At 54.8% G+C, this 44,906-nt stretch carries 55 protein-coding genes, 1 other RNA gene, 1 pseudogene and 1 other annotated feature; of the genes and pseudogenes, 39 read left to right on the top strand and 18 right to left on the bottom strand.

What is annotated here, in order from left to right; all coding sequences use genetic code 11:
• Nucleotides 1-158 precede the first annotated feature (158 nt).
• From clpB to rluD, 3 genes are all read right to left on the bottom strand, one after another.
• The gene (clpB, locus tag RTX30_RS21640; protein WP_312692733.1) at nucleotides 159-2,732 is read right to left on the bottom strand and encodes an ATP-dependent chaperone ClpB; all 2,574 of its coding nucleotides are present in this window, start codon (nucleotides 2,730-2,732) and stop codon (nucleotides 159-161) included.
• Between the two features lie 129 nt (nucleotides 2,733-2,861).
• Nucleotides 2,862-3,593 carry a purine nucleoside phosphorylase YfiH gene (gene yfiH, locus RTX30_RS21635; protein WP_312692732.1) on the bottom strand — a complete coding sequence of 244 codons (732 nt, stop codon included), beginning with the start codon at nucleotides 3,591-3,593 and terminating at the stop codon, nucleotides 2,862-2,864.
• Nucleotides 3,590-4,570: a 23S rRNA pseudouridine(1911/1915/1917) synthase RluD gene (rluD, locus tag RTX30_RS21630; protein ID WP_312692730.1), complete on the bottom strand. Its 981-nt coding sequence runs from the start codon at nucleotides 4,568-4,570 to the stop codon at nucleotides 3,590-3,592. The genes yfiH and rluD overlap by 4 nt, the downstream gene beginning before the upstream one ends.
• 131 nt (nucleotides 4,571-4,701) lie before the next feature.
• On the opposite strand from rluD, the gene bamD reads away from it, so the two are divergent.
• The 4 genes from bamD to pheA all read left to right on the top strand — a co-directional run bounded on the left by bamD (nucleotide 4,702) and on the right by pheA (nucleotide 7,461).
• A complete protein-coding gene (gene bamD, locus RTX30_RS21625; protein WP_312692728.1) occupies nucleotides 4,702-5,439 on the top strand; it encodes an outer membrane protein assembly factor BamD in 738 nt (245 codons plus the stop codon).
• Nucleotides 5,440-5,712: 273 nt separating this feature from the next.
• Nucleotides 5,713-6,048, top strand: coding sequence for a ribosome-associated translation inhibitor RaiA (gene raiA, locus RTX30_RS21620; protein WP_061493621.1), 336 nt, complete (start codon nucleotides 5,713-5,715; stop codon nucleotides 6,046-6,048).
• 102 nt (nucleotides 6,049-6,150) lie between these two features.
• Nucleotides 6,151-6,277 (top strand) — a sequence feature (Phe leader region).
• Nucleotides 6,152-6,223 carry a pheA operon leader peptide PheL gene (gene pheL, locus RTX30_RS21615; RefSeq protein WP_312692741.1) on the top strand — a complete coding sequence of 24 codons (72 nt, stop codon included), beginning with the start codon at nucleotides 6,152-6,154 and terminating at the stop codon, nucleotides 6,221-6,223. It overlaps the preceding feature by 72 nt.
• Nucleotides 6,278-6,300: 23 nt before the next feature.
• Nucleotides 6,301-7,461 (top strand): bifunctional chorismate mutase/prephenate dehydratase, encoded by a 1,161-nt coding sequence (gene pheA, locus RTX30_RS21610; protein ID WP_312692723.1) that lies wholly within the window; start codon nucleotides 6,301-6,303, stop codon nucleotides 7,459-7,461.
• Here pheA and RTX30_RS21605 read toward each other — a convergent pair.
• The 7 genes from RTX30_RS21605 to RTX30_RS21575 form a co-directional block, all read right to left on the bottom strand.
• The gene (locus RTX30_RS21605) at nucleotides 7,458-8,330 is read right to left on the bottom strand and encodes an SMP-30/gluconolactonase/LRE family protein (protein WP_312692721.1); all 873 of its coding nucleotides are present in this window, start codon (nucleotides 8,328-8,330) and stop codon (nucleotides 7,458-7,460) included. The two genes, pheA and RTX30_RS21605, sit on opposite strands and share 4 nt — an antisense overlap.
• Nucleotides 8,331-8,398: 68 nt before the next feature.
• Nucleotides 8,399-9,520, bottom strand: coding sequence for a bifunctional chorismate mutase/prephenate dehydrogenase (tyrA, locus tag RTX30_RS21600; protein ID WP_312692719.1), 1,122 nt, complete (start codon nucleotides 9,518-9,520; stop codon nucleotides 8,399-8,401).
• Nucleotides 9,521-9,529: 9 nt separating this feature from the next.
• A complete protein-coding gene (gene aroF / locus RTX30_RS21595) occupies nucleotides 9,530-10,600 on the bottom strand; it encodes a 3-deoxy-7-phosphoheptulonate synthase AroF (protein ID WP_312692717.1) in 1,071 nt (356 codons plus the stop codon).
• 204 nt (nucleotides 10,601-10,804) lie between these two features.
• On the bottom strand, nucleotides 10,805-12,169 hold the full coding sequence (locus RTX30_RS21590) for a PepSY-associated TM helix domain-containing protein (RefSeq protein ID WP_312692715.1): 1,365 nt from the start codon (nucleotides 12,167-12,169) through the stop codon (nucleotides 10,805-10,807).
• A gap of 57 nt (nucleotides 12,170-12,226) precedes the next feature.
• A complete protein-coding gene (locus RTX30_RS21585; RefSeq protein WP_409429840.1) occupies nucleotides 12,227-12,655 on the bottom strand; it encodes a DUF2946 domain-containing protein in 429 nt (142 codons plus the stop codon).
• A gap of 204 nt (nucleotides 12,656-12,859) precedes the next feature.
• On the bottom strand, nucleotides 12,860-13,909 hold the full coding sequence (locus tag RTX30_RS21580) for a site-specific integrase (protein ID WP_312692711.1): 1,050 nt from the start codon (nucleotides 13,907-13,909) through the stop codon (nucleotides 12,860-12,862).
• Between the two features lie 7 nt (nucleotides 13,910-13,916).
• A complete protein-coding gene (locus tag RTX30_RS21575) occupies nucleotides 13,917-14,765 on the bottom strand; it encodes a helix-turn-helix domain-containing protein (protein ID WP_312692709.1) in 849 nt (282 codons plus the stop codon).
• A gap of 115 nt (nucleotides 14,766-14,880) precedes the next feature.
• Between RTX30_RS21575 and RTX30_RS21570 the strand changes: the two genes are divergently transcribed.
• The 26 genes from RTX30_RS21570 (at nucleotide 14,881) to RTX30_RS21445 (ending at nucleotide 31,908) form a co-directional block, all read left to right on the top strand.
• The gene (locus RTX30_RS21570; RefSeq protein WP_312692707.1) at nucleotides 14,881-15,258 is read left to right on the top strand and encodes a Cro/Cl family transcriptional regulator; all 378 of its coding nucleotides are present in this window, start codon (nucleotides 14,881-14,883) and stop codon (nucleotides 15,256-15,258) included.
• A 36-nt stretch (nucleotides 15,259-15,294) separates the two neighbouring features.
• A complete protein-coding gene (locus tag RTX30_RS21565) occupies nucleotides 15,295-15,633 on the top strand; it encodes a DUF5347 family protein (protein ID WP_312692705.1) in 339 nt (112 codons plus the stop codon).
• A gap of 94 nt (nucleotides 15,634-15,727) precedes the next feature.
• Complete coding sequence (locus RTX30_RS21560) at nucleotides 15,728-15,949, top strand: TraR/DksA C4-type zinc finger protein (RefSeq protein WP_312692703.1); 222 nt, start codon at nucleotides 15,728-15,730, stop codon at nucleotides 15,947-15,949.
• Nucleotides 15,950-17,923, top strand: a complete 1,974-nt coding sequence (locus tag RTX30_RS21555) for a replication endonuclease (protein ID WP_312692701.1) — start codon at nucleotides 15,950-15,952, stop codon at nucleotides 17,921-17,923.
• An 83-nt stretch (nucleotides 17,924-18,006) separates the two neighbouring features.
• Nucleotides 18,007-18,189 carry a hypothetical protein gene (locus RTX30_RS21550; RefSeq protein ID WP_312692699.1) on the top strand — a complete coding sequence of 61 codons (183 nt, stop codon included), beginning with the start codon at nucleotides 18,007-18,009 and terminating at the stop codon, nucleotides 18,187-18,189.
• A 424-nt stretch (nucleotides 18,190-18,613) separates the two neighbouring features.
• The gene (locus tag RTX30_RS21545) at nucleotides 18,614-18,817 is read left to right on the top strand and encodes a tail protein X (RefSeq protein WP_312692697.1); all 204 of its coding nucleotides are present in this window, start codon (nucleotides 18,614-18,616) and stop codon (nucleotides 18,815-18,817) included.
• Entirely contained in the window at nucleotides 18,808-19,029 is a 222-nt protein-coding gene (locus RTX30_RS21540) for a phage holin family protein (protein WP_263099727.1), read from the top strand. Before RTX30_RS21545 ends, RTX30_RS21540 begins: the two co-directional genes overlap by 10 nt.
• The gene (locus tag RTX30_RS21535) at nucleotides 19,013-19,522 is read left to right on the top strand and encodes a lysozyme (protein ID WP_312692692.1); all 510 of its coding nucleotides are present in this window, start codon (nucleotides 19,013-19,015) and stop codon (nucleotides 19,520-19,522) included. The genes RTX30_RS21540 and RTX30_RS21535 overlap by 17 nt, the downstream gene beginning before the upstream one ends.
• Nucleotides 19,519-19,932 carry an Rz-like lysis system protein LysB gene (lysB, locus tag RTX30_RS21530; RefSeq protein ID WP_312692690.1) on the top strand — a complete coding sequence of 138 codons (414 nt, stop codon included), beginning with the start codon at nucleotides 19,519-19,521 and terminating at the stop codon, nucleotides 19,930-19,932. Before RTX30_RS21535 ends, lysB begins: the two co-directional genes overlap by 4 nt.
• Nucleotides 19,832-20,101, top strand: a complete 270-nt coding sequence (gene lysC, locus RTX30_RS21525; RefSeq protein ID WP_312692688.1) for an Rz1-like lysis system protein LysC — start codon at nucleotides 19,832-19,834, stop codon at nucleotides 20,099-20,101. The genes lysB and lysC overlap by 101 nt, the downstream gene beginning before the upstream one ends.
• On the top strand, nucleotides 20,040-20,507 hold the full coding sequence (locus tag RTX30_RS21520; RefSeq protein WP_312692686.1) for a phage tail protein: 468 nt from the start codon (nucleotides 20,040-20,042) through the stop codon (nucleotides 20,505-20,507). The genes lysC and RTX30_RS21520 overlap by 62 nt, the downstream gene beginning before the upstream one ends.
• An 86-nt stretch (nucleotides 20,508-20,593) precedes the next feature.
• On the top strand, nucleotides 20,594-21,229 hold the full coding sequence (locus RTX30_RS21515; protein WP_312692684.1) for a phage baseplate assembly protein V: 636 nt from the start codon (nucleotides 20,594-20,596) through the stop codon (nucleotides 21,227-21,229).
• Nucleotides 21,226-21,573, top strand: coding sequence for a GPW/gp25 family protein (locus tag RTX30_RS21510; protein ID WP_312692682.1), 348 nt, complete (start codon nucleotides 21,226-21,228; stop codon nucleotides 21,571-21,573). The genes RTX30_RS21515 and RTX30_RS21510 overlap by 4 nt, the downstream gene beginning before the upstream one ends.
• A 4-nt stretch (nucleotides 21,574-21,577) precedes the next feature.
• Complete coding sequence (locus RTX30_RS21505; RefSeq protein WP_312692679.1) at nucleotides 21,578-22,486, top strand: baseplate assembly protein; 909 nt, start codon at nucleotides 21,578-21,580, stop codon at nucleotides 22,484-22,486.
• A complete protein-coding gene (locus tag RTX30_RS21500; RefSeq protein WP_312692677.1) occupies nucleotides 22,479-23,090 on the top strand; it encodes a phage tail protein I in 612 nt (203 codons plus the stop codon). The genes RTX30_RS21505 and RTX30_RS21500 overlap by 8 nt, the downstream gene beginning before the upstream one ends.
• Entirely contained in the window at nucleotides 23,087-24,094 is a 1,008-nt protein-coding gene (locus tag RTX30_RS21495) for a phage tail protein (RefSeq protein ID WP_312692675.1), read from the top strand. The genes RTX30_RS21500 and RTX30_RS21495 overlap by 4 nt, the downstream gene beginning before the upstream one ends.
• 228 nt (nucleotides 24,095-24,322) lie before the next feature.
• The gene (locus RTX30_RS21490) at nucleotides 24,323-25,378 is read left to right on the top strand and encodes a phage tail protein (protein ID WP_312692673.1); all 1,056 of its coding nucleotides are present in this window, start codon (nucleotides 24,323-24,325) and stop codon (nucleotides 25,376-25,378) included.
• Nucleotides 25,378-25,974: a tail fiber assembly protein gene (locus tag RTX30_RS21485; protein ID WP_312692671.1), complete on the top strand. Its 597-nt coding sequence runs from the start codon at nucleotides 25,378-25,380 to the stop codon at nucleotides 25,972-25,974. Before RTX30_RS21490 ends, RTX30_RS21485 begins: the two co-directional genes overlap by 1 nt.
• A gap of 131 nt (nucleotides 25,975-26,105) precedes the next feature.
• Complete coding sequence (locus RTX30_RS21480) at nucleotides 26,106-27,287, top strand: phage tail sheath protein (protein WP_312692669.1); 1,182 nt, start codon at nucleotides 26,106-26,108, stop codon at nucleotides 27,285-27,287.
• A 12-nt stretch (nucleotides 27,288-27,299) separates the two neighbouring features.
• Nucleotides 27,300-27,818 carry a phage major tail tube protein gene (locus RTX30_RS21475; RefSeq protein ID WP_312692667.1) on the top strand — a complete coding sequence of 173 codons (519 nt, stop codon included), beginning with the start codon at nucleotides 27,300-27,302 and terminating at the stop codon, nucleotides 27,816-27,818.
• Nucleotides 27,819-27,881: 63 nt separating this feature from the next.
• Entirely contained in the window at nucleotides 27,882-28,163 is a 282-nt protein-coding gene (locus RTX30_RS21470; protein ID WP_312692665.1) for a phage tail assembly protein, read from the top strand.
• Nucleotides 28,164-28,195: 32 nt separating this feature from the next.
• Complete coding sequence (locus RTX30_RS21465; protein WP_061493592.1) at nucleotides 28,196-28,315, top strand: GpE family phage tail protein; 120 nt, start codon at nucleotides 28,196-28,198, stop codon at nucleotides 28,313-28,315.
• Nucleotides 28,308-30,020, top strand: coding sequence for a phage tail tape measure protein (locus RTX30_RS21460; protein WP_312692661.1), 1,713 nt, complete (start codon nucleotides 28,308-28,310; stop codon nucleotides 30,018-30,020). Before RTX30_RS21465 ends, RTX30_RS21460 begins: the two co-directional genes overlap by 8 nt.
• Nucleotides 30,021-30,022: 2 nt before the next feature.
• Entirely contained in the window at nucleotides 30,023-30,484 is a 462-nt protein-coding gene (locus RTX30_RS21455; RefSeq protein WP_312692659.1) for a phage tail protein, read from the top strand.
• Nucleotides 30,481-31,632: a contractile injection system protein, VgrG/Pvc8 family gene (locus RTX30_RS21450; protein ID WP_312692657.1), complete on the top strand. Its 1,152-nt coding sequence runs from the start codon at nucleotides 30,481-30,483 to the stop codon at nucleotides 31,630-31,632. The genes RTX30_RS21455 and RTX30_RS21450 overlap by 4 nt, the downstream gene beginning before the upstream one ends.
• Before the next feature lie 81 nt (nucleotides 31,633-31,713).
• Nucleotides 31,714-31,908: an ogr/Delta-like zinc finger family protein gene (locus RTX30_RS21445; RefSeq protein ID WP_312692655.1), complete on the top strand. Its 195-nt coding sequence runs from the start codon at nucleotides 31,714-31,716 to the stop codon at nucleotides 31,906-31,908.
• Between the two features lie 220 nt (nucleotides 31,909-32,128).
• On the opposite strand, the gene rplS is transcribed toward RTX30_RS21445, so the two are convergent.
• The 5 genes from rplS to ffh form a co-directional block, all read right to left on the bottom strand.
• Nucleotides 32,129-32,476 carry a 50S ribosomal protein L19 gene (gene rplS, locus RTX30_RS21440; RefSeq protein ID WP_002914145.1) on the bottom strand — a complete coding sequence of 116 codons (348 nt, stop codon included), beginning with the start codon at nucleotides 32,474-32,476 and terminating at the stop codon, nucleotides 32,129-32,131.
• Between the two features lie 39 nt (nucleotides 32,477-32,515).
• Complete coding sequence (gene trmD / locus RTX30_RS21435) at nucleotides 32,516-33,283, bottom strand: tRNA (guanosine(37)-N1)-methyltransferase TrmD (RefSeq protein WP_312692649.1); 768 nt, start codon at nucleotides 33,281-33,283, stop codon at nucleotides 32,516-32,518.
• A 30-nt stretch (nucleotides 33,284-33,313) separates the two neighbouring features.
• The gene (rimM, locus tag RTX30_RS21430) at nucleotides 33,314-33,862 is read right to left on the bottom strand and encodes a ribosome maturation factor RimM (RefSeq protein WP_312692739.1); all 549 of its coding nucleotides are present in this window, start codon (nucleotides 33,860-33,862) and stop codon (nucleotides 33,314-33,316) included.
• Between the two features lie 18 nt (nucleotides 33,863-33,880).
• A complete protein-coding gene (rpsP, locus tag RTX30_RS21425; RefSeq protein ID WP_007370708.1) occupies nucleotides 33,881-34,129 on the bottom strand; it encodes a 30S ribosomal protein S16 in 249 nt (82 codons plus the stop codon).
• A 251-nt stretch (nucleotides 34,130-34,380) separates the two neighbouring features.
• On the bottom strand, nucleotides 34,381-35,742 hold the full coding sequence (ffh, locus tag RTX30_RS21420) for a signal recognition particle protein (RefSeq protein ID WP_312692643.1): 1,362 nt from the start codon (nucleotides 35,740-35,742) through the stop codon (nucleotides 34,381-34,383).
• Nucleotides 35,743-35,909: 167 nt separating this feature from the next.
• On the opposite strand from ffh, the gene RTX30_RS21415 reads away from it, so the two are divergent.
• Nucleotides 35,910-36,698 (top strand): inner membrane protein YpjD, encoded by a 789-nt coding sequence (locus RTX30_RS21415; RefSeq protein WP_312692737.1) that lies wholly within the window; start codon nucleotides 35,910-35,912, stop codon nucleotides 36,696-36,698.
• Nucleotides 36,699-36,716: 18 nt separating this feature from the next.
• Nucleotides 36,717-38,003 (top strand): HlyC/CorC family transporter, encoded by a 1,287-nt coding sequence (locus tag RTX30_RS21410; RefSeq protein ID WP_312692735.1) that lies wholly within the window; start codon nucleotides 36,717-36,719, stop codon nucleotides 38,001-38,003.
• Between the two features lie 84 nt (nucleotides 38,004-38,087).
• Here the strand turns inward: RTX30_RS21410 and grpE are convergent, their stop codons facing one another.
• Complete coding sequence (gene grpE / locus RTX30_RS21405; RefSeq protein ID WP_312692641.1) at nucleotides 38,088-38,684, bottom strand: nucleotide exchange factor GrpE; 597 nt, start codon at nucleotides 38,682-38,684, stop codon at nucleotides 38,088-38,090.
• Between the two features lie 122 nt (nucleotides 38,685-38,806).
• Between grpE and nadK the strand changes: the two genes are divergently transcribed.
• From nadK to RTX30_RS21385, 4 genes are all read left to right on the top strand, one after another.
• The gene (nadK, locus tag RTX30_RS21400; protein WP_312692639.1) at nucleotides 38,807-39,685 is read left to right on the top strand and encodes an NAD(+) kinase; all 879 of its coding nucleotides are present in this window, start codon (nucleotides 38,807-38,809) and stop codon (nucleotides 39,683-39,685) included.
• Between the two features lie 87 nt (nucleotides 39,686-39,772).
• Entirely contained in the window at nucleotides 39,773-41,434 is a 1,662-nt protein-coding gene (gene recN / locus RTX30_RS21395) for a DNA repair protein RecN (RefSeq protein ID WP_312692637.1), read from the top strand.
• A 148-nt stretch (nucleotides 41,435-41,582) separates the two neighbouring features.
• On the top strand, nucleotides 41,583-41,924 hold the full coding sequence (bamE, locus tag RTX30_RS21390; protein ID WP_312692635.1) for an outer membrane protein assembly factor BamE: 342 nt from the start codon (nucleotides 41,583-41,585) through the stop codon (nucleotides 41,922-41,924).
• Between the two features lie 57 nt (nucleotides 41,925-41,981).
• Complete coding sequence (locus tag RTX30_RS21385; protein ID WP_312692633.1) at nucleotides 41,982-42,500, top strand: ClbS/DfsB family four-helix bundle protein; 519 nt, start codon at nucleotides 41,982-41,984, stop codon at nucleotides 42,498-42,500.
• Nucleotides 42,501-42,506: 6 nt separating this feature from the next.
• Here the strand turns inward: RTX30_RS21385 and RTX30_RS21380 are convergent, their stop codons facing one another.
• Both RTX30_RS21380 and RTX30_RS21375 read right to left on the bottom strand, forming a co-directional pair.
• On the bottom strand, nucleotides 42,507-42,803 hold the full coding sequence (locus tag RTX30_RS21380; RefSeq protein WP_312692631.1) for an RnfH family protein: 297 nt from the start codon (nucleotides 42,801-42,803) through the stop codon (nucleotides 42,507-42,509).
• Entirely contained in the window at nucleotides 42,793-43,230 is a 438-nt protein-coding gene (locus RTX30_RS21375) for a type II toxin-antitoxin system RatA family toxin (RefSeq protein ID WP_312692629.1), read from the bottom strand. Before RTX30_RS21375 ends, RTX30_RS21380 begins: the two co-directional genes overlap by 11 nt.
• A gap of 159 nt (nucleotides 43,231-43,389) precedes the next feature.
• Here RTX30_RS21375 and smpB point away from each other — a divergent pair, with 159 nt between their 5' ends.
• From smpB to RTX30_RS21360, 3 genes and pseudogenes are all read left to right on the top strand, one after another.
• Nucleotides 43,390-43,872 carry an SsrA-binding protein SmpB gene (gene smpB / locus RTX30_RS21370; RefSeq protein ID WP_312692627.1) on the top strand — a complete coding sequence of 161 codons (483 nt, stop codon included), beginning with the start codon at nucleotides 43,390-43,392 and terminating at the stop codon, nucleotides 43,870-43,872.
• A gap of 168 nt (nucleotides 43,873-44,040) precedes the next feature.
• Nucleotides 44,041-44,404, top strand: a transfer-messenger RNA (tmRNA) gene (ssrA, locus tag RTX30_RS21365).
• Between the two features lie 183 nt (nucleotides 44,405-44,587).
• Nucleotides 44,588-44,851, top strand: a pseudogene (locus tag RTX30_RS21360) (integrase arm-type DNA-binding domain-containing protein); the annotation flags it as partial.
• Nucleotides 44,852-44,906 lie beyond the last annotated feature (55 nt).

The raw sequence follows: 44,906 nt of genomic DNA, 5'->3' as shown, positions 1-44,906 counted from the left end.
GAGGCGCATTATAGGGAGTTAATTCCGGCTGACAACCCTTAATTTGAAAAAAGTTACCGTTCGCTCACTTTCCAGGCAAAACACCGTCAAAAAGCAAATTCCTGCCTGGTTTTTAAACAAAACGAGCCCCGAAGGGCCCGTTTTCTTCTCTTTGTGACTTACTGCACCGCAACTATTCGCTCATCTTTCACCACCAGCTGGACCGTTTTGCCCGGTACCAGCTCGCCGGAAAGGATTTGCTGCGCCAGCGGGTTTTCAATTTGCTGTTGGATAGCACGTTTGAGTGGCCGAGCACCATACACGGGATCGTAACCGTTCTCACTAAGCAGCTTTAATGCCTCGTCGGAGATTGTCACCGAGTAGCCACGCTCTTCCAGACGTTTGTACAAACGCTGCAGTTGGATCTGTGCAATAGAAGCAATGTGTTTTTCAGCCAGAGGGTGGAAAACCACAACTTCATCAATACGGTTAACGAATTCCGGACGGAAGTTCTGGCTGACTACCCCCAGCACCAACTCTTTCATATGGCTGTAATCCAGATCGCCAAAACGTTCCTGAATCAGATCCGAGCCCAGGTTGGAAGTCATAATGACCACCGTATTACGGAAGTCGACCGTCCTGCCCTGCCCATCCGTCAGACGACCATCATCCAGCACCTGCAACAGAATGTTAAACACATCCGGATGCGCTTTTTCCACTTCATCTAACAGGATGACGGAATAAGGACGGCGACGAACCGCTTCAGTCAGATAACCGCCTTCTTCATAGCCGACATATCCCGGAGGTGCCCCCACCAGCCGCGAAACAGAATGTTTTTCCATAAACTCGGACATGTCGATACGTACCATTGCATCGTCGCTATCAAACATAAAGTTCGCCAGCGATTTACACAGCTCCGTCTTACCGACCCCGGTTGGCCCCAGGAACAGGAAAGAACCGATTGGGCGATTCGGATCTGACAATCCGGCGCGGCTACGGCGGATCGCATTGGAAACCGCATCGACTGCTTCATCCTGACCAATGACGCGATGATGCAAATCATGCTCCATACGCAGCAATTTTTCGCGCTCGCCTTCCATCATTCGCGCTACCGGGATACCGGTCCAGCGCGCCAGCACATCGGCAATCTCCACGTCCGTAACGCGGTTACGCAGCAGGCGCATGGTTTTGCCTTCCGACTGTGTGGCGGCGGCGAGTTGTTTTTCCAGCTCAGGGATCTTCCCGTATTGCAACTCAGACATCCGCCCCAGATCGCCATTACGCCGCGCCTGTTCCATAGCGATTTTCGCCTGTTCCAGTTCCGATTTAATGGTCTGGGTGCCGGAGAGAGAGGCTTTCTCCGCTTTCCACTCTTCTTCTAAAGTCGAATACTGGCGCTCTTTATCTTCCAGTTCTTCATTCAACATTTCGAGCCGTTTGATACTGGCTTCATCTGACTCTTTCATCAGCGCCCGCTGTTCCAGCTTGAGCTGAATGATGCGGCGGTCGAGACGATCCAGCTCTTCCGGTTTCGAGTCAATTTGCATCCGGATGCTGGACGCGGCTTCATCAATCAGGTCGATGGCTTTATCAGGTAGTTGACGATCGGCAATATACCGGTGCGAGAGCGTTGCTGCCGCCACGATTGCCGGGTCAGTGATCTGCACATGATGGTGCAATTCATAGCGCTCTTTCAAACCACGCAAAATAGCAATGGTGTCTTCTACCGTTGGTTCAGCAACCAGCACTTTCTGGAAACGCCGTTCAAGCGCAGCATCTTTTTCAATATATTGACGGTACTCATCCAGCGTCGTCGCTCCCACGCAATGCAGTTCGCCACGCGCCAGCGCAGGTTTCAGCATATTGCCGGCATCCATCGCGCCATCGGCTTTACCAGCCCCTACCATGGTATGCAATTCGTCGATAAACAGGATGACATTGCCCTCCTGTTTCGCCAGATCATTCAGCACACCTTTTAAGCGCTCTTCAAACTCGCCGCGGTACTTAGCCCCGGCCACCAGCGCCCCCATGTCCAGTGACAGGACACGACGGCCCTTCAGCCCTTCCGGTACTTCACCGTTCACAATACGTTGCGCCAGTCCTTCAACAATGGCGGTTTTACCTACACCCGGCTCACCAATTAATACCGGGTTATTTTTGGTTCGGCGCTGCAAAACCTGAATAGTACGGCGGATCTCATCATCACGGCCGATGACCGGATCGAGCTTGCCCTGTTCGGCGCGCTCGGTCAGATCAACGGTGAATTTTTTCAAGGCCTGACGTTGGTCTTCGGCCCCTTGATCGTTCACGTTTTCTCCCCCACGCATATGATCGATAGCCTGGGTCACGTTGGCGGTTGTCGCGCCAGCCGATTTCAACAAATCGGTCAGCGTGCCGCGTGATTCCAGCGCTGCCAGAACAAAGAGTTCTGACGAAATAAAATTGTCGCCCCGCTTTTGTGCCAGCTTGTCGCAAAGATTAAGCACCCGCACCAGGTCCTGAGAAGGCTGCACATCACCGCCCGTACCTTCCACTTGCGGTAAACGGCTCAACGCCTGTTCAATGGCTGTGCGTAGCTGACCAGCGTTAACGCCGGCGGAGGTTAATAAAGGTTGAATCGAGCCCCCTTCCTGATTCAGCAAGGCGCTCATTAAATGAAGAGGTTCGATAAACTGGTTGTCTTGCCCCAGTGCGAGTGACTGGGCATCGGCAAGAGCAAGCTGGAATTTATTAGTAAGACGATCCAGACGCATAACTCCTCCCATAACAGGTCAAAATTGCTACTGGAGATTAAATGAGGTCATCCCTCAATTATTCAAGGTGAATGACCTGAATTATGCGAAAGAAAACCTACGCGTGCTGGATCGTCTTGATTCTTTAGGTTATATCAGCCAAATGAAACTTGCCATACGCCCGGTGATCTTGTCCCGCCGATATGAGAAAAAATCATCTGCCTGCGTATAGGTGCAGCGATCGCCGCCGTACACCTGCCCGACCCCAACCTTCGCCAGGCGCTGTCGTGCAAGTTGGTAAATATTGGCAAAATACTTCTCGCCAACCGGGCGAAATGCCGAATCGGCCTGGGGATCATGAGCCATAAAGGCTTCCCGCACTTCCGGGCCAACCTCAAAGGCCTGGGGCCCAATAGCTGGCCCCAACCACGCCATAAGGTTTTCAGGATTATCGGCAAAACAAGCAACCGTCTCTTCAAGGACCCCTGCACATAAGCCACGCCACCCCGCATGCGCTGCGGCGACTTCGGTGCCCTGGCGATTACAGAACAGCACCGGCAGGCAGTCAGCAGTCATGACCGCACAAACAGTACCCGGCGTATTACTGTATGAAGCATCAGCCCGTTTCGTCGCATACGGTTCAACGCTGAGTTTCAGCACATCGGTACCGTGCACCTGCTCCAGCCATACGGGCTTCGTTGGCAAACCACCCGCAGCAAACAGGCGCCTGCGGTTTTCTTCTACATGCGCCAGCTCATCGCCACAATGCGCCCCCAGGTTGAGGGAGTCGTAAGGCGATAAGCTAATGCCGCCTGTCCGTGTCGAACTACAGGACGCCACTCCTTGCGGCTGCGGCCACTGCGGGAAGATCAGTTTGGTCATAACCAGGCTATATCGTCTTTATGCAATTCGTAATCAGCACGCATTGCAGCAATCAGATCGACCATATCCTGTGGGATGGGCGCATGCCATTCCATCTCAATGCCGCTGATCGGGTGGTAGAGACGCAACATGGTGGCGTGCAGGGCCTGACGATCAAACTTGCGTAGTGCATCAATAAACTCTTCCGATGCGCCTTTTGGCGGGCGCGGGCGGCCACCGTACAACTGATCGCCAACCAACGGATGCGTAATATGCGACATATGCACACGGATCTGGTGAGTACGCCCGGTTTCGAGGCGTAAACGCAGGCGAGTATGCACGCGGAAGTGTTCCATAATGCGGTAATGCGTAACCGCCGGTTTACCCATCGGATGGACAGACATGTGAGTACGTTTGGTCGGATGACGACTGATCGGCTCTTCAACCGTACCGCCCGCAGTCATATGACCGATAGCCACGGCTTCATATTCGCGTGTGATTTCACGCAGCTGCAAGGACTCCACCAGACGCGTCTGCGCCGGAACCGTTTTTGCGACCACCATCAGGCCGGTGGTATCTTTATCCAGACGGTGCACAATGCCAGCACGCGGAACATCCACGATAGGCGGATAATAATGAAGAAGCGCGTTAAGCACCGTACCGTCAGGATTTCCCGCGCCCGGATGCACAACCAGGTCGCGCGGCTTATTGATAACGATAATGTCGTCATCTTCATAAACAATATTCAGCGGGATATCTTGTGGTTCAAAACGGGCTTCTTCTTCGATTTCAGCATCGATAGTGATGCTTTCTCCACCCAACACTTTCTCTTTCGGCTTATCGCTGACGCTGCCATTTAGCAGCACTCGCCGATCGAGGATCCATTCTTTTATGCGCGAACGTGAATAATCAGGGAACAATTCGGCCAAAGCCTGATCTAAGCGTTGACCGAGTTGATTCTCGGATACCGTTGCGGTGAGTTGTACTCGTTGTGCCATATACAGCTTCTTCGTTAACGTTGGGTTTTACGGCTTCGCCGTTTAATATAGTGTGCTATTGTAGCTGGTCTTAGTCGGGAGCAGGAACAAAGAATCTCCCGCAATAACATTCTGAGGAAAGTCTAAACGTCATGACGCGCATGAAATATCTGGTGGCAGCCGCCACGTTGAGTCTGGCTTTGGCGGGTTGCTCCGGTTCAAAGGAAGTGGTGCCTGATAATCCACCAAATGAAATCTATGCGACTGCCCAGCAAAAACTGCAAGACGGTAACTGGAAGGCGGCAATAACGCAACTGGAAGCACTGGATAATCGTTATCCGTTTGGTCCTTATTCTCAGCAAGTGCAACTGGATCTGATTTACGCTTATTACAAAAACGCTGATCTTCCGCTGGCTCAGGCGGCGATTGACCGTTTCATTCGCCTGAATCCGACACATCCGAATATCGATTACGTCATGTATATGCGCGGCCTGACCAACATGGCGTTGGATGACAGTGCATTGCAGGGCTTCTTCGGTGTAGATCGTAGCGATCGCGACCCGCAACATGCGCGCGATGCATTCAACGACTTTTCCAAACTGGTACGCGGCTACCCGCACAGCCAGTACGTGTCGGATGCGACCAAACGTCTGGTGTTCCTCAAAGATCGCCTGGCGAAATATGAGTACTCCGTGGCGGAGTATTACACGGCGCGTGGAGCCTGGGTGGCGGTCGTCAACCGCGTAGAAGGCATGCTGCGTGATTTCCCGGATACAAAAGCAACCCACGATGCGCTGCCATTAATGGAAAACGCATACCGTGAAATGCAGATGAACGCGCAAGCCGACAAAGTTGCCAAAATCATCGCTGCAAACGGTGGCAACAGTTAATCTTCGGCACCCGAAATGCAAAACGGCAGCCTTCGGGCTGCCGTTTTTTTATTCGGATTCACGGATGGCTGAAGCGGTTTAGCCTCAAGCCATCCTATCAACTATGACGACTATTTCAGACTTCGACAAGGTATATTTGCTCTCTTCCTGTCCTGCCTCACAAAACCTTTCCTTTGACAAAAAGTGACAAAATAATGTGATTCAAATCACACAATTTGACATTCACCGCGGTATGCTGAAATCACCAAGACGGAAAGACGAGAGGTAAAATTTATGACAATGAACATTACCAGTAAACAAATGGAAATTACGCCGGCAATTCGCCAGCATGTCGCAGACCGTCTCGCCAAACTTGATAAATGGCAAACTCACCTGATTAACCCTCATATCATTCTGTCTAAAGAGCCCCAGGGCTTTATCGCCGATGCGACAATTAACACGCCTAACGGGCATCTGGTCGCCAGCGCGAAACACGAAGATATGTATACCGCCATTAACGATTTGATTAACAAGCTGGAACGGCAGCTCAATAAAGTGCAGCACAAAGGCGAAGCTCGTCGCGCCGCAACCTCGGTGAAAGACCCAAGCTTCGTGGAAGAAGAAGAGTAATCTCTACATTGAGTCCATGTCCAACGCGCCTACGGGCGCGTTTTTTATTGACAGAAAGAAAACAGTGCAGGTACTGTACTTTGGTCGCCCACAGGAAAATTGCATGAAACGTGTTCCGTTTTTCTTCGCATTCTTTTTTACCTTCCCCAACCCCGGGAGGCGATTCGTTTTGTGATAAAGAATGCGAAGACGAACAATAAGGCCTCCCACACCGGGAGGCCTTTTTTATTGATAACAATTAAAGGCAACAACATGACGGCTGAAAACCCCTTACTGGATTTACGCGTGAAAATCAGCACGCTGGATGAACAGTTACTGACGCTTCTGGCAGAGCGACGGCTACTCTCTGTGGAAGTCGGTAAAGCCAAACTTAAGTCTCACCGCCCGGTGCGCGATATCGATCGTGAACGCGATTTGTTAGAGCGGTTGATTCAGCTCGGTAAAGCACAGCATCTCGACGCGCACTACATCACCCGGCTCTTCCAGCTGATCATTGAAGATTCCGTCCTGACACAACAAGCCCTGCTGCAGCAGCATCTCAATAAAATCAATCCTCACTCCGCACGCATCGCCTTTCTCGGCCCCAAAGGCTCTTACTCGCATCTGGCGGCTCGTCAGTATGCTGCACGGCATTTTGAAGAGTTTATTGAGAGCGGCTGCCTGAAGTTCAGCGATATTTTTAATCAGGTCGAAACCGGCCAGGCGGATTACGCCGTCGTACCGCTGGAAAACACCAGCTCCGGGGCTATTAATGACGTTTACGATTTGCTGCAGCACACCAGCCTGTCGATTGTCGGAGAACTGACGGTGCCAATCGACCATTGCGTGCTGGTTTCGGGTTCGACCGATCTGGAGAAAATCAAAACGGTGTATAGCCATCCGCAGCCCTTCCAGCAGTGCAGCCAGTTCCTGAATCGCTACCCACACTGGAAAATTGAATATTGCGAAAGCACCTCCGCAGCGATGGAAAAAGTCGCTCAGGCTAACTCCCCTGATGTCGCGGCGCTGGGTAATGAAGCCGGGGGGGCGCTGTATGGATTGCAGGTGCTGGAGCGTAATCTGGCCAACCAGACGCAGAATATCACCCGTTTTGTCGTACTGGCCCGCAAAGCGATTGATGTGTCTGAGCAAGTGCCGGCAAAAACCACGCTGCTGATGGCAACCGGCCAGCAGGCTGGCGCACTCGTTGAGGCATTACTGGTGCTACGTAAGCACAATGTGATCATGACGAAACTGGAGTCCCGCCCGATTAACGGTAACCCGTGGGAAGAGATGTTTTATCTGGATGTGCAGGCCAATCTTCAATCTGAAGAGATGCAAAAAGCCCTGCGCGAGCTGACCGATATCACACGCTACCTGAAAGTTCTCGGCTGTTACCCGAGCGAGAACGTTGTCCCGGTCGGGCCAGCTTAACGCTCTATGAACAGCGATTTCTTCATTCCTGCCACCGCAACAGGCAGGGTGAAGATCGCGCCGGAAAGCGGATATTGCGCCACTTCTTCGGTATCCATATTTTCCCGGGTGGTAGTAATAAACAACGTTTTCATGTCGTCACCGCCAAAGCAGACCATTGTCGGGCAGCGTACCGGCAACACATACTCTTCCAGTTGTTTTCCCTGCGGGGAAAAACGGGCGATACGCCAGCCATCAAACATTGCAGTCCAGTAACAGCCCTCAACATCAAAAGCAGCCCCGTCCGGAATGCCTTCACCTGCCTTAAATTGACGGAAGAGTTCACGCTTGCCCGGTTCCCCCTGCTCGTCCAGCGGCGTGCGGTAAATAATGCCGTTCGGGGTATCAGAGGTGAACATCCATTGTTTATCCGGGCTAAACGCAAGCCCATTCGCGCCATGAATATCGCACTGCACCACTTTTGGCGTTAAATCATTATCAATGCGCAGCAACAATGCGCCGTTGTAATCGCCTGGCCCCCAGAATGTCCCGGCATAAAAACGCCCCTGATGATCGGTGCCGCCATCATTAAAGCGCGCCAGTTGGGGATTTGATGGGTTGTCGCACACTTTTTGCCGCAGCAGGCCGCGCTTGTCCGTCAGCCAGATGGCATAGCGCAGCGCGACAATAAAGCCGCCTTTCTCTCGCAAGGCAAAGCACCCGACCTCTTCCGGAAATGAGAGGATGGAATGTTCCCCTGTTGGCAGATGATAGCGATGGATCTCACCTTCTAGAATATCAGCCCAGTAAAGCGCGTTTTCCGTTGCGCTCCAGGTAGGACATTCCGGTAAGTGGCCAGTGTAGTCAAACAATGTTTGCAGCTTTGCCATTGCGCATCCTTTATAAAGAAAAAAGCCAGCGGTACCCCACTGGCTTTTCAGTATAAACGGCTTTCAGATTACTGGCGGCTGTCGTTCGCCTGGCGTAGCAGAATACGACTTTCGCTCTGGAAGCGCTGGGCATAATCGCCAAACCAGTGCTCCACTTTGCGGAAGCTGTCGATAAATGCCTGTTTATCGCCCTGCTCCAGCAGGCCAATCGCCTCGCCAAAGCGTTGATAGTAGCGTTTAATCAACGCCAGGTTACTGGACGAAGACATGATAATGTCGGCGTAAAGCTGTGGATCCTGCGCGAAAAGACGCCCAACCATGGCCAGTTCGAGACGGTAGATCGGCGATGAGAGCGCCAGCAACTGCTCAAGTTGAACATTTTCCTCCGCCAGATGCAGCCCATAGGCAAACGTGGCGAAATGCCGCAGCGCCTGAATAAAGGCCATATTCTGATCGTGCTCTACAGCGCTGATACGGTGCAAACGTGCGCCCCATACCTGAATTTGCTCCAGAAACCACTGGTACGCTTCCGGTTGACGCCCGTCGCACCAGACCACGACTTGTTTGGCAAGACTGCCGCTGTCCGGGCCGAACATGGGGTGCAGCCCCAGCACAGGCCCTTGATGCGCTGCAAGCATGGCCTGTAACGGGCCACTTTTTACCGACGCAAGATCAACCAGGATACAGTCGCCCGGCAGCGTTGGCAGTTTGGCGATCACGTGTTCTGTAATGTGGATCGGTACACTGACTATTACCATACCTGCATCGGCAACCAGCGCCTCTGCTTGCGCCCAATCTTCTTTTTCAAGAATGCGCACCTGATAGCCGGAAAGCGTGAGCATTTTGGCGAATAACTGCCCCATTTGCCCCCCGCCGCCGACGATCACTACCGGGCGTAGCTCAGGACAAAGCGTTTTGAACCCTTTGTCGTTTTCGCTTGAATAGGATTCCCGCATGACGCGGCGCAACACATCTTCAATCAAATCGGGCGGCACACCGAGTAACTCCGCCTCTTTACGCCGCGAAGCCAACATCGTCGCTTCGCGCTCCGGGACATAAATCGGCAAGCCATACTTACTTTTGACTTCACCGACTTCTGCCACCAGCTCCAGGCGGCGCGCCAGTAACCCCAGCAGCGCCTTATCCACTTCATCAATTTGATCGCGCAGTGCGGTCAGTTCAGCAACCATAACACCCTCTTAAGCAAAACGCGTCGCCAGACTGTTGCGCAGATCTTTATCGATCTCACGCAGCAGCGCTTCTGTTGTTTCCCAACTGATGCACGCATCAGTGACAGAAACGCCGTACTTCATTGCGCTACGCGGTTGTTCAGAAGATTGATTGCCTTCATGGATGTTGCTTTCAATCATCAGACCGGTAATCGAGCGGTTGCCATCTTTGATCTGTGCCACGACAGATTCGGCAACGGCAGGCTGGCGACGGTAATCTTTATTGGAATTACCATGACTGCAATCTACCATCAGCGACGGTGTCAGTCCCGCCTGAGACATCTCTTTTTCACACTGCGCGACATCCGCCGGGCTGTAATTTGGCGCTTTGCCGCCACGCAGGATCACATGCCCGTCCGGGTTACCCTGGGTTTGCAGCAGGCAAACCTGACCTGCCTGGTTAATGCCAACAAAGCGGTGCGGCATGGCGGCAGCGCGCATCGCGTTGATGGCGGTCGCCAGGCTGCCGTCGGTGCCATTTTTAAAGCCAACTGGCATAGATAAGCCAGACGCCATTTCGCGGTGAGTCTGGGATTCAGTAGTCCGCGCGCCAATGGCTGACCAGCTGAACAGGTCGCCGAGGAACTGCGGGCTGTTGGGATCCAGGGCTTCGGTCGCCAGCGGCAACCCCATGCTGACAAGCTCTACCAGCAGCCGGCGAGCAATCTTCAGGCCGGCTTCTACATCAAACGAGCCATCCATGTGCGGATCGTTAATCAGTCCCTTCCAGCCAACCGTGGTACGGGGTTTTTCAAAATAGACGCGCATCACCAGGTAGAGGCTATCGCTGACCTCTGCGGCTAGCGCTTTAAATCGACGGGCATATTCAATTGCTGCTTCAGGATCGTGGATGGAGCAAGGCCCGCAGACCACCAGCAAACGCGGATCGCGCCCGGCAATGATGTTGGAAATAGTCTGACGAGATAGCGCAATTTGCGCTTCTTGGTCAGCCGTCAGTGGAAATGCAGCTTTTAATTGATCCGGCGTGATGAGGACTTGTTCGTCGGTGATATGTACGTTGTTCAGCGCGTCTTTTTGCATGATGGCGATCCTGTGTAACTCGTTTGCGATAGGTGCTCCCTGGCCGGGAATGACGTAACCATACCACAACAGGTAAAGATTTCAATCCACTTTTCGTACATATTACTTTACACTGCCGATTTTAAGCGCATTTATATTGACACTCTCCGTAAAGATAAAATTACAGCGTTAATAGCTGGCGCGGAGTTCCGCGCCAACCGGGGATTACGTCGACGTCCATTGCATACGCCGGCTGTGACGTTTCCAGCGCGCAGTATCAATCAGTATAAACAGCAGAAGACTGGTTCCCATCACAGGCATCGCTAACCCTAACAGCAGCGCGACAGCAAAGGTTAACGCGCGAGCAAGCGGGCTTAAACTCAACCAGCAGTGCAGCAAGGTTGCCGCCGGGTTTACAGCTGCGCTTGCCGGGCGGCGGATCCACCACAAGCGGTAACCCACAATGATCATGACGCACAATGCACTGCCGAACGCAATCAATAACAGCTGATTCGGCAAGCCAAACAGCACCCCCATATGTAAATCGACGCCCCAGCGTGTCAGTTTTGCCATCAATGGAAAATCAGCAAAATGCGTACGATCGACAACCCGCATGGTATTGCCGTCAATCGCAACTGCATCGACCTGGGTAGGCCAACTTCGATCGATTTCACTGACAGTCCATGCCTGGTCAACGCGACGTGGCGGGCGGATCTCCAGTTTACTGGCGGAAAGCCCGGCCTGCTGCGCACTTTTTAATACTTCATCAAACTGCCTGCCTTGTGGCTTTATCTCCGGCATCGCCATCATTTCATGGTGCATATGATGTTCAGCATGGGGGTCAGGGTTCGTTGCTGCACCGCTAAGCTGCGTATTGACTTGTGGCGTCATCCAGCCAAAAGCGGCGCGCAGTCGGTCAACGTTGCCACCAGCCCATTGCGACCAGGTGAGCCCGGTCGCGGAAAAGAGCAACATCCCCGCCAGCAGGCACCAGCCGAGCGCGACATGCCAGCGTCGATGACGCTGTACCCGATTTTTAATACGCCGTTTGGGACGGGTGAAAAACCACAGCGCAATGCCGCCGATCGCGGCTACCCACATCCAGGATGCGGCCAGTTCGCTGTAAAGACGGCCGGTGTCACCCAGTAATAACGAGCGATGAAGGTAGTCAATCCACTGACGTAACGGCAGGATGCCGCTGGTGCCATACACAGTCATATCCCCTTTGATCTGTAACGTGACCGGATCGATAAAAATAGCGCGGTTTTCCGACACGCCCAGTTGCGGGTCGGCAAACATCACCCGTGTCGTCTCATTGCCCGCCAGACCAGGCCGCACCGCATGCAGACGTAATTGTCCTCCAGTGATCTGCCGGGCAACCGCGATCTGCGCCGCCAGCGGCTGTCGTTCGCCTGATTGAACACCGTAAAGCGCCTGTTGATAGAGCGCATTTTCAAGTTGCGGCGTCGCTACATATAAGGTCCCCGTCAGGGCGGCGATAAAGATAAACGGTCCGACGAACAGACCAATATAAAAATGCAGGCGTCGTAGCCCGTTAAGCCACGCTGCGCGCGGGGTAGAGGTCATCATACTTTTCCTCAGAAATAGTAAAAGGTAGCCGTTACGCCAGGGCGTACGAACAGGTTTTTATGCGTGGGAAAAGCAGAAAGACGGCGGCGCGCGGGTATCCGGATAAAGCCAGGGAAAAAAGTGCCAGAGTTTTGCTGTCTGCCGTACAGGGGGAATGCGCTGGCGCAATACACGCCCGATCAGCAACAAAGCAATAAAGAAGATGAATCCAGGAACATGCGCCAGCAGGACGCAGTAGCCACAGGCTTCAGCATGATCCAGCGGGAGGGTCTGCACCGGCATGTCATGATTTGCCATTTGTCGGTGGTCCATCTCATGGTGCTCAGGCATTGTCATCTGATGGTGCATGCCCGGCATGGCACTCATCGGATCGTGTTGCAGCGAGACGGAAATCAGCGGGGCAATGAGGATCAACAGGATCGCAAACAGCGCCAGCCAGGTGGCCTGCTGTTTAACTGCATATTGATGAAAAACGTTCTTCACCACTTCTCCTCCGGGTAGAAGCGGCATTGTAAATTAATCATCACCAGAAGGTTAATTTATTTATGCACACGAAAAGAAAAGCAGTTAGCGCCCCCGGAGAAGACGACAAAAAGTAGTTAAGACGCTTTTCCATTCACGCGTCGTTCATGGGGCTGGGTGGTTGCATGGCAACGCATTGCGCTTGTCTTTGTGCAGTGGATTGCAGGGTTATGCAACTTCTGCCGCCATTCTGCCGCCATTGAAATCGGCGAGTGGATTCAGGGTGACGGCTTCTTCAAGGTGATCGGGGGCGAAGTGGGCGTAACGCATCGTCTCGCGGATGTTGGCGTGACCGAGAATACGTTGCAGGACCAGAATATTACCGCCATTGGTCATAAAATGCGCAGCAAAAGTGTGGCGGAGCACATGCGTTTTCTGCCCCTCGGCCAGCACGATATCGGTGGCCGCCAGCATTTTACTGAACGCCGCATAGCATGGCTGGAACATCGGCCCCTGCAAAGGCGCAAGCTCATCGTACAACCACTGCGGGATCGGTACGGTACGGTTCTTCCCGCCCTTGGTTTTCACAAACGTGATTTTATTCGCCGAAAGCTGCGTGCGCTGGAGGTTTTCTGCTTCGCGCCAGCGTGCGCCAGTGGCGAGACAAATCTTCACTACCCGCGTCAAATCGCCATTCCCGAACCGTTCACAGGCCGCAAGCAGCGTGGCGATTTGCGGCTGCGTCAGCCACGTCATCTCCCGCTCTTTCTCGCGAAACGTACGCACCCCCTCAATGGGATTCGGCAACTGCCACTCCCCCAACCGGGTGAGCTCGTTAAACACCGCACTCAGATACTGCTGCTCGCGGTTCACCGTCACCGGCTTCACCTTCCAGTTCGCCGGGTCCAGCGTATAACCGTTATCAATTTCACCACTCAAACGGCGATCGCGATAATGCGCCCACCGCTTTGCGGTCAACTCCGTCGCCAGCGGATCACCCAGCCCGCGACACACAATCTCCAGCTTCGCCAGCCGCGATTTCCCCGCTGCCAGCGACTGACCATGCAGCTTAAACCACAGCGCAATCAGATCGCTCAACCGCCGGCGGTCCTCTTTTTCGCCAAGCCAGGGTTTCTCCTGCGCCTCCTGCTTCGCCCAGCGCTCAAACGCCTCGGCTTCGCCTTTGGTCGGAAACTGCCGGCGAATACGCCGCCCCTCCCGCCCCTGCGGATAAAGCTCGCACAGCCACTTGCCGTTTTTCTGTTTGCTGACCGTCATGACCGCCCTAAACGTGTTTTTCCAGGGTAAAAATCACCACGCCAAACGGCTCAATCTCTGCCACACCGCATTCAAAATCCACCGAATGATTAGTAAGACGCACCTTGCCGCCCGGCAAGCGCACCACATCAAACACATCCAGTACATCATCAATGCGAATAAACCAGCGACCATTACCGATTTTTTGCGCAGACCTGTCCACCAGCCAGCCCGCATTCAGCCCCTCAATAAAATTCAGGCTGTCGACAGACGACGGCGCCAGGCTGCGATCCAGCGACCACAGCCCCGCCTCCTTCAGCTCGCCGGACTCATGGCGATATTTGGGGATACTCAGCACCGACTCACTCTGCGCCGCCGGGACCGCAGCGGGATACATCTCCCCTTTGCCCGTGGCCAGCCAGTTCAGCGACACCCCGGTATCCAGCGCACACGTCACCACCACATCCCCCGGGAAAAACTCGCGCCGCACCCAGGTGCTGATGGTTCCGGAAGAGATATCCAGCAAATCACCCAACTCTTTTTGCATCTGAAAACCGTATGCATCAAGGATCCGGCGCAACACAGGGCGCCCGCCGGTCGATAAAATCTCGTTATACAGCGCCTTGCCTTTCGGCACCGGCTTATCGGTTAATTTTGCATTTGCGAATTCGCCTTCCACCAGCCAGTGCAGATCGGCCCCGGTATCCAGCGCACATTTGACCACCGCTTTATACGGCACGCTCTCACGCTGGATCCAGCTACTGATATTGTTCGCCGGCACATCCAGCGCTTCAGCGAGCGCCTTCTGGCTGGAGACGGAATAGGACGCGGCGATGCGCTCAATCACATCCTGAACACTCATCTTGTTTTCACTCATGCATACCAACTTCAAAAAAGCGATTTACACAATCGCATTTGCGATTTATATTGCTATGCATCGACCAGGATGCACACCAGTGCAGTACATTTCAAACCACAGGAGATAATGCGATATGTCAGATGCAAAATCAACGTCGCCGCATCCGTTATCCGACTCTCAAATGCAATCCGAAAAATTCACCCATGGCCAGATGGATGAACTGATGTCTGCTCTGCTACCGGCACTGCAAACGCTGATCCGCTCGGCGATGTCCGATGCGATGACAGTAAAAGATTTCGCTGCCATGCGGGGTATTAGCGAACGTCTGGTCTGGCAATGGCTCGACGAAGGCATACTGCTCAAAGCCCCCACCCGCGACTGTACAACCCCGCAGAATGCAGGAAAACGCAGCCGCACGCTGATCAATGTGAAAGCCTGGCGTGACAAATTAACGCAGCAGGCCATCGACTGCCGCTACATCGACCACCGTGCCGGTACATCCCTTCGCTGAGTTTGCTTTTGCAAGCTTAAAACCACAGGACTGAGTATGGCTATCACAGCAGACCGTATCAGCGTACCGCTCAGCGCCGGAGCACGGCTTAACGGGCTGAACCATATTGCCGAACTGCGCGCCAGCCACTGGGGCGATAACTGGCCCGAGGTGGCGCGTTTTATCGAGGATTTAGGTGATAAGCGCGACGAGCAGTACGAAGAAAACAGCCGCGCACTGGCCGCCATTTTCTTTCTCGCCAGGGTACCCGCTGCGCGCCAGGCGCTTGGCCCGCACGCCCTGACGCTGGAGGAGAAAAAAGCCGTTATTGCCGCAATGAACCATTTCCGCGTGGTGGTCAGCCTGTTTCCAAGGCACCTGACCCTGCCGCGCTAGCCCCCAACCCGTAAGCCATGGCGTTCACCCGCCAGGCCCCCTTTTGCCTGAAATCAGGAGAAACCCATGCAACACACCCACAGGAGCGTTACCGATGGCCGATGAAATGGATCTTGTACAACAGCGCGAGCTGGAAGATCGCGAACGGTTTATTCGCCAGGCGCGTAACCGGCTGCTGCTCCCTTCGCGGCTGACCTGCGAAACCTGCGATGCCCCGATCCCCGAAGCCCGCCGTATGGCGCTGCCCGGCGTGACCTGCTGCGTGACCTGCCAGCACCGCGCCGAACGGCAGGATAAACACTACCGGAGGCGCTAAGTGGCCATCTCGTGGGCTTTTCCGTGGAATGCGCCGCGCCCGGCGATTGCCAGTCCCTACCTCACGCATGCCGAACTCCACCGCCGCAATCAGTTAATTGCGGCGCTCCTTGAGGCGCGTCATGCGCTGGCGCTGCAACCCGAGTGCGTGCGCCAGTCCGTTATGCGCACGGCAGACGCCCTGGAAAAGCACCACGGTGAGGCGCGCGCCAACGCCTGGCTGCGACACACTGTGGCCCGCACGCTGCCCCGTCTTAACAAGGTCGCACAGCGCTACCAGGTCAACGGCATCCACCCACGCGTCTCAAAAGCGGTATTTAACGGCCACTTTGATACCGCGATCCAGCGTCATCTCGCCAGCCGGCTGGTAAATTTACTCGCCTGCTACAACCGCCTGCCCGACATGTCTAAAAAACAGATTGACCGGCTGTCGGCAGATATCGCCCATTTTATACGTGGCGAACTGGCAGATATTGACAACGCCGGGGACGCCGAACTGAAAACCCTGCACCGCTGGTACCAGCGTGCGGGGATCATCGCCCTGCAATTCAACGTTACGCCACCGCACTGGCAGCGGGTAAACCGCCAGTTAGTCAGCGCGGGCGATCTCGCCCCGGCGGTGATCCGCCTGTTCAGTGAACAGTGGTGGCGCGGGCGTTTACGCCGCGTTGCTGCCCAGTGGCGCGAGCATCTGCACATTGCGCTGGGCACCGTCTGCAAGAAAAAACAGCCCTACGCCAGCCAGGATTGCGTGAGCACCTGGCGCGAGCAAAAACGCCGCAACCGCGAGTTTCTCAAAGGCATGGAGCTGGAGGATGAAGAGGGCAACCGCATCAGTCTGATCGACAAACACGACGGCTCGGTGGCGAACCCGGCAATCCGCCGCAGTGAGCTGATGACGCGCATTCGCGGCTTCGAAACCCTCTGCCATAACCTGGGGTATGTGGGCGAGTTTTACACGCTGACCGCGCCGTCGAAATACCACGCGACCACCCGCGCGGGCTACCGCAACCTGAAGTGGAACGGCGCCAACCCGTCCGACACGCAGGGGTATTTAACCTCTGTCTGGGCGCGCATTCGCGCAAAACTGCACCGGGAAAACATCCGCATTTTTGGTATTCGCGTCGCCGAACCTCATCACGATGGCACTCCACATTGGCATCTACTTCTCTTTATTAAACATCAGGAAGTCGATCGCGTACGTAAAATTACGAGTCAGTACGCAAAACTAGAAGATAATCATGAGGTTAATAGTGACAAAGCGAGTAAAGCGCGCTTTGATGCACAGACGATAGATCCACAACGGGGCAGCGCAACCGGCTATGTGGCGAAGTATATCGCCAAAAATATCGACGGTTATGCGCTGGAGGGTGAAACCGATCACGAGAGCGGTTCACCGTTGCAGGAGACCGCCAGCGCCGTTGCGGCATGGGCCGCGCGCTGGCGTATCCGACAGTTCCAGTTTATTGGCGGCGCGCCGGTCACGGTGTACCGCGAACTGCGTCGCATGGCCGACAGCGAAACTGCCCGTGGGTTAAGCGTGGAGTTCGCGCAGGTGCATGACGCGGCCGATGCCGGTGACTGGGCGAGTTATGTCAACGCGCAGGGCGGGCCGTTTGTACGCCGCGATGACCTGCAAGTACGCACATTTTACAAGGAGGAAAATATGTTTAATCAGTATGGCGAAACCATCGTTGCGATCCAGGGGGTGTATGACACCGCCGTGGGCGCCGGTTCGCCGGTACTCACTCGGCTGAAAAAATGGAAGATTGTGCCGAAGCGTGCGGCCCTTGACGTTCAGGGCGCGCCTGCGCCCTCTTGGAGTTCTGTCAATAACTGTACGCCGCAGCGGAAATGGCAAGCTAATCGCTGTCAGCGTCCTGACAAAAGTTCGGCACAACTCACAAAAAAAACAGGACCTGACCCTTCGTCAAAATATAACAATGACTTTTTTAATCAGGAACATACGTTATGAGTGAATTTTTTTTCGCTTCCAATGACCATTCATCTTATGATACTGTACATACATACAGTAAAGATTACGTGAGGGGATTCATCGTGTCTGAACGTTTAGAGAATTCACAATTTAGTTGGGCGTGCGTCAAACTCATTACTGAGCTGGCTCTTATTCACCGCTGTAGCAAAGAAGAGATGGAGATCGCCATTGCAATGGTGTCGAACATTGCAAACCGCGAATATCCCTCTGTTGTTGAAAAGGATGTTTTTTACCGCGCTGAATAAGCCGCTGCCGCCTTTCTCAGGCAGACTTATCTGCTGCATTGCGCGCTGACGTTCAGTCTGGCGCGCTTTTGTTTTTCTCTCTGCTGCTCGCTTTACTGCCTGATGTCTGGCTGTTCCTCTGGCCAGATTTCTGCCCGTTTTTTTGCCTGTTCGTCTGCCAGCACATCGCCTGTTTCTTTGCCCGCGTTTCTGGCTGGGCTTTGCCTGCTTTACGGCCCGTATTGCAGCCGTTCTTCCGCCTTGTTCCCGCGCCTCTTCTTGCGTCTTAACCTGCATCTTTTCTTTCGCCTGCGCTTACGCACAGCCATGTCGTCCTCACGTTGTGCCAGTGCCAAACCAGCCTCGACAGATGGCATCCAACTGCCCCGCCCCCGACACTTAATGCTGAAAACACTCCCTCCAGACCGCAAGAGATCCGAACACGATGAATGTAATTACACAACAGGGCGACACCCTCGACATCCTTTGTCTGCGCTATTACGGCCGCACGGAAGGCGTACTCGAAACCGTGCTTCTGGCAAACCCAGGGCTGGCGGAACTGGGGTTGATCCTGCCCCATGGCACGCATGTTGAACTGCCGGAAGTGGCGGTCGCCACGGTCAACGAAACGGTGAACTTATGGGCGTGACAATCGAGAAAGTCACCTCGTCGCTGGCGTACTGGATCAGCGTCGCGCTGACGTTTTTTGGCGCAATGACGCCACAAGACTTCGCCGCCTGGTTTGGCGCGCTGGGCGTTGCCGTAACCGTGGCGGTGAACTGGTATTACCGTCGAAAGAGCTATCTGTTTCTCAAATCCTGCGCCACAAGCCAGGAGGTGATCAATGGGCTTACCCGTTAAACGTTGTAGTGCGGCGGTGGTTCTGGCGCTGGCCGCACTGGTGCCGGACTTTCGTTTACTGCATACCTCCCAGCAAGGGCTGGCGCTGATTGCCGATCTCGAAGGTTGCCGGCTACGCCCTTACCAGTGCAGCGCCGGTGTCTGGACCTCCGGCATTGGTCATACGTCCGGCGTCACGCCAAAGCGCGATATCACCGAAAAAGAGGCAGCGGTTAACCTGGTCGCTGACGTGCTGCACGTTGAGCGTCGGCTGGGGGACTGCATAACAGAGCCGATGCCGCCTCAGGTCTACGACGCGGTGGTGAGCTTTGCGTTTAACGTTGGAGCCGGTGCCGCCTGCCGCTCAACGCTGGCGTTTTTTCTCAATAAAAAACAGTGGCAACAGGCCTGCGATCAACTGCCGCGCTGGGTGTTTATTGATGGCGTTCGCAACCGCGGGCTGGAAAACCGCCGTCAGCGTGAACGCGCCTTGTGCCTGCAGGGGGCGAGGTGAAAGCCGGGTTGATTGCCCTGCTGCTGGGCGCTTGCGGCCTGCTATGGCTGATGCAGCAAAACCACGCGCTGCGTACGTCGCTGGCGCAGTCCCGCCAGTTGAACCAGGCGCAGAATAGCGCCATTGCGCAACTGAAAGCACAGCTTACCGCCTCCCGCGAGCTGGCCGACAGTAACGAACAGGCGCAGGTGGCGCTGCGCCAGCAACTGGACTCCGCCAGCGCGCAGGCAGTACAGCGCGAACAGGCTATTACGAGGTTAATCAATGAAAACGATGCGTTTCGCCGCTGGTACAGCGCTGAGCTGCCTGATGCTGTGCGCCGGGTGCACCAGCGCCCCGCCTGCGCCTCTGCCGGTCACTGTTTACAACCCTTGCCCGCGGGTCAGTCTGTGCCCGATGCCGGCAAGTGATCCCAAGACCAATGGCGATTTAAGCGCCGATATCCGACGGCTTGAACGCGCGCTGGAACAGTGCGCTTTGCAGGTCGAAACCGTAAAACACTGCCAGGATGAGATAAATGCTAAAACCCGATACGCTGCGCAAAGCCCTGACGGACGCCGTTCCGGCCCTGCGCGATAACCCTGCGATGCTGCGTCTGTGGGTGGATAAAGGCAGGAACATTGCCACCCTCGCCCACTCGCTCTCTTTCGAAAAACAGTTCAGCCTGAACGTCGCCGTCAGCGGTTTTTCTGGCGATATCGATACGATCTTCGTGCCGGTGATGCTGTGGCTGCGCGACAACCAGCCTGACATTTTGACAGTGGAGGCCGGGCAGCAGGCCAGTTTTAGCTGGACGCTGACCACCAACAGCGACAGCACGCAGGATTTAACGCTCACGCTGCAACTGACGGAACGCACACAGGTGAAGGAAGTGGATGGCGTGCTGCACGCCGAAACACTGCCTGAACCGCTGCCGCCAGCGCTGGTGACGCGCCCGAAAGCGCTCTATGTTCACGGCGAGCTGATCAGCAGCTGGCCCTCCTGATAACCCAGTTTCCCCCGGCGTTGTGCCAAAACCCGGACAGCGTTGTCCGTTTTCCAAAGCCGGGGGGGCATAGCATCATTTCGCGTATGAATACACAACTCTCGCTCCAGGAAATGGCCCGCGCGCTGCGCAATATGATCCGCACCGGCATTATCGTCGAAACCGACCTTAACACCGGGCGTTGTCGTGTGCAGACAGGCGGCCTTGTTACTCAGTGGCTGCAGTGGTTAACCCACCGCGCCGGTCAATCACGTACATGGTGGGCGCCCTCCATCGGCGAGCAGGTGTTGTTGCTGGCGGTGGGCGGTGAACTCGACACCGCTTTTGTTCTGCCTGGGATTTATTCCGACGATCGTCCGGCACCGTCCGTTTCGGCGGATGCCTGGCACGTTGCCTTCCCGGATGGCGCAGTGCTCGAGTACGAACCCCAAACCAGTGCGCTGAAAGTCAGCGGCATCAAAACCGCCGATATCAGCGCCTCACAATCCATTACTGCCAGCGTGCCGGAAGTGTTAGTGAAGGCATCCACCCGCATCACGCTCGATACCCCGGAAGTGGTCTGCACTAACAAGCTCGTTACGGGCACGCTGGAGGTAAAAAGCGGCGGTACGATGCGCGGCAATATCGAGCACAGCGGCGGTGCGTTGTCGTCCAACGGCAAAGTACTGCATACCCATCAACACCCCGGCGACAGCGGCGGCACAACAGGAGCCCCTCAATGACAGTGCGTTACAGCGGCCTGAACCGCACCACCGGCGAAAGCCTGACCGACACCGCGCATATCCGCCAGAGCATCAGCGACATTCTGCGTACGCCGGTTGGCTCGCGGGTGATGCGCCGCGATTACGGCTCGCAATTGTTTGAGATGATCGACCAGCCGCAAACCCCGGCGCTGGCGCTGCAAATTCAGGCCGCGTGTTATATGGCGCTGCTGAAGTGGGAGCCGCGCATTCGCGTCAGCGCGGTGACCGTGGAGCGCCAGTTCGACGGCAAAATGATTGTCAACCTGACCGGCCAGCTTGCCAGCACCGGTGAATCCCTTTCGTTAACCCTTCCTGTGAGTTAAAACCATGCCGATTATCGATCTGAGCCAGCTTCCTGCGCCGGACGTGGTCGAAGAGCTGAATTTCGAAACGCTCCTCGACGACCGTAAAGCGACGCTGATTTCCCTGTTTCCGGCAGATGAGCAAGAGGCCATCGCCCGCACGCTGGCGCTGGAATCTGAGCCGCTGACCAAGTTTCTGGAAGAGAATGCCTACCGCGAGGTGATGTGGCGCCAGCGCGTCAACGAAGCCGCACGCGCAGTCATGCTGGCCTACGCCGCAGGCAGCGATCTTGATGTTGTCGCCGCTAACAGCAACACCGCCCGTTTGACCATTACCCCCGCAGATGACACAACCCTGCCGCCGACGCCCGCGGTGCTGGAGTCCGATAAAGACTTGCGCCTGCGCGCGCAGCAGGCATTTGAAGGGCTGAGCGTCGCCGGGCCGGTGGGCGCGTATGAATACCACGGCCGCAGCGCCGACGGGCGCGTGGCGGATATCTCCGTTGTCAGCCCGAACCCGGCGTACATCACCGTTTCGGTGCTCTCCCGCGAAGGAGACGGCAGCGCCAGCGATGAACTGGTCGCCCTCGTCGATAAAGCCCTTAACGCTGAAGATGTGCGCCCGGTCGGTGACCGCGTGACCGTGCAAAGCGCGCAAATTGTGCCGTACGAGATCAACGCCACGCTCTACTTCTACCCCGGCCCGGAAGCCGAACCCATTCGCCAGGCGGCCGAAGCGCAGCTGAAAGACTACATCAGCGCACAGCGCCGTCTTGGCCGCGACATCCGCCAGTCGGCGATTTATGCCGCGCTGCATGTGGAAGGGGTACAGCGCGTCGAGCTGAGCGCGCCGCAAAGCGACCTGGTGCTGGACAAACACCAGGCATCGTACTGCACCGCGTGGCACATTCAGACCGGAGGTACGGATGAGTAATGACCGCCTGTTACCGGTTGGCTCCTCAAGGCTTGAGGTAGCAGCAACCACCGCGGCGGCGCAAATCGAACGTGTGCCGGTGCCGCTGCGCACGTTGTGGGATCCACAAAAATGCCCGGCAGAACTGCTGCCCTGGCTGGCGTGGGCGCTCTCTGTCGACCGCTGGGACTACACCTGGCCGGAAGCCACCAAACGTAACGTGATCGCCGCCTCTTTTTATATTCATCAGCATAAGGGCACGCTCAGCGCCCTGCACCGCGTGGTTGAACCGCTCGGCTTTCTGATTGAGCTGCGCGAATGGTGGCAGGACAACGCCGAGCCAGGCACTTTTAAGCTGGTGATTGGCGTGCAGGAAAACGGCATCACCGAGGCGATGTACGAAGAACTGGAGCGGCTGATTGATGACGCCAAACCTGCAAGCCGCCATCTGACCAGCCTGAACATCAGCCTCACCACCAAAGGGCAATGTTATGTCGGTGCCGGTTGCTACCTTGGCGAAGAGCTGACGGTTTACCCCTACACGCCGGAAGAAATTATTGTTGGCGGAGAGAGTTTCCCGGCTTCCGCTGTTCATTTGATTGATGACCTGAGAATTAACCCATGACGACAAAATATTTTGCCCTTCTGACCCGGCAGGGTGCCGCGAAGCTGGCGAACGCCACCGCGCTCGGCACCAAACTCACTCTTACGCAGATGGCGATCGGCGACGCCAACGGCGTTCTGCCCACGCCGGATGTCGCGCAAACTCAACTGATTAACCAGAAGCGCATTGCGCCGCTGAACCGGCTTTCCGTTGACCCGGACAACGCCAGCCAGATTATTGCCGAGCAGGTTATTCCGGAAACCGAAGGCGGTTACTGGATCCGCGAAATCGGCCTGTACGACGATGAAGGCGTGTTGATTGCCGTCGCCAACTGCCCGGAAACCTATAAACCGCAAATGCAGGAAGGCAGCGGGCGTACGCAGACCATCCGAATGGTGGTGGTGGTGTCTTCTACCGCGGCAGTCACGCTTAAAATCGACCCGTCGGTGGTGCTGGCCACACGTAAATATGTGGATGATCAGACCATCGAGGTGAAAGCGTACTCAGCCACGCTGCTGGCCAATCACCTGGCTGCGGCTAACCCGCATCCGCAATATGTCAACGTGGCGGATATCGCTTATTACACACCGGTGGGTGTGCCTGTGCCCTACCCTGCGGCGACACCGCCTGCCGGCTGGCTGCTGTGCAACGGCGCTGCGTTTGATAAGGCCTTGTTGCCGGCGCTGGCGACCGTGTTTCCATCCGGTGTGTTACCGGAGCTGCGCGGCGAGTTTATTCGTGGCTGGGATAACGGAAGGAAGGTGGATACCGACCGGGTGTTGTTAAGCGCCCAGGGAGACGCTATCCGTAACATGACGGGAAGTATTCCCTGCGTTGCCCCTTTTGGCTTCGAGCAACATGTCAGTGGAGTTTTACACGGTACTGTCATTGCAAAAGGCGGGGGATCGTCAGAAATAATGGACAATGGGTACGGTATTGCTTTTAACGCCGCGCTTGCCGTCCCAACCGCAGCAGAAAACCGCCCGCGCAACATTGCCTTTAACTACATCGTCCGTGCGGCTTAACCCCGTTTTGATGGTCTGGTAAACGTAGCGCCATCGCGCATCACGGGGTGGCGCTACGTTTCTGCTCTCTGGTGGTTTTTACTTTGCAGGGGCGCTTTTTGATTGCCTGTCGTTGTGTCATTCGGCATTAAACCCCCTTAAATGGTGTTCGTCTGTGGCTGAACGGAAAATAACGCCTGTCTCAACAGCGATGTTTTATCCATCCACAAACAACCAGAGAGTTAACGCATGCCTGCAAAATATTTTGCCATTCTGACCAGTCAGGGTGCCGCGAAGCTGGCGAACGCCACCGCGCTCGGCACCAAACTCAATATTGCACAGATGGCGATCGGCGATGCCAACGGCGTTCTGCCCACGCCGGATGCCGCGCAAACCCGACTGATTAACCAGAAGCGCATTGCGCCGCTGAACCGGCTTTCCGTTGACCCGGACAACGCCAGCCAGATTATTGCCGAGCAGGTTATTCCGGAAACCGAAGGCGGTTACTGGATCCGCGAAATCGGCCTGTACGACGATGAAGGCGTGTTGATTGCCGTCGCCAACTGCCCGGAAACCTATAAACCGCAAATGCAGGAAGGCAGCGGGCGTACGCAGACCATCCGAATGGTGGTGGTGGTGTCTTCTACCGCGGCAGTCACGCTTAAAATCGACCCGTCGGTGGTGCTGGCCACACGTAAATACGCCGATGAGCTGATCAGTAATCATGTTAAAGAGAGTAACCCGCATCCTCAGTATGCACCCCTCGCCAGCCCGGCGTTGATCGGCGTGCCTACCGTGCCTGATACCCACATCGGCAACTACGGGCAGCAAATAGCGAACACAAAATATGTGCGCGATGCTATCGCCGACTATGACGGCATTTTGCCAGTTGGTGTGCCGGTTGCCTGGCCGCAGGCAACGCCGCCGGGCGGCTGGTTCAAATGCAACGGCGCCACGTTTGAGAAAGCAAAATATCCCCGACTGGCGTTGGCCTATCCCTCTGGTGTGCTGCCGGATCTGCGTGGCCAGTTTATTCGCGGCTGGGATGACGGTCTGGGGATTGATGCTGGCAGGGTACTGCTCAGTGCGCAGATGGATGATTTTAAAAGCCATAACCATACCCCGCTAAAAATGGCAATCCGAAACCGTTTTCTGACGGATTTCAGCGAAAACGGTGTGGGTGGACTGGCCAATTTAACAGGCGGGGGCGGATTATTTTCCTTTGCAAGCTACACCGATCCCACTGGCGGCGACGAAACGCGCCCGCGCAACATTGCATTTAACTACATCGTGAGGGCTCAATAATGTCACAAGCAACACTGAATCAAAATCTGATCGCCACCGTCGCCGGGGAGATTACCGTCTATAACTTTGATGGCGAGACGCGTGAATACCATTCTCCCTCGGTGGAATATCTGATGGTCGGCGTGGGTATTCCGGGCAGTTCTACGGTTGTCGCTCCGCCAGCGGAGAAAGCCGGTTTCGCCGTGTGCTGCGCGGCAGATGGTCGCAGCTGGCACTATGTTGCCGATCATCGCAATGAAACCGTTTATAACATCGACAACGGTGAAAAAATGCTTATCACTGACATGGGGGATTACCCGGCGAATGTCACTCCCCTCGCGCCGGCAACGCCTTATGATAAATGGAATGGCAGCAAATGGGTGACCGACGACATCGCACAACATACCGCGCAGATTGCCGCCGCAGAGCAGAAAAAAACACAGTTGCTGAATGAAGCAAAAAACACCATTAGTCTATGGCAAACAGCCCTGCAACTTGGCCGTATCAGCGATGCCAATAAAGCGCGGCTGATCGCCTGGATGGACTATATTGATGCCGTGGAAGCCGTTGAGACCTCGGCGGCACCCGATATTACCTGGCCGACGCAGCCAGCATAAGCATCAACGGGCTTCGGCCCGTTTTTTTTGCCCGCTGCTGTTGTTTCAGCCCCGCACCAACGCCGATAAATAGCGCCCTGCCGCGCTGCCCTGGAGAATAGCACTCACCCCAAAACCACGGAGTTAAACGGATGAGTGACTATCATCATGGCGTCCAGGTCGTCGAAATCAACGACGGCACACGCGTCATTTCCACTGTCTCAACGGCCATTGTCGGCATGGTATGTACCGCCAGCGATGCAGACGCTGAGATGTTCCCCCTTAATCAACCAGTGCTGATCACCAGCGTGCAAAGCGCGATTGCCAAAGCAGGTACCAAAGGTACGCTGGCCTCTTCTCTGCAAGCCATTGCTGACCAGGCAAAACCGGTCATCGTTGTGGTGCGCGTTGCGGAAGGCACGGGCGATACCGCTCAGGCACAGACGATTTCCAACATCATTGGCACGACCGATGCCAACGGTAAATACACCGGCCTGAAAGCGTTGCTGACCGCCGAAGCGGTAACCGGCGTGAAACCGCGCATTCTTGGCGTTCCGGGGTATGACACCCAGGAAGTCGCCACAGCACTGGCTTCAGTCTGCCAGAAACTGCGTGCCTTCGGGTATGTCAGCGCCTGGGGTTGCAAAACCCTGTCTGACGCCATGAAGTACCGCGAGAACTTCAGCCAGCGCGAGCTGATGGTGATCTGGCCGGATTTCCTTGCCTGGGATACCGTCGCGAACGCTACCTCAACCGCCTACGCCACGGCCCGCGCGCTGGGTCTGCGTGCGTACATCGACCAGTCTGTTGGCTGGCACAAAACCCTCTCCAACGTCGGCGTCAACGGCGTGACGGGCATCAGCACCCCGGTATTCTGGGATTTACAGGAATCCGGCACCGACGCAGATCTGCTCAACGCCGCAGGCGTGACCACCCTTATCCGCAAAGACGGTTTTCGCTTCTGGGGCAACCGCACCTGCTCCGACGACCCGCTGTTCCTGTTTGAAAACTACACCCGTACCGCGCAGGTTATCGCCGATACCATGGCCGATGCGCATATGTGGGCGGTGGACAAACCGATCACCGCGACGCTTATCCGCGACATCATCGAAGGCATTAATGCGAAGTTCCGCGAGCTGAAAAGCAACGGTTACATCGTGGATGCCACCTGCTGGTTCGACGAAACCGCCAACGATGCCGTTACCCTGAAAGCCGGGAAACTGTATATCGATTACGACTATACGCCGGTGCCGCCACTGGAAAACCTGACCTTACGCCAGCGCATTACCGATAAGTACCTGGTGAATCTGGTTTCCTCGGTCAACAGCAATTAAGGAACCTGATAAATGGCAATGCCACGAAAACTGAAATATATGAACGTGTTCCTCAATGGCTATAGCTATCAGGGGATCGCAAAATCCATCACGTTGCCGAAGCTGACCCGCAAGCTGGAAAACTACCGCGGCGCCGGCATGAGCGGTGTCGCACCGGTTGATATGGGTCTGGATGACGACGCCATGTCAATGGAGTGGACGCTGGGCGGCTTCCCGGATGCGGCTATCTGGGAACTGTATGGCGCAACCAGCGCAGACGCTGTCCCTGTGCGTTTCGCCGGCTCCTACCAGCGCGACGACACCGGTGAAACAGTCGCCGTCGAAGTGGTCATGCGTGGCCGCCAGAAAGAGATCGACACCGGCGAAAACAAAGTGGGCGAAGACACCGAATCCAAAATCTCCGTCGTTTGCACCTATTTCAAACTGACGATGGATGGCAAGGAACTGGTGGAAATCGACACCGTTAACATGATCGAAAAAGTCAACGGCGTAGACCGTCTCGAGCAGCACCGCCGCAACATCGGCCTGTAATGCGCATCCCGGTCAGCCTGGCTGGCCGGTTCTTCCCCCCGCTAATGGAATCACGAGGAACTCATGAGCAACGAAACTGACAACACCATCACCCTGGAAACCCCGCTCAAACGCGGTGAACAGAACATTACAGTGATCACCCTGATGAAGCCGAACGCCGGAACACTGCGCGGCGTGAGCCTGGCGGCCGTGGCGAATGCCGAGGTGGATGCGCTGATAAAAGTGTTGCCGCGCATTACTTCACCTTCGCTTACCGAGCAGGAAGTGAGCGCGCTGGACCTGGTGGATATGGTGGCGCTGGCAGGCAAGGTGGTAGGTTTTTTGTCACCGGCTTCGGCACGGTAAGCTTCCCGGCGAACCTGTCGGTTGACGACCTGATGGCGGATATCGCAGTGATTTTCCACTGGCCGCCGTCAGAGCTCTATCCCCTGAGTCTGAGCGAACTCATCACATGGCGCGAAAAAGCGCTGCAGCGAAGCGGAAACACACATGAGTAACAGCGTAAAAATTGAAGCATTGCTCACGGCTGTTGATCAGGCGATGCGCCCGTTTAAAACCTTTCAGGCAGCGAATGTGTCGCTGTCTGACCAGGTTAAAGAGACGCAAACCACCTTACGCGGCCTGTACAGCCAGGTGGCGCAAATCGACGGTTTTACCCGGACGCAAAGCGCGCTGACCGCCGTCAGCCAGCAGTTGAAAGTCGCCAAAGAGAGCACGCAGGCGCTGGCGTCTGAACTGAAAAAAATCGACCAGCCAACCCAGACGCAAATCAGTGCGCTGGAAAAAGCGCGTCGCCATGTCAGCGCGCTTTCGCAACAGCATGACGGCCTGCGCCAGTCGGTAAAAAACCAGCGCCAGGCACTCCGCCAGGCTGGCATCAGCACCCGCGCTCCGGCGAGCGCGCGGCAGCGTCTGCAAAACAGCATCAACGACAATACCGGGCAACTGAACACGCAGCGTGACGCGCTGGCGCAGGAGAACCGGCAAAACCGCATGGCGAAAATCAAAGCGGGGCAGAACTCCATTCTGGGCATTGCGGGGAACATCTCCGCAGCTGGCAAAACCGGCATGTCAGTGGCGACAACGGGCGTTAACCTCGGCAAAAAACTGCTGCAACCGGGCTATGAAGCGTCGCTGAAAAATCCCCCGGCCGCCAGCCCCGGCACGGCTGTTGCAGGCGCGCCGAACGGCGGCAATCTCGGCACCGATTTAGAGGCACTGCAAGCGGCGTATCAATCGCTGAGCGTGGACATTTTCAGCACGCAGGAGTCCTCTTTACGCCAGCTGGTGCAAACCGCCACCCGGTATATCGGCCAGCTGCAACAATGGGTCCGGAACAACCAGGGGCTGGTGCAGACTTTCGGGATGATCGCCACCGTGGTAATTGGCGTGGCGGGCGCCCTTGGCACCGTGGCCAGTGTGCTCGCGCCCGTCTTTACCGGCATCAGTACGCTTATCACCCTCGCCACCTCGCTCGGCAGCGTCTTTACCACCGTGTGCGGCGGTATTGTGGCGGTACTTGGCTCGCTCACCTGGCCTATCGTCGGCATTATCGCTTTCGTTGCCGCCGTCGCGGTGGCCATCTACGCCTGCTGGGAACCCATTAGCGCCTTCTTTAGCGGCGTAGTCGAAGGCATCAAAGCCGGCTTTGCCCCACTTGCCGAACTGTTCGTACCTTTTCAGCCTGTTTTCGACGCCATTGGCAGCACGCTTTCGTCAGTTAAAAACCTGTTCAGCGATCTGATTGCCCCTATCGCCTTCAGCCAGCAAGCACTTGAACGCTGCGGTAATGTAGGGAAGGGCTTTGGCCAGGTGCTGTTTGATGCGCTGTCCTTACCCTTTAAGCCACTGAAATTATTAATGGAAGGCGTCGGCTGGCTGCTGGAGAAACTCGATATCGTGAACAAGCAACCGGCGATTGTGATCCCCAAACCGCAGGTGGACGCAACGGCGGCGGGCGGCACTTTCGGCTATATCCAGCCAACCAGCACCATGCCGGGGTTCAATAATTACCAGGCGGCCAAACCTGCTGGCAGTCATTCGTATGTCGACCAGAGCAAAACGGAATATAACGTTACGCTGCAGGGCGATATCACCCCCGGCAGTAGCAATGAACGCTATCTGCAGGATATGTTCCGCCAGGACGCGGAGAACAAGCGCAACGCCATGCTTTCCCAATACAACTCATCAGGAGGATTTTAATTATGATGCTGGCGCTGGGACTTTTTGTCTTTATGCGGCAAACGCTGCCGTTCCAGAACCTGAACCGTACCTCCGCCTTTACCTGGAGCAGCAACGCGCGCGTCGGTAAACGCGCAGCGTATCAGTATATCGGCCCGGGCGAAGATACCCTCGAAATTACTGGCGCGCTCTACCCGGAGCTGACCGGCGGCGTGCTGTCGCTAGCGGCCGTGCGCCTGATGGCGGAGCAAGGGGGGAAATGGCCGCTTATCGATGGCTCAGGAATGATTTACGGCGTGTATGTCATAAGCAGCGTGAAAGAGAACGGATCAGAGTTTTACAGCGACGGCTCGCCGCGCAAAATCAGCTTCACGTTGAATCTTACCCGGGTCGATGAATCGCTGCTCTCCATGGCAGAAGAGATGTACACAAAAGGCAGCAAACTGCTCGACGATGCCGCCAAAATACTGGGGGTTAGCGGATGATAGACGCTCTCGACAAGGATCTCACACGCGCAGATGCTCCGGCCTTCAAGCTGGAACTGAAACAAAAACCAGCCAGTGGCACCCCGGCGACCAACAGTAACCAAAGCAATAACGCCACAAAAGACATCACCGCCCGGCTCGCTCCACGGTTGATTGGTCTCACGGTCACGGATAATCGCGGTTTTGAGGCGGACACGCTGACGCTGACGCTGGATGACAGCGACGGCAAAATCGAAATGCCGGCGCGTGACGCACAGGTCAACGTCTCGATTGGCCGCCAGGGCGAAGTGCTGACCGATATGGGAAGTTTCATTATCGACCAGGTTACGCACCGTGGCACGCCAGACCAGGTGGTGATCACCGGGCGTAGCGTCGACTTTCGCAACGACATGAACACCCCAAAAGAGCGCTCGTGGCACGACACCACGCTGGGCGAAATCGTGAAAGATATCGCCTGGCGCAATTCACTGAGCGCCAGCGTCGCGCCGGAACTGGCCACGATTAAAATTGCGCATATCGACCAGTCGAAAGAGAGCGATATTGCGTTTCTTACCCGTCTGGCGATCCGTAACGGCGCAGAAATCGCCATAAAATCGGGCGTGCTGATTTTCCTTGTACCGGGTAAATGCGTGCGGGCCGGGAAGGCTATTTCAACTGTCACCCTCAGCCGTAGTGATGGCGATTCACATACCTTTGATCTGGCCGACCGGACAGCCTACGGCAGTGTGATTGCGCGCTGGCAGGATACCAAAACGCCGCAGAAGCAGGTGAAACAGGTTAAATTGACGCGTAAAAGCGCGGGTAAACAGCAGGCGCAAACGGATTACCTCGCCGGCTCGCGAGAGAACGTTAATATTCTGCCAAATACGTTCGCCAGCAAAGAGGAGGCCCTGCGCGCAGCAGAAGCGGCATGGCAGGAGCGTCAGAGAAATGCGGCGCTCTTTACCCTTACGCTGGCGCAAGGTCGGGCCGACATCGCGCCGGAAACACCAGTCCGCCTGACCGGTTTTAAAGATGTGATTAACCACACGCCCTGGGTGATCAAAAAACTCACGCATGGCATTGATGGTAAAGGCTTTATTACCAAACTGGAACTGGAAGCCGACATCAGAAACCTCGCCTACGAGTTGCAGGAGTCCATTGTATAGGCGTCAAATGCAACCATTAGCTTGCATTTGCAAGTTAATGGTTTATTATTACTGGCATAAATACGTCGGAGAAATCACAAAATGATGCATTGCCCGTTATGCCAGCAAGCGGCTCATGCGCGTTCGAGCCGTTATCTCAGTACCGAAACCAAAGAACGCTACCACCAATGCCAGAACATCCACTGCGGCTGCACCTTCGTCACCCACGAATCACTGGCGCGCTACATTGTCCGCCCGGACGCAACAAAAAACGCACCAGCCCACAGCATGCGCTAACATCCCCCACACAGGCCTGCGTCAGCAGGCTTTTTTTTGCCCCCACGCCTCCAAATACCCGACCAGCATCCCGCTCCGACACTGCGATCCTCTACCGCCATTCAACGCCGACACTGCGATCCTCTGCCGCCATCCTGCCGCCATCGCCCATAAAAAAGGGGCTGGCATTACGCCAACCCCTTGTTTTACACTAACTTTTAGGATGTCGCGAAAGCGATCCTTAGTTAAGACGCTCTTTAATACGAGCAGACTTACCAGTACGCTCACGCAGGTAGTACAGTTTAGCTTTACGAACAGCACCACGACGTTTAACAGCAATGCTGTCAACTACCGGAGAGTGAGTCTGGAAGACACGCTCAACGCCTTCGCCGTTGGAAATTTTACGAACAGTGAATGCAGAGTGCAGACCGCGGTTACGAATAGCGATAACCACGCCCTCGAATGCCTGCAGACGTTTTTTGGAACCTTCAACAACCCATACTTTCACTTCCACGGTATCGCCCGGACGGAAGGAAGGTACGTCCTGCTTCATCTGCTCTTGTTCAAGTTGCTTAATAATGTTGCTCATAATTTAATCTCTTATCCTGGGTAAACTGATATTGGGGGCTTACGCCGTCCCATCATGTTTCTGTTGCAGTTGTGCGTGTTCACGTTGGAACTCCGCCAGCAACCTTGCTTGCTCTTCAGTCAGAGCCAGGTTTTCCAGAAGTTCAGGTCTTCTAAGCCAGGTGCGGCCCAGCGACTGCTTCAAACGCCAGCGACGTATCTCAGCATGGTTCCCCGACAGTAACACTGCAGGTACTTCCATCCCTTCTAACACTTCAGGTCGGGTATAGTGTGGGCAGTCCAGCAACCCATCCGCAAAGGAATCTTCCGTTGCCGATGCTTCATGCCCCAGTACGCCCGGAATAAACCGGGAAACCGAGTCAATCAGCGTCATTGCTGGTAACTCACCACCGCTGAGAACGTAATCGCCGATAGACCATTCTTCGTCAATCTCGGTTTGAATTACGCGCTCATCTATCCCTTCGTAGCGACCGCACACCAGAATCAGTTTCTGATTGGTAGCCAGTTCGCTGACGCCCGCTTGATCAAGCTTGCGCCCCTGAGGCGACAGATAAATCACTTTGGCGCCTTCGCCCGCCGCGGCTTTTGCTGCATGAATAGCGTCCCGCAAAGGGTTCACCATCATTAACATCCCCGGTCCGCCGCCGTAAGGACGATCGTCCACGGTACGGTGCCGGTCATGAGCGAAGTCACGCGGACTCCAGCTCTGGATGCTCAGCAGGCCATTTTTTACTGCCCGGCCAGTTACCCCGTAGTCGGTAATCGCGCGGAACATTTCAGGAAACAGGCTAATTATGCCAATCCACATAGCGCCGTCTTTTACCGTATATCCGGAGGTTTAAAAACCAGGATCCCAATCTACTTCAATGGTTTGAGTAGTGAGATCGACTTTCTTGATAACCTGCCCATCGAGGAACGGAACCAACCGCTCCTTGATACCAAATGCATCTTTCAGGTTTGCCTTAATGACGAGCACGTCATTCGACCCGGTTTCCATCATATCGACGACTTTACCGAGGCTGTAACCTTCTGTAGTCACTACCTGGCAGCCCATAAGGTCTTTCCAGTAGTAATCACCCTCTTCCAGTTCCGGCAACTGCGAGGAATCCACGAGAATTTCGCAATTCGTCAGAAGATTCGCGGCATCGCGATCGTCAACACCTTTCAGTTTGATGACGATATCCTGATTGTGGTAGCGCCAGCTTTCCAGCTCAATGCTCTGCCACTGACCCGCCTTCTGGATAAACCAGGGCTGATAGTCAAAAATGCTTTCGGCGTCTTCGGTGGAGGAAAACACTCTGAGCCAACCACGAATTCCGTAAGAAGAACCCAGTTTGCCAACAATAATTGGCTCAACGGGGACCGATGCGGCTTGTTGCTTGCTCATCATGACCACCGTGACAGATTAAGCTGCTTTCTGTGCTTCTTTGATCAGCGCGGAAACGCGATCAGAAACGGTAGCGCCCTGGCCAACCCAGTGCTGAATACGATCCAGATCCAGGCGAGTGCCTTCTTCTTTCTCGGAAGCGATCGGGTTGAAGAAACCAACGCGCTCAATGAAGCGACCGTTGCGTGCATTACGGCTGTCGGTGACAACAACCTGGTAGAACGGACGCTTTTTAGCGCCGTGACGTGCTAAACGAATAGTTACCATAACATCCTCTTGTGTGAATAAAACACCAGGCCCCATCGAGGAACGGAGCCCGGTGTCATATTAAAAGCCCGAAAATTTTACTCATTTTTTGCTAAAAAGCAATCGACAGTTACGAAACTGTGGGGTGTGTGCCCCCTGGCGTTACAGCTATCTTGATGCCGACATACACGCAATCACTCGTGCGTACGCACTGTACATGAGGATGGCGAACATACCCCGGCGCCAAAATGGCCAATTAGCCAGGCCGCGTATTATCGGCCAGGGAAGCCGGGCGGCATCATCCCTTTCATCCCGCGCATCATTTTCGCCATCCCGCCTTTCTTCATCTTCTTCATCATGCGCTGCATGTCGTCGAATTGTTTAAGCAGACGGTTCACATCCTGTACCTGCATACCGCTACCGGCAGCAATACGGCGTTTACGGGAGCCTTTAATAATGTCCGGGTTGGCGCGCTCTTTTAGCGTCATGGAATTGATGATGGCTTCCATGCGCACCAGCACTTTATCGTCCATTTGCGCTTTAACATTGTCCGGGATTTGCCCCATGCCAGGCAATTTACCCATCAGGCTGGCCATCCCACCCATATTTTTCATCTGGCGCAGTTGCTCAAGGAAGTCGGTCAGATCGAAACCGTCGCCTTTCTTCAGTTTGTTCGCCAGTTTCTCGGCTTGTGCGCGGTCAACTTTGCTCTCGATATCTTCGATCAGCGACAGCACATCGCCCATGCCGAGAATACGGGACGCAATACGATCCGGATGGAAGGGTTCCAGCGCTTCGGTTTTCTCGCCAACGCCGAGGAACTTAATCGGTTTGCCGGTAATATGGCGGATGGACAATGCCGCACCGCCACGCGCATCACCGTCAACTTTGGTCAGAACGACCCCCGTCAGCGGCAGTGCTTCATTAAATGCTTTCGCCGTATTTGCCGCATCCTGACCGGTCATGGCGTCGACCACAAACAGCGTTTCCACTGGCTTAATCGCCGCGTGAACCTGTTTGATCTCATCCATCATCGCTTCATCAACGTGCAAACGACCGGCGGTATCCACCAGCAACACGTCGAAGAATTTCAGTTTTGCTTCTTTCAGCGCGGCATTAACAATATCAACCGGTTTCTGCGCCACGTCAGACGGGAAGAACTCCACGCCAACCTGCTGCGCCAACGTTTCCAGCTGTTTAATCGCCGCCGGGCGATACACGTCCGCAGAAACCACCATCACTTTTTTCTTGTGCTTTTCGCGCAGGAATTTACCGAGCTTACCGACGCTGGTGGTTTTACCTGCCCCCTGCAAACCTGCCATCAGCACCACCGCTGGCGGTTGTGCGGCAAGGTTCAGACTCTGGTTCTCTTCGCCCATCGCCGCAACCAGTTCGTTACGTACGATTTTGACGAATTCCTGTCCGGGGGTCAGGCTCTTGTTAACTTCATGACCAACCGCTTTTTCTTTCACGCGGTTGATAAAATCACGCACTACTGGCAGCGCGACATCGGCTTCCAGCAGGGCCATGCGCACTTCGCGCAGGGTATCTTTGATGTTGTCTTCAGTGAGGCGCCCACGGCCACTGATATTGCGCAGGGTGCGCGACAAACGATCGGTTAAATTATCAAACATGGTCTCTCGCCTGAGGTGTTACGATTGGCCGCCAGGGCGACGCATTACAGAATTTCCCGCAGTATAACATGAACACCAGGCTCCTGTATGTGATGCAACTGTTGGAGCAGCGGTCACGTGACGCTATACTGTTTTTCTTTCTTCTTCAGTCAACTGCCGACACCTATATGCCCGTTTTTGCTCTGATCGCTCTTGTTGCCTACTCCATCAGCATTGCGCTGATTGTTCCTGGCCTGCTCCAAAAAAACAGCGGCTGGCGCAGAATGGCCATTCTTTCAGCGGTTATCGCGTTGATTTGCCACGGCTTCGGGTTGAAGGAACGCATCTTCCCCGATGACGGTGGGCAAAACCTCAGCCTGCTCAACGTCGGCTCGCTGGTCAGCCTGATGATCTGTACGGTAATGACCATTGTCGCTTCTAAAAACCGCGGCTGGCTGCTGTTGCCTATTGTCTACACCTTTGCGCTGATTAACCTCGCTTTCGCGATTTTTGTACCGAATGAATACATTACGCATCTGGAAGCGACACCCGGCATGATGGTGCACATTGGGCTATCGCTCTTCTCCTACGCTACTTTAATTATTGCGGCAATGTATGCCCTGCAACTGGCGTGGATTGACTATCAGTTAAAAAACAAGCGGCTGGCCTTTAGCAGCGAAATGCCGCCGCTGATGGTGATCGAGCGGAAAATGTTCCACATCACCCAGGTTGGGGTGGTCCTGCTTACGCTGACGCTTTGTACCGGGTTATTCTTTATGAAGAACCTGTTCAGCATGGAAAATATCGACAAAGCCGTGCTCTCTATCGTCGCCTGGTTTGTCTATATCGTCCTGCTGTGGGGTCACTACCACGAAGGCTGGCGCGGTCGTCGCGTCGTCTGGTTCAATGTTGCGGGCGCGGGAATTTTAACGCTGGCCTATTTCGGCAGCCGCGTTCTGCAAGAATTTCTGAGCTAAAAAACAAAGGAGTTCCCTCTGGAACACATCTCTACCACGACGCTGATCATTACCCTGGTCATTATGGTCGTGGTCTCGGCGTATTTTTCCGGTTCTGAAACCGGGATGATGACGCTTAACCGCTATCGCCTGCGTCATCTGGCTAAGCAGGGTAACCGTGCGGCCCGCCGCGTCGAAAAACTGCTGCGCAAGCCCGACCGACTGATAAGCCTGGTGCTGATTGGCAATAACCTCGTCAACATTCTCGCCTCGGCTATCGGCACCATCGTCGGCATGCGTCTGTATGGCAACGCTGGGGTCGCTATTGCCACGGGTGTGCTGACCTTCGTGGTGCTGGTGTTTGCCGAAGTGTTGCCAAAAACCATCGCCGCACTCTATCCCGAAAAGGTCGCCTTCCCGAGCAGCTTTTTATTGGCGCCGTTGCAAGTCATTATGTTGCCACTGGTATGGCTGCTAAACGGCGTGACGCGTGTGCTGATGCGCATGATTGGCATTAAAGCCGATGTCGTCGTCAGCGGCGCGCTCAGTAAAGATGAGTTACGTACCATCGTCAACGAATCCCGCTCGCAAATTTCCCGTCGCAACCAGGATATGTTGCTGTCAGTGCTTGATCTGGAAAAGGTCAGCGTGAATGACATCATGGTGCCACGCAATGATATCGTCGGGATCGACATTAACGACGACTGGAAATCGATTGTTCGTCAGCTTACCCATTCGCCACATGGCCGCATTGTGCTTTATCGCGATTCGCTGGACGATGCCATCAGCATGCTGCGCGTACGCGAAGCCTACCGTCTGATGACCGAGAAAAAAGAGTTCACCAAAGAAGTCATGTTGCGTGCTGCCGACGAAATCTACTACGTGCCTGAAGGTACGCCGCTGAGCGTACAGCTGGTTAAGTTCCAGCGTAATAAGAAAAAAGTCGGCCTGGTGGTGGATGAGTACGGTGATATTCAGGGGTTGATTACGGTGGAAGATATTCTCGAAGAGATTGTCGGCGATTTCACCACATCCATGTCTCCGGCGCTGGCAGACGAAGCAACGCCGCAAAACGACGGCTCCGTGATAATAGAAGGCGGTGCCAGCGTGCGCGAGCTGAACAAAGCGTTTAACTGGCGGCTGCCGGAAGACGAAGCCCGCACAATTAACGGCATGCTACTGGAAGCGCTGGAAGAGATCCCTGCCATCGGCACCCGCGTGCGTATTGAACAATACGATATCGATATTCTCGACGTGCAGGACAATATGATTAAGCAGGTAAAAGTGATCCCGGTGAAAACCCTGCGCGAGAGCGTGACCGAATAAAAAACCACGCCCTCAGAGCGTGGTTTTGCGTCTGCGATTCCCCTTCGTTGCAAAAGAGGGGGAATCGCACCAACCGCCAGGCACTTACGCCTTTGCTTTGGCTACCGTGACCATCGCGGCGCGGATTGTACGGCCATTGAGGGTGTAACCTTTCTGCATGACGCCCAGAACTTTCCCGGCTTCCACTTCATCAGATTCCACCATCGCAATGGCCTGATGCACGTTTGGATCCAGAGGAACATTGGTATCGGCAATGACTTCAACGCCGAATTTCTTCACCACGTCCAGCATGGATTTCAGCGTTAATTCAATACCTTCAACCATGGGTGCCATGTCAGCGTTGTTTTTGTCTGCCACTTCCAGCGCGCGATCCAGGCTATCGACAACCGGCAGCAGTTCGTTGACAAATTTTTCCAGCGCGAACTTATGCGCTTTCTCAACGTCCAGCTCGGTACGGCGACGCAGGTTTTCCATTTCCGCTTTGACGCGGAGAACGGCTTCGCGCTCGCGGTTTTGCGCTTCGGCTAATTGCGTTTCAAGGTTCGCAATTTTCTCATCGCGCGGATCCACCTGCTCAACAGAATCGTCAGACTCAACAACGGCCTCAACGTCTTCGTGCTGTTCCATGATAATTTCTTCCGGGGCTTGCCCGTCAGGCGTTTTCTGTTCTTTACTACTCATGAATTTCTCCGCGTTTTTTTGCATTCATCTCGCTAACCTGGCTTATTATGGGGATCAGTTTCCGGGATTCAAGGGAACGTGACAGATTGTCATCATTCATTCGCCACAAGGACCAGCAGAAAATGACTCACCATTTCAAGTGTATTGGTATTGTCGGGCACCCACGCCACCCTACCGCGCTGACCACACATGAAATGCTTTACCGCTGGCTGAGCGCCAAAGGCTATGACGTCATTGTCGAACAACAGATTGCCCAGGAGCTACAGCTCAAAAACGTGAGAACCGGCACACTGGCGGAAATTGGCCAGTACGCCGACCTGGCGGTGGTGGTCGGCGGCGACGGCAATATGCTGGGCGCAGCGCGCACACTGGCGCGATATGATATCAATGTTATCGGTATTAACCGCGGTAATCTCGGTTTTCTGACAGACCTCGACCCGGATAACGCCCAACAGCAGCTCGCAGATGTGCTGGAGGGGCATTATATCGCGGAAAAACGTTTTCTGCTGGAAGTCCAGGTCTGCCAGCAGGCGTGCCAGAAACGCATCAGCACCGCTATCAATGAAGTGGTGCTGCACCCAGGAAAAGTGGCACATATGATTGAATTCGAAGTGTATATCGATGAAGTCTTCGCTTTTTCCCAACGTTCAGACGGTTTGATCATTTCTACCCCGACCGGCTCTACCGCTTATTCGCTCTCGGCTGGTGGCCCAATCCTTACTCCGTCGCTGGATGCCATCACGCTGGTGCCGATGTTCCCGCATACGCTGTCTGCACGTCCTTTGGTGATTAACAGCAGTAGCACCATTCGTCTGCGCTTCTCTCATCGCCGTAGCGACCTGGAAGTCAGTTGCGATAGCCAAATCGCCCTGCCGATCCAGGAAGGCGAAGATGTCTTGATCCGCCGCTGCGACTATCACCTGAATCTCATTCATCCCAAAGACTACAGTTATTTCAATACGCTAAGCTCCAAACTTGGCTGGTCGAAAAAATTGTTCTGAAAATCATTGCACAACACTTTACTGTATATAAAACCAGTTTATACTGGATGAAAACACAGTTATGGTTTTTCATACAGGAAAGCAACCATGTTGGCACAACTGACCATCAGCAATTTTGCTATCGTTCGTGAGCTTGAGATCGACTTTCACAGCGGGATGACGGCCATTACCGGCGAGACCGGGGCGGGTAAATCCATTGCTATCGACGCGCTTGGGCTGTGCCTGGGTGGTCGGGCCGAAGCCGACATGGTGCGTGCAGGCGCTCCCCGTGCCGATTTGTGCGCCCGCTTTGCGTTGAAAGACACACCGGCCGCTCAACGCTGGCTGGAAGATAATCAACTGGAAGACGGGCGTGAGTGTTTACTTCGCCGCGTCATCAGCAGCGACGGGCGCTCCCGCGGCTTTATCAACGGCACAGCCGTTCCTCTTTCACAACTGCGTGAACTGGGTCAGTTGCTGATCCAGATCCACGGTCAGCACGCCCATCAGCTGTTGATCAAACCCGAACATCAGAAAACTCTGCTGGATGGCTATGCCGGTGAGTACGCACTCACTTTGCAAATGGCGGAGCACTACCGCGCATGGCATCAAAGCTGCCGTGAGCTGGCGCAGCATCAACAACAGAGCCAGGAGCGCGCTGCACGCGCGGAGTTATTGCACTACCAGCTGAAAGAGCTCAATGAATTTCATCCGCAGCCTGGCGAGTTTGAACAGATCGACGAAGAGTACAAACGGCTGGCAAACAGCGGGCAGTTGCTCTCAACCAGTCAGCATGCGCTGAACATTCTGGCAGAGGGTGAAGAGATGAATTTACAAAGCCAGCTGTATACCGCCCGTCAGCTGCTGACGGAGCTGGCGGGCATGGATACTCGCCTCTCCAGCGTGCTGGATATGCTGGAAGAAGCCGCCATTCAGGTGAGCGAAGCCAGTGATGAACTCCGTCACTACTGTGACCGTCTGGATCTTGATCCGAATCGTCTCTATGAACTGGAGCAACGCCTCTCGCGTCAAATTTCGCTGGCCCGCAAGCACCATATCAGCCCCGAAGAATTGCCGCAGTTCCACCAGTCACTGCTTGATGAGCAACAGTTGCTGGACGATCAGGCCGATTCGCAAGAAACGCTGACGCTGGCTGTCAGCAAACATCACCAACTGGCACTGGCCAGCGCACAGCGGCTACACGAGCAGCGTGTGCGATATGCTAAGGAATTGAGCCAGTTGATCACCGAAAGCATGCATGCGCTCTCTATGCCGCATGGCGTGTTCGACATCGATGTGTCATTTGATGAACGTTCGTTGACCGCAGAAGGCGCCGACCGCATTGAGTTCCGCGTGACCACGAACCCCGGTCAGCCGTTGCAGTCTATTGCCAAAGTCGCCTCGGGCGGCGAACTGTCGCGCATTGCGCTAGCTATTCAGGTGATCACTGCCCGTAAAATGGAAACCCCGGCACTGATTTTCGATGAAGTAGATGTCGGCATCAGCGGCCCGACTGCCGCCGTAGTTGGCAAGCTGTTGCGTCAGTTGGGCGAATCGACACAGGTCATGTGTGTAACTCACCTGCCGCAAGTGGCGGGCTGTGGGCACCATCATTTCTATGTGAGTAAAGAAACCGACGGTGCGATGACCGAAACCCATATGCAGCCACTGGATAAACGGGCCCGTTTGCAGGAGCTGGCGCGCCTGTTAGGCGGCAGTGAAGTGACAAGAAATGCACTGGCGAATGCGAAAGAGCTGCTGGCAGCGTAAACTTTTTCGCGTTCTCAGGGTCAGACTTCCCGACAAAATCGACAACAGACCAGGCCGCAGAGGTTTTAAACTGGCGAAAGGTCTATTATCATCGGCATATTACATATGAGCCACGTATTGTTCGGGCCCGAAAAGGAATCAAATCACTATGCGCTGTAAAATGCTGACTGCTGCCGCAGCGGTTCTCCTGATGTTGACCGCTGGTTGCTCTACTGTAGAACGCGTGGTTTACCGCCCTGATATCAACCAGGGGAACTACCTGACCCCTAACGATGTCTCCAAAATCCGCGTTGGCATGACGCAACAGCAGGTTGCTTATGCTCTTGGCACTCCAATGATGACCGATCCATTTGGCAGCAACACCTGGTTCTATGTGTTCCGCCAGCAGCCAGGCCATGAAGATGTCAGCCAGCAAACCCTGACGCTGACCTTCAACAGCAACGGCGTGTTAACCAATCTGGATAACAAACCCGCTCTGACCAAACAGTAATACCGCAACCACAGAAAGGTACCGAAAGGTACCTTTTTTATTTCCAGGGAGGAAATAATGGCTGTACCGCAAAGCAAAAACGAACTGCTGGCCTCAATGACGAAATCCTGGCTTAGTTTGCAGAAGAAACTCGATCGCCTGCCCACAGAAACCGTATTTACCCCTCTGCTCGAAGGCCATGCCGCCGGCACCAGGATGAGCCCTGCAAACCTGGTCAGTTATTTACTCGGCTGGGGAGAGCAGGTGCTTTACTGGCATCAACAGGAAGCAGCAGGAGAGGAAATTGATTTTCCGGCAACGGGATTCAAATGGAGCGAGCTCGGCAGGCTGGCGCAAAAGTACTATCACGATTATGCAGAAATCACCGACTGGTTAATACTGCGCGCAAAGCTGGAGCAGTGCTATCAGGCGCTGGTAACACTGGTAGAAGGCTACAGCAACGAAGCACTTTATCTGCAACCGTGGTACGGCAAATGGACCCGGGGGCGAATGATCCAGTTTAATACGGCCTCGCCCTGGAAAAACGCCGCTTCGCGCCTGAACACCCTGCTAAAAGCCAATACAGCGGCGAAGTAAGCAGAATCATTTTTTCGCGCTGGCGGCTTTTTCTGCACGCTGGCGACGCAGCTCTTTCGGATCGGCGATCAGCGGGCGGTAAATCTCAACACGGTCACCATCACGTACGGCGTCGTGAAGCTTCGCCGGTCGACTGTAAATACCGACTTTATTGACGTTCAAATCGATATCGTCGCGCAGTTCAAGCAGGCCCGAAGCCACAATCGCCTGTTCAACGGTCGCCCCTTCTTCCAGCATCACTCGCTGCAAATACTGTTTTTCCGGCAAGGCATAAGCCACCTCAACGGCGATTTTACCCAACACGGTAAACCTCTTTCGCGCGATGGGTAAAAGCCTGCACCATATTCGCGGCCAGCTCTTTAAAGATGCGCCCAAAGGCGAGTTCAATCAGCTTATTGGTAAATTCAAAATCCAGCTGGAATTCAATGCGGCAGGCGTCGGCGCTGAGCGGCGTAAACTTCCAGCCCCCCATTAACGATTTGAAAGGCCCATCGACCAGATGCATCAAAATGCTCTGGTTCGCGGCCAGCGTGTTGCGGGTTGTAAAGGTCTTACTGATCCCGGCTTTAGAGACATCCACCGCTGCAGTCATTTGCGTCGGCCCGGATTCCAGCACCCGGCTTCCGGTGCAGCCTGGCAAAAACTGCGGGTAAGATTTCACATCGTTCACTAACTGATACATTTGTTCCGCGCTGTAAGGTACCAGCGCAGTCCGGCTAATCTGAGGCATTAGGGTTTTCCGCGTTCACACAATCACCAAATAATAACATTTCCCCAGGATGAAAGGAAAACGCTAAGCCGGAACTCATGCTAAGATAACGCGTTAAACCTCACAGGACGCAATGAGGTCAGTTTCAGATATCAGATTACCGGATGGCTTTACGACACTATGACGAAGAAAAAAGCACATAAACCAGGCTCAGCCACCATTGCGCTGAATAAGCGCGCCCGCCACGAGTACTTTATCGAAGAGGAATTTGAGGCCGGGCTTGCGCTGCAGGGCTGGGAAGTTAAATCCTTGCGCGCGGGTAAAGCAAACATTGGCGACAGCTACGTGATTCTGAAAGACAGCGAAGCCTATCTGTTCGGCGCTAACTTCACACCACTTACGGTCGCCTCCAGTCACTATGTTTGCGACCCTACCCGCACACGCAAACTGCTGCTTAACCAGCGCGAACTGGACACCCTCTACGGGCGCATCAACCGTGACGGGTACACCGTCGTGGCACTCTCCCTGTACTGGAAAAACGCCTGGTGCAAAGTCAAAATCGGCGTGGCGAAAGGGAAGAAACAGCACGATAAGCGCACCGATCTTAAAGAGCGCGAATGGCAGCTGGATAAAGCTCGCATCATGAAAAACGCGGGGCGCTGATGCCCCGTCCCCGCCCTCTCACGCCGGGAGAGGGCATGATTTCCTCGCTTTTCTTGACTGTGTTTACTCCTCTGTTCATTTTGCTCCCCCCATCCCCTAATAAAAACGCCACGACGATATGGACTGGTGTGCTGCATCATAAAAGTGTTATACTCGCTTCACACTTTTGGGGCTGATTCTGGATTCGACGGGATTCGCGAAACCCAAGGTGCATGCCGAGGGGCGGTTGGCCTCGTAAAAAGCCGCAAAAAAATAGTCGCAAACGACGAAAACTACGCTTTAGCAGCTTAATAACCTGCTTAGAGCCCTCTCTCCCTAGCCTCCGCTCTTAGGACGGGGATCAAGAGAGGTCAAACCCAAAAGAGATCGCGCGGATGCCCTGCCTGGGGTTGAAGCGTTAAAACTAATCAGGCTAGTTTGTTAGTGGCGTGTCCGTCCGCAGCTGGCAAGCGAATGTAAAGACTGGACTAAGCATGTAGTACCGAGGATGTAGGAATTTCGGACGCGGGTTCAACTCCCGCCAGCTCCACCACTTCATGATCCGGATACGTCCGGTGAAATCCTGAAAGCCCGCACGGCACAAGCCCTGCGGGCTTTTTTGTATCTGTCGTTGTCCGAGAGCATCCGGCTAAATCCAGAGAAAATTGGTACACGTTTAGGTACACGGTATACTGTGGTCCATTAAACGTGTACCAATTATGGAAGGGATCCAGATATGGCGCGCATCACACGCCCCCTCACTAACAACGAAATCCTCAAAGCTAAGCCCCGCGAAAAAGACTTCACGCTTCATGATGGTGATGGCCTATTCCTGCTCGTCAAAACCTCTGGGAAAAAACTGTGGCGCTTCCGTTATCAACGACCAGGAAGCAGCAGCCGAACTAACCTAAGTCTCGGTTCATACCCTGCCCTTACACTCGCAGCAGCTCGTCAGATACGCGACCAGCATTTAACTACGCTCGCGCAAAGCATGGATCCACTGACCTGCTCCCCATTGATTAATACACATCGATGTTAGTAATGTCTTCATAAGC

Origin of the sequence: Kosakonia sp. (assembly GCF_032052965.1) — a bacterium.
In the GTDB taxonomy this organism is placed as follows: domain Bacteria; phylum Pseudomonadota; class Gammaproteobacteria; order Enterobacterales; family Enterobacteriaceae; genus Kosakonia.
The sequence above is the reverse complement of the archived record's forward strand: the minus strand, read 5'-3'. Positions and strand labels throughout refer to the sequence as shown.

Excerpts from the sequence above, each read along its gene's own strand:
- clpB (WP_312692733.1), bottom strand. The coding sequence starts at position 2,732 with ATGCGTCTGGATCGTCTTACTAATAAATTCCAGCTTGCTCTTGCCGAT.
- yfiH (WP_312692732.1), bottom strand. The coding sequence starts at position 3,593 with ATGACCAAACTGATCTTCCCGCAGTGGCCGCAGCCGCAAGGAGTGGCG.
- rluD (WP_312692730.1), bottom strand. The coding sequence starts at position 4,570 with ATGGCACAACGAGTACAACTCACCGCAACGGTATCCGAGAATCAACTC.
- bamD (WP_312692728.1), top strand. The coding sequence starts at position 4,702 with ATGACGCGCATGAAATATCTGGTGGCAGCCGCCACGTTGAGTCTGGCT.
- raiA (WP_061493621.1), top strand. The coding sequence starts at position 5,713 with ATGACAATGAACATTACCAGTAAACAAATGGAAATTACGCCGGCAATT.
- pheA (WP_312692723.1), top strand. The coding sequence starts at position 6,301 with ATGACGGCTGAAAACCCCTTACTGGATTTACGCGTGAAAATCAGCACG.
- RTX30_RS21605 (WP_312692721.1), bottom strand. The coding sequence starts at position 8,330 with ATGGCAAAGCTGCAAACATTGTTTGACTACACTGGCCACTTACCGGAA.
- tyrA (WP_312692719.1), bottom strand. The coding sequence starts at position 9,520 with ATGGTTGCTGAACTGACCGCACTGCGCGATCAAATTGATGAAGTGGAT.
- aroF (WP_312692717.1), bottom strand. The coding sequence starts at position 10,600 with ATGCAAAAAGACGCGCTGAACAACGTACATATCACCGACGAACAAGTC.
- RTX30_RS21590 (WP_312692715.1), bottom strand. The coding sequence starts at position 12,169 with ATGATGACCTCTACCCCGCGCGCAGCGTGGCTTAACGGGCTACGACGC.
- RTX30_RS21580 (WP_312692711.1), bottom strand. The coding sequence starts at position 13,909 with ATGACGGTCAGCAAACAGAAAAACGGCAAGTGGCTGTGCGAGCTTTAT.
- RTX30_RS21575 (WP_312692709.1), bottom strand. The coding sequence starts at position 14,765 with ATGAGTGAAAACAAGATGAGTGTTCAGGATGTGATTGAGCGCATCGCC.
- RTX30_RS21570 (WP_312692707.1), top strand. The coding sequence starts at position 14,881 with ATGTCAGATGCAAAATCAACGTCGCCGCATCCGTTATCCGACTCTCAA.
- RTX30_RS21565 (WP_312692705.1), top strand. The coding sequence starts at position 15,295 with ATGGCTATCACAGCAGACCGTATCAGCGTACCGCTCAGCGCCGGAGCA.
- RTX30_RS21560 (WP_312692703.1), top strand. The coding sequence starts at position 15,728 with ATGGCCGATGAAATGGATCTTGTACAACAGCGCGAGCTGGAAGATCGC.
- RTX30_RS21545 (WP_312692697.1), top strand. The coding sequence starts at position 18,614 with ATGAATGTAATTACACAACAGGGCGACACCCTCGACATCCTTTGTCTG.
- RTX30_RS21540 (WP_263099727.1), top strand. The coding sequence starts at position 18,808 with ATGGGCGTGACAATCGAGAAAGTCACCTCGTCGCTGGCGTACTGGATC.
- RTX30_RS21535 (WP_312692692.1), top strand. The coding sequence starts at position 19,013 with ATGGGCTTACCCGTTAAACGTTGTAGTGCGGCGGTGGTTCTGGCGCTG.
- lysC (WP_312692688.1), top strand. The coding sequence starts at position 19,832 with ATGCTGTGCGCCGGGTGCACCAGCGCCCCGCCTGCGCCTCTGCCGGTC.
- RTX30_RS21520 (WP_312692686.1), top strand. The coding sequence starts at position 20,040 with ATGCTAAAACCCGATACGCTGCGCAAAGCCCTGACGGACGCCGTTCCG.
- RTX30_RS21515 (WP_312692684.1), top strand. The coding sequence starts at position 20,594 with ATGAATACACAACTCTCGCTCCAGGAAATGGCCCGCGCGCTGCGCAAT.
- RTX30_RS21510 (WP_312692682.1), top strand. The coding sequence starts at position 21,226 with ATGACAGTGCGTTACAGCGGCCTGAACCGCACCACCGGCGAAAGCCTG.
- RTX30_RS21505 (WP_312692679.1), top strand. The coding sequence starts at position 21,578 with ATGCCGATTATCGATCTGAGCCAGCTTCCTGCGCCGGACGTGGTCGAA.
- RTX30_RS21500 (WP_312692677.1), top strand. The coding sequence starts at position 22,479 with ATGAGTAATGACCGCCTGTTACCGGTTGGCTCCTCAAGGCTTGAGGTA.
- RTX30_RS21495 (WP_312692675.1), top strand. The coding sequence starts at position 23,087 with ATGACGACAAAATATTTTGCCCTTCTGACCCGGCAGGGTGCCGCGAAG.
- RTX30_RS21490 (WP_312692673.1), top strand. The coding sequence starts at position 24,323 with ATGCCTGCAAAATATTTTGCCATTCTGACCAGTCAGGGTGCCGCGAAG.
- RTX30_RS21485 (WP_312692671.1), top strand. The coding sequence starts at position 25,378 with ATGTCACAAGCAACACTGAATCAAAATCTGATCGCCACCGTCGCCGGG.
- RTX30_RS21480 (WP_312692669.1), top strand. The coding sequence starts at position 26,106 with ATGAGTGACTATCATCATGGCGTCCAGGTCGTCGAAATCAACGACGGC.
- RTX30_RS21475 (WP_312692667.1), top strand. The coding sequence starts at position 27,300 with ATGGCAATGCCACGAAAACTGAAATATATGAACGTGTTCCTCAATGGC.
- RTX30_RS21470 (WP_312692665.1), top strand. The coding sequence starts at position 27,882 with ATGAGCAACGAAACTGACAACACCATCACCCTGGAAACCCCGCTCAAA.
- RTX30_RS21465 (WP_061493592.1), top strand. The coding sequence starts at position 28,196 with ATGGCGGATATCGCAGTGATTTTCCACTGGCCGCCGTCAGAGCTCTAT.
- RTX30_RS21460 (WP_312692661.1), top strand. The coding sequence starts at position 28,308 with ATGAGTAACAGCGTAAAAATTGAAGCATTGCTCACGGCTGTTGATCAG.
- RTX30_RS21455 (WP_312692659.1), top strand. The coding sequence starts at position 30,023 with ATGATGCTGGCGCTGGGACTTTTTGTCTTTATGCGGCAAACGCTGCCG.
- RTX30_RS21450 (WP_312692657.1), top strand. The coding sequence starts at position 30,481 with ATGATAGACGCTCTCGACAAGGATCTCACACGCGCAGATGCTCCGGCC.
- RTX30_RS21445 (WP_312692655.1), top strand. The coding sequence starts at position 31,714 with ATGATGCATTGCCCGTTATGCCAGCAAGCGGCTCATGCGCGTTCGAGC.
- rplS (WP_002914145.1), bottom strand. The coding sequence starts at position 32,476 with ATGAGCAACATTATTAAGCAACTTGAACAAGAGCAGATGAAGCAGGAC.
- trmD (WP_312692649.1), bottom strand. The coding sequence starts at position 33,283 with ATGTGGATTGGCATAATTAGCCTGTTTCCTGAAATGTTCCGCGCGATT.
- rimM (WP_312692739.1), bottom strand. The coding sequence starts at position 33,862 with ATGAGCAAGCAACAAGCCGCATCGGTCCCCGTTGAGCCAATTATTGTT.
- rpsP (WP_007370708.1), bottom strand. The coding sequence starts at position 34,129 with ATGGTAACTATTCGTTTAGCACGTCACGGCGCTAAAAAGCGTCCGTTC.
- ffh (WP_312692643.1), bottom strand. The coding sequence starts at position 35,742 with ATGTTTGATAATTTAACCGATCGTTTGTCGCGCACCCTGCGCAATATC.
- RTX30_RS21415 (WP_312692737.1), top strand. The coding sequence starts at position 35,910 with ATGCCCGTTTTTGCTCTGATCGCTCTTGTTGCCTACTCCATCAGCATT.
- grpE (WP_312692641.1), bottom strand. The coding sequence starts at position 38,684 with ATGAGTAGTAAAGAACAGAAAACGCCTGACGGGCAAGCCCCGGAAGAA.
- nadK (WP_312692639.1), top strand. The coding sequence starts at position 38,807 with ATGACTCACCATTTCAAGTGTATTGGTATTGTCGGGCACCCACGCCAC.
- recN (WP_312692637.1), top strand. The coding sequence starts at position 39,773 with ATGTTGGCACAACTGACCATCAGCAATTTTGCTATCGTTCGTGAGCTT.
- bamE (WP_312692635.1), top strand. The coding sequence starts at position 41,583 with ATGCGCTGTAAAATGCTGACTGCTGCCGCAGCGGTTCTCCTGATGTTG.
- RTX30_RS21385 (WP_312692633.1), top strand. The coding sequence starts at position 41,982 with ATGGCTGTACCGCAAAGCAAAAACGAACTGCTGGCCTCAATGACGAAA.
- RTX30_RS21375 (WP_312692629.1), bottom strand. The coding sequence starts at position 43,230 with ATGCCTCAGATTAGCCGGACTGCGCTGGTACCTTACAGCGCGGAACAA.
- smpB (WP_312692627.1), top strand. The coding sequence starts at position 43,390 with ATGACGAAGAAAAAAGCACATAAACCAGGCTCAGCCACCATTGCGCTG.